Origin of the sequence: Janthinobacterium aestuarii (assembly GCF_046113285.1) — a bacterium.
Lineage (GTDB): Bacteria > Pseudomonadota > Gammaproteobacteria > Burkholderiales > Burkholderiaceae_D > Janthinobacterium.
In genome coordinates, this window is sequence record NZ_CP142524.1 from 3,835,970 (window position 1) to 3,892,363 (window position 56,394).

At 64.7% G+C, this 56,394-nt stretch carries 52 protein-coding genes (2 of these 52 only partly in view); 28 read left to right on the forward strand and 24 right to left on the reverse strand.

Going from position 1 to position 56,394, the window contains the following annotated elements; all coding sequences use genetic code 11:
* The 4 genes from carB to OX462_RS17120 all read right to left on the reverse strand — a co-directional run.
* Positions 1-847: the 5' portion of a carbamoyl-phosphate synthase large subunit gene (gene carB / locus OX462_RS17105; RefSeq protein WP_070219519.1), read on the reverse strand. The gene continues 2,384 nt to the left of window position 1, outside the view; only the first 847 of its 3,231 coding nucleotides appear in the window; its start codon is at positions 845-847; its stop codon lies off the left edge, out of view.
* Positions 840-2,018 carry a glutamine-hydrolyzing carbamoyl-phosphate synthase small subunit gene (gene carA / locus OX462_RS17110; RefSeq protein WP_409026624.1) on the reverse strand — a complete coding sequence of 393 codons (1,179 nt, stop codon included), beginning with the start codon at positions 2,016-2,018 and terminating at the stop codon, positions 840-842. Before carA ends, carB begins: the two co-directional genes overlap by 8 nt.
* 295 nt (positions 2,019-2,313) lie before the next feature.
* Complete coding sequence (locus OX462_RS17115) at positions 2,314-2,721, reverse strand: GlcG/HbpS family heme-binding protein (RefSeq protein ID WP_121669135.1); 408 nt, start codon at positions 2,719-2,721, stop codon at positions 2,314-2,316.
* Positions 2,722-2,780: 59 nt separating this feature from the next.
* The gene (locus tag OX462_RS17120; protein WP_409026625.1) at positions 2,781-3,689 is read right to left on the reverse strand and encodes a patatin-like phospholipase family protein; all 909 of its coding nucleotides are present in this window, start codon (positions 3,687-3,689) and stop codon (positions 2,781-2,783) included.
* A 178-nt stretch (positions 3,690-3,867) separates the two neighbouring features.
* Here OX462_RS17120 and OX462_RS17125 point away from each other — a divergent pair, with 178 nt between their 5' ends.
* The 5 genes from OX462_RS17125 to OX462_RS17145 all read left to right on the forward strand — a co-directional run bounded on the left by OX462_RS17125 (position 3,868) and on the right by OX462_RS17145 (position 9,360).
* Entirely contained in the window at positions 3,868-4,314 is a 447-nt protein-coding gene (locus OX462_RS17125) for a hypothetical protein (protein WP_409026626.1), read from the forward strand.
* Positions 4,315-4,412: 98 nt separating this feature from the next.
* Positions 4,413-5,075 (forward strand): hypothetical protein, encoded by a 663-nt coding sequence (locus OX462_RS17130; protein ID WP_409026627.1) that lies wholly within the window; start codon positions 4,413-4,415, stop codon positions 5,073-5,075.
* Positions 5,072-5,359, forward strand: coding sequence for a barstar family protein (locus tag OX462_RS17135; protein ID WP_409026628.1), 288 nt, complete (start codon positions 5,072-5,074; stop codon positions 5,357-5,359). The genes OX462_RS17130 and OX462_RS17135 overlap by 4 nt, the downstream gene beginning before the upstream one ends.
* Before the next feature lie 352 nt (positions 5,360-5,711).
* Positions 5,712-7,418 (forward strand): 2-isopropylmalate synthase, encoded by a 1,707-nt coding sequence (leuA, locus tag OX462_RS17140; RefSeq protein ID WP_409026629.1) that lies wholly within the window; start codon positions 5,712-5,714, stop codon positions 7,416-7,418.
* A gap of 337 nt (positions 7,419-7,755) precedes the next feature.
* Complete coding sequence (locus OX462_RS17145; RefSeq protein WP_409028755.1) at positions 7,756-9,360, forward strand: methyl-accepting chemotaxis protein; 1,605 nt, start codon at positions 7,756-7,758, stop codon at positions 9,358-9,360.
* A 20-nt stretch (positions 9,361-9,380) separates the two neighbouring features.
* Here the strand turns inward: OX462_RS17145 and egtB are convergent, their stop codons facing one another.
* Together egtB and egtD are read right to left on the reverse strand one after the other, a co-directional pair.
* The gene (gene egtB / locus OX462_RS17150) at positions 9,381-10,613 is read right to left on the reverse strand and encodes an ergothioneine biosynthesis protein EgtB (protein WP_409026630.1); all 1,233 of its coding nucleotides are present in this window, start codon (positions 10,611-10,613) and stop codon (positions 9,381-9,383) included.
* A gap of 7 nt (positions 10,614-10,620) precedes the next feature.
* Complete coding sequence (egtD, locus tag OX462_RS17155) at positions 10,621-11,613, reverse strand: L-histidine N(alpha)-methyltransferase (RefSeq protein WP_230505417.1); 993 nt, start codon at positions 11,611-11,613, stop codon at positions 10,621-10,623.
* 321 nt (positions 11,614-11,934) lie between these two features.
* Between egtD and OX462_RS17160 the strand changes: the two genes are divergently transcribed.
* From OX462_RS17160 to OX462_RS17170, 3 genes are all read left to right on the forward strand, one after another.
* Positions 11,935-12,627: an ABC transporter ATP-binding protein gene (locus OX462_RS17160; protein WP_070313594.1), complete on the forward strand. Its 693-nt coding sequence runs from the start codon at positions 11,935-11,937 to the stop codon at positions 12,625-12,627.
* Between the two features lie 181 nt (positions 12,628-12,808).
* On the forward strand, positions 12,809-13,096 hold the full coding sequence (locus tag OX462_RS17165) for a hypothetical protein (protein WP_034757399.1): 288 nt from the start codon (positions 12,809-12,811) through the stop codon (positions 13,094-13,096).
* A gap of 266 nt (positions 13,097-13,362) precedes the next feature.
* Complete coding sequence (locus tag OX462_RS17170) at positions 13,363-18,840, forward strand: CHAT domain-containing protein (RefSeq protein WP_409026631.1); 5,478 nt, start codon at positions 13,363-13,365, stop codon at positions 18,838-18,840.
* On the opposite strand, the gene OX462_RS17175 is transcribed toward OX462_RS17170, so the two are convergent.
* Positions 18,773-19,534: a GNAT family N-acetyltransferase gene (locus tag OX462_RS17175; protein WP_409026632.1), complete on the reverse strand. Its 762-nt coding sequence runs from the start codon at positions 19,532-19,534 to the stop codon at positions 18,773-18,775. The two genes, OX462_RS17170 and OX462_RS17175, sit on opposite strands and share 68 nt — an antisense overlap.
* 146 nt (positions 19,535-19,680) lie before the next feature.
* Between OX462_RS17175 and OX462_RS17180 the strand changes: the two genes are divergently transcribed.
* Positions 19,681-20,166, forward strand: coding sequence for a hypothetical protein (locus tag OX462_RS17180; protein ID WP_409026633.1), 486 nt, complete (start codon positions 19,681-19,683; stop codon positions 20,164-20,166).
* Here the strand turns inward: OX462_RS17180 and fdhD are convergent.
* The 4 genes from fdhD to OX462_RS17200 form a co-directional block, all read right to left on the reverse strand.
* A complete protein-coding gene (gene fdhD, locus OX462_RS17185; protein WP_070310456.1) occupies positions 20,163-20,981 on the reverse strand; it encodes a formate dehydrogenase accessory sulfurtransferase FdhD in 819 nt (272 codons plus the stop codon). The two genes, OX462_RS17180 and fdhD, sit on opposite strands and share 4 nt — an antisense overlap.
* A gap of 77 nt (positions 20,982-21,058) precedes the next feature.
* Positions 21,059-21,778 (reverse strand): hypothetical protein, encoded by a 720-nt coding sequence (locus tag OX462_RS17190; protein WP_409026634.1) that lies wholly within the window; start codon positions 21,776-21,778, stop codon positions 21,059-21,061.
* Between the two features lie 93 nt (positions 21,779-21,871).
* Positions 21,872-23,329: a Ppx/GppA phosphatase family protein gene (locus OX462_RS17195; RefSeq protein WP_099408655.1), complete on the reverse strand. Its 1,458-nt coding sequence runs from the start codon at positions 23,327-23,329 to the stop codon at positions 21,872-21,874.
* 163 nt (positions 23,330-23,492) lie between these two features.
* A complete protein-coding gene (locus tag OX462_RS17200; protein ID WP_099408656.1) occupies positions 23,493-24,575 on the reverse strand; it encodes a calcium:cation antiporter in 1,083 nt (360 codons plus the stop codon).
* Positions 24,576-24,869: 294 nt separating this feature from the next.
* Between OX462_RS17200 and OX462_RS17205 the strand changes: the two genes are divergently transcribed.
* A complete protein-coding gene (locus OX462_RS17205) occupies positions 24,870-25,208 on the forward strand; it encodes a hypothetical protein (RefSeq protein WP_409026635.1) in 339 nt (112 codons plus the stop codon).
* 16 nt (positions 25,209-25,224) lie between these two features.
* Here the strand turns inward: OX462_RS17205 and OX462_RS17210 are convergent, their stop codons facing one another.
* From OX462_RS17210 to OX462_RS17220, 3 genes are all read right to left on the reverse strand, one after another.
* Entirely contained in the window at positions 25,225-26,193 is a 969-nt protein-coding gene (locus OX462_RS17210) for an IS1595 family transposase (RefSeq protein WP_409026636.1), read from the reverse strand.
* Positions 26,194-26,282: 89 nt separating this feature from the next.
* Positions 26,283-27,434 (reverse strand): GGDEF domain-containing protein, encoded by a 1,152-nt coding sequence (locus OX462_RS17215; protein WP_070222978.1) that lies wholly within the window; start codon positions 27,432-27,434, stop codon positions 26,283-26,285.
* A 37-nt stretch (positions 27,435-27,471) separates the two neighbouring features.
* Positions 27,472-27,747, reverse strand: coding sequence for a hypothetical protein (locus OX462_RS17220; protein WP_070222980.1), 276 nt, complete (start codon positions 27,745-27,747; stop codon positions 27,472-27,474).
* A 163-nt stretch (positions 27,748-27,910) separates the two neighbouring features.
* On the opposite strand from OX462_RS17220, the gene OX462_RS17225 reads away from it, so the two are divergent.
* Both OX462_RS17225 and OX462_RS17230 read left to right on the forward strand, forming a co-directional pair.
* Positions 27,911-28,687, forward strand: coding sequence for a spermine/spermidine synthase domain-containing protein (locus tag OX462_RS17225; RefSeq protein ID WP_070222982.1), 777 nt, complete (start codon positions 27,911-27,913; stop codon positions 28,685-28,687).
* A gap of 153 nt (positions 28,688-28,840) precedes the next feature.
* On the forward strand, positions 28,841-31,726 hold the full coding sequence (locus tag OX462_RS17230) for a bifunctional diguanylate cyclase/phosphodiesterase (protein WP_409026637.1): 2,886 nt from the start codon (positions 28,841-28,843) through the stop codon (positions 31,724-31,726).
* A gap of 16 nt (positions 31,727-31,742) precedes the next feature.
* On the opposite strand, the gene OX462_RS17235 is transcribed toward OX462_RS17230, so the two are convergent.
* From OX462_RS17235 to OX462_RS17255, 5 genes are all read right to left on the reverse strand, one after another.
* Positions 31,743-31,967, reverse strand: coding sequence for a hypothetical protein (locus OX462_RS17235; RefSeq protein ID WP_409026638.1), 225 nt, complete (start codon positions 31,965-31,967; stop codon positions 31,743-31,745).
* 22 nt (positions 31,968-31,989) lie between these two features.
* Positions 31,990-32,871, reverse strand: coding sequence for a LysR family transcriptional regulator (locus tag OX462_RS17240; RefSeq protein ID WP_070222987.1), 882 nt, complete (start codon positions 32,869-32,871; stop codon positions 31,990-31,992).
* Positions 32,872-32,952: 81 nt separating this feature from the next.
* The gene (gene trhA, locus OX462_RS17245; RefSeq protein WP_230505407.1) at positions 32,953-33,570 is read right to left on the reverse strand and encodes a PAQR family membrane homeostasis protein TrhA; all 618 of its coding nucleotides are present in this window, start codon (positions 33,568-33,570) and stop codon (positions 32,953-32,955) included.
* 85 nt (positions 33,571-33,655) lie between these two features.
* Positions 33,656-35,149: an NYN domain-containing protein gene (locus tag OX462_RS17250; protein ID WP_409026639.1), complete on the reverse strand. Its 1,494-nt coding sequence runs from the start codon at positions 35,147-35,149 to the stop codon at positions 33,656-33,658.
* Between the two features lie 111 nt (positions 35,150-35,260).
* A complete protein-coding gene (locus tag OX462_RS17255) occupies positions 35,261-36,403 on the reverse strand; it encodes a dienelactone hydrolase family protein (RefSeq protein ID WP_070289849.1) in 1,143 nt (380 codons plus the stop codon).
* A 214-nt stretch (positions 36,404-36,617) separates the two neighbouring features.
* On the opposite strand from OX462_RS17255, the gene OX462_RS17260 reads away from it, so the two are divergent.
* Entirely contained in the window at positions 36,618-36,989 is a 372-nt protein-coding gene (locus tag OX462_RS17260; protein ID WP_409026640.1) for a flagellar basal body protein, read from the forward strand.
* A gap of 16 nt (positions 36,990-37,005) precedes the next feature.
* Here OX462_RS17260 and OX462_RS17265 read toward each other — a convergent pair whose 3' ends face one another.
* Positions 37,006-37,614, reverse strand: a complete 609-nt coding sequence (locus OX462_RS17265) for a TetR/AcrR family transcriptional regulator (protein ID WP_230505404.1) — start codon at positions 37,612-37,614, stop codon at positions 37,006-37,008.
* 140 nt (positions 37,615-37,754) lie between these two features.
* Between OX462_RS17265 and OX462_RS17270 the strand changes: the two genes are divergently transcribed.
* Genes OX462_RS17270 through OX462_RS17280 form a run of 3 tightly spaced genes read left to right on the forward strand, consistent with a single transcriptional unit; the run spans position 37,755 to position 40,618 of the window.
* Complete coding sequence (locus OX462_RS17270; protein ID WP_409026641.1) at positions 37,755-38,816, forward strand: sugar phosphate isomerase/epimerase family protein; 1,062 nt, start codon at positions 37,755-37,757, stop codon at positions 38,814-38,816.
* Between the two features lie 12 nt (positions 38,817-38,828).
* Positions 38,829-39,692 carry an alpha/beta fold hydrolase gene (locus OX462_RS17275; RefSeq protein WP_409026642.1) on the forward strand — a complete coding sequence of 288 codons (864 nt, stop codon included), beginning with the start codon at positions 38,829-38,831 and terminating at the stop codon, positions 39,690-39,692.
* A complete protein-coding gene (locus tag OX462_RS17280) occupies positions 39,689-40,618 on the forward strand; it encodes a LipP1 family hormone-sensitive lipase (RefSeq protein WP_070218211.1) in 930 nt (309 codons plus the stop codon). Before OX462_RS17275 ends, OX462_RS17280 begins: the two co-directional genes overlap by 4 nt.
* A 57-nt stretch (positions 40,619-40,675) precedes the next feature.
* Here the strand turns inward: OX462_RS17280 and OX462_RS17285 are convergent, their stop codons facing one another.
* Together OX462_RS17285 and OX462_RS17290 are read right to left on the reverse strand one after the other, a co-directional pair.
* Positions 40,676-41,212, reverse strand: coding sequence for a molybdopterin-dependent oxidoreductase (locus tag OX462_RS17285; protein WP_409026643.1), 537 nt, complete (start codon positions 41,210-41,212; stop codon positions 40,676-40,678).
* 27 nt (positions 41,213-41,239) lie between these two features.
* Positions 41,240-43,225: a TonB-dependent receptor plug domain-containing protein gene (locus OX462_RS17290; RefSeq protein WP_409026644.1), complete on the reverse strand. Its 1,986-nt coding sequence runs from the start codon at positions 43,223-43,225 to the stop codon at positions 41,240-41,242.
* A 269-nt stretch (positions 43,226-43,494) separates the two neighbouring features.
* On the opposite strand from OX462_RS17290, the gene OX462_RS17295 reads away from it, so the two are divergent.
* The 8 genes from OX462_RS17295 (at position 43,495) to OX462_RS17330 (ending at position 51,659) form a co-directional block, all read left to right on the forward strand.
* Positions 43,495-44,319, forward strand: a complete 825-nt coding sequence (locus OX462_RS17295) for an IclR family transcriptional regulator (protein ID WP_070218312.1) — start codon at positions 43,495-43,497, stop codon at positions 44,317-44,319.
* 51 nt (positions 44,320-44,370) lie between these two features.
* Positions 44,371-45,525: an acyl-CoA dehydrogenase family protein gene (locus tag OX462_RS17300; RefSeq protein WP_409026645.1), complete on the forward strand. Its 1,155-nt coding sequence runs from the start codon at positions 44,371-44,373 to the stop codon at positions 45,523-45,525.
* Between the two features lie 11 nt (positions 45,526-45,536).
* Positions 45,537-47,075, forward strand: coding sequence for a class I adenylate-forming enzyme family protein (locus tag OX462_RS17305; protein ID WP_409026646.1), 1,539 nt, complete (start codon positions 45,537-45,539; stop codon positions 47,073-47,075).
* Positions 47,076-47,135: 60 nt separating this feature from the next.
* Positions 47,136-48,302 (forward strand): ABC transporter substrate-binding protein, encoded by a 1,167-nt coding sequence (locus OX462_RS17310; protein ID WP_070218214.1) that lies wholly within the window; start codon positions 47,136-47,138, stop codon positions 48,300-48,302.
* Positions 48,303-48,406: 104 nt separating this feature from the next.
* Complete coding sequence (locus OX462_RS17315; RefSeq protein ID WP_035817692.1) at positions 48,407-49,279, forward strand: branched-chain amino acid ABC transporter permease; 873 nt, start codon at positions 48,407-48,409, stop codon at positions 49,277-49,279.
* Positions 49,276-50,235, forward strand: a complete 960-nt coding sequence (locus OX462_RS17320) for a branched-chain amino acid ABC transporter permease (RefSeq protein ID WP_326457549.1) — start codon at positions 49,276-49,278, stop codon at positions 50,233-50,235. Before OX462_RS17315 ends, OX462_RS17320 begins: the two co-directional genes overlap by 4 nt.
* Entirely contained in the window at positions 50,228-50,941 is a 714-nt protein-coding gene (locus OX462_RS17325) for an ABC transporter ATP-binding protein (protein ID WP_409026647.1), read from the forward strand. The genes OX462_RS17320 and OX462_RS17325 overlap by 8 nt, the downstream gene beginning before the upstream one ends.
* Positions 50,942-50,957: 16 nt before the next feature.
* Positions 50,958-51,659, forward strand: coding sequence for an ABC transporter ATP-binding protein (locus OX462_RS17330; protein ID WP_121669114.1), 702 nt, complete (start codon positions 50,958-50,960; stop codon positions 51,657-51,659).
* Between the two features lie 39 nt (positions 51,660-51,698).
* Here OX462_RS17330 and OX462_RS17335 read toward each other — a convergent pair whose 3' ends face one another.
* Positions 51,699-52,682 carry an HDOD domain-containing protein gene (locus OX462_RS17335; protein ID WP_409026648.1) on the reverse strand — a complete coding sequence of 328 codons (984 nt, stop codon included), beginning with the start codon at positions 52,680-52,682 and terminating at the stop codon, positions 51,699-51,701.
* Positions 52,683-52,845: 163 nt separating this feature from the next.
* Between OX462_RS17335 and OX462_RS17340 the strand changes: the two genes are divergently transcribed.
* A complete protein-coding gene (locus OX462_RS17340; protein ID WP_070218219.1) occupies positions 52,846-53,430 on the forward strand; it encodes a DinB family protein in 585 nt (194 codons plus the stop codon).
* A 1-nt stretch (position 53,431) separates the two neighbouring features.
* On the opposite strand, the gene OX462_RS17345 is transcribed toward OX462_RS17340, so the two are convergent.
* Complete coding sequence (locus tag OX462_RS17345) at positions 53,432-53,824, reverse strand: VOC family protein (RefSeq protein WP_070311463.1); 393 nt, start codon at positions 53,822-53,824, stop codon at positions 53,432-53,434.
* 83 nt (positions 53,825-53,907) lie between these two features.
* Here OX462_RS17345 and OX462_RS17350 point away from each other — a divergent pair, with 83 nt between their 5' ends.
* The 3 genes from OX462_RS17350 to OX462_RS17360 all read left to right on the forward strand — a co-directional run.
* Positions 53,908-54,450, forward strand: a complete 543-nt coding sequence (locus OX462_RS17350) for a GNAT family N-acetyltransferase (protein ID WP_121669113.1) — start codon at positions 53,908-53,910, stop codon at positions 54,448-54,450.
* 79 nt (positions 54,451-54,529) lie between these two features.
* A complete protein-coding gene (locus OX462_RS17355) occupies positions 54,530-56,104 on the forward strand; it encodes an oleate hydratase (RefSeq protein WP_070218222.1) in 1,575 nt (524 codons plus the stop codon).
* Between the two features lie 125 nt (positions 56,105-56,229).
* On the forward strand, positions 56,230-56,394 hold the 5' portion of the coding sequence (locus OX462_RS17360) for a hypothetical protein (RefSeq protein WP_070218223.1). It continues 87 nt past the right edge of the window; only the first 165 of its 252 coding nucleotides appear in the window; its start codon is at positions 56,230-56,232; its stop codon lies beyond the right edge, outside the window.

Here is a 56,394-nt window from a genome sequence, read left to right on the forward strand (position 1 = left end):
TCGAGCCACCCGTGTCGACGCCGATCTCGCGCAGCACTGCCAGACTGGCATTGCGCATGATCTGGTATTCCTTGTCCGTCAGGGTTTGCGCTGGCGCAACCGTGATGGAGTCGCCCGTGTGCACGCCCATCGGATCGAGGTTTTCGATCGAGCAGATGATGATGCAGTTGTCCGCCTTGTCGCGCACCACTTCCATCTCGTACTCTTTCCAGCCCAGCAACGATTCTTCGATCAGCAGCTCTTTCGTCGGCGATGCTTCCAGGCCGCGCTTGCAGATGGTTTCGAATTCTTCTTCGTTGTAGGCGATGCCGCCGCCGGAACCGCCCATGGTGAACGATGGACGGATGATGGTCGGGAAGCCCAGGGTGCGCTGCACGGCCCACGATTCTTCCATCGAGTGCGCCACGCCCGAGCGTGCCGAACCGAGGCCGATCTTGGTCATCGCGTCCTTGAACTTGGAACGGTCTTCGGCCTTGTCGATGGCTTCCGGCGATGCGCCGATCAGCTCGACGTTGTATTTCGCCAGCACGCCATTGTTGAACAGGTCCAGCGCGCAGTTCAGCGCCGTCTGGCCGCCCATCGTCGGCAGGATCGCGTCAGGACGCTCCTTGGCGATGATGCGCTCGACAACCGACCAGGTGATCGGTTCGATGTAGGTCACGTCGGCCATTTCCGGATCTGTCATGATGGTCGCAGGATTGCTGTTGACCAGGATGACTTTATAGCCCTCTTCGCGCAGGGCCTTGCACGCTTGCGCGCCGGAATAATCGAATTCGCAGGCCTGGCCGATCACGATCGGGCCAGCGCCAATAATCAGAATACTTTTGATATCTAAACGTTTAGGCATTTTTCTTTTTCTCCTCCGCAGCCATCAAGTTGATGAAGCGGTCAAACAGGTAAGCAACATCCATCGGGCCCGGCGACGCTTCAGGGTGGCCCTGGAAGCAGAAGGCCGGCTTGTCCGTGCGGGCAAAGCCCTGCAGGGAGCCGTCGAACAGCGATTCATGGGTCACGCGGCAATTCGCGGGCAAGGTTGCCGCGTCGACTGCGAAACCGTGGTTTTGCGAGGTAATCAACACCTGTTTCGTTTCCAGGTCTTGCACCGGGTGGTTGGCGCCGTGGTGGCCGAACTTCATCTTCAAGGTTTTCGCGCCGGAAGCGAGCGCCATGATCTGGTGGCCGAGGCAGATGCCGAAGGTCGGGATACCCTTCTCGATCAACTCGCGGGTCGCCGCGATGGCGTAGTCGCACGGTTCCGGGTCGCCGGGGCCGTTCGACAGGAAGATGCCGTCCGGATTCAGTGCCAGGGCGTCGGCCGCCGTCGCTTGCGCGGGCAGCACGGTGACTTTGCAGCCGCGCGCCGTCAGCATGCGCAGGATGTTGCGCTTGACGCCGTAGTCGAAGGCGACCACGTGGTATTTCGCGTCCGCGTCAGCCAGCTGGCCGTAGCCTTCGCCCAGGGTCCATTCCGTTTCGCGATACTCATAGGCAGCCGGGGCCGACACTACTTTGGCCAGGTCCATGCCGGCCAGGCCGGGGAAGGAGCGGGCCAGCTCCAGCGCTTGGGCGCTAGATGGCTCGTTGCCTTGCGTACCGACGAGGATGGCACCGCCCTGCGCACCTTTTTCACGCAGGATGCGCGTGAGCTTGCGTGTATCGATGCCGGCGATGGCGACGATATTTTCAGCTTTCAGGTAATCGGACAGGGAGAGCGTGGAACGGAAATTGGATGCCAGCAATGGCAGATCGCGGATGATGAGGCCAGCGGCGTGTACCTTGGAAGACTCGACGTCTTCGGGATTGACGCCCGTATTGCCGATATGCGGATAGGTCAGGGTGACCATCTGGCGGCAATAGCTTGGGTCGGTAAGGATTTCCTGATACCCGGTCATCGAGGTGTTGAAAACAACCTCGCCCGTGGTATGACCGGCGGCACCGATCGAAAAACCTTTAAAGATCGTTCCATCAGCAAGCGCTAATATGGCTGGAACGGCAGGGCCAGAAAAAAATGGCGGCAAGGGCAACTCCTGATAAAGTTACCGTAGCTGCGCCACGTCAGACCGACCGCCTAGATACCCGAGCCAGATGCACTCAGGGTGTTTCAACGGTCATTTTGAATGAGGGGATGGGTAGTCGCTACGGTATATGTGTGATTGGCTAAACCTTTGAATTATAACCAAAAGGAAGCTTTTCCACAAGGAAGAAAATTCAGAAAGCCCGGCATTTTTTTGCGCAGCAACATAAATCCTGCGCCCCATGAAAAAAGCCGCCCGGCTTGCGCGGAGCGGCTAGTTCTGCAACTACGGGTAGTACTTAGGCTGTCAGAGCTGCAATACCCGCTTTGGCGATTTGCGCATCCTCGGCTGATTTCACGCCCGAGACGCCGACGGCGCCCACGTAGTGGCCGTCGAACACGATGGGCACGCCGCCTTCGAGCAAGCCGTCGATTTCCGGGGCGCTCAGGAACGACACGCGGCCGCCGTTGATCATCTCTTCATAGATGCGCGATTCGCGGCGGCCCAGCGCGGCCGTCTTGGCTTTCGATGGGGCGATGTGCGACGAGATCGGCGCCACGCCATCCATGCGCTGCAGCCATACCAGATGGCCGCCGTCGTCGACGATGGCGATCGTGACCGCCCAGTTATTCTTGACCGCTTCCGCTTCGGCGGCGGCAGCGATTTTCTTTACGTCGTCCAGGGTCAAAATCGGTTTCGATTGCATGGTGCATCCTTGTTATGTTGAAACAAAATTGTATACGAAATGCGCAGCGGCGCCATCGCCTACTGCTCGCGTTTGGCTTTCAGCTTTTGCTTGAGTTGCGCCATGACGGCAAACGTCGCCTGCTCGCCCGCCAGGATGGCCTGGTTGCGGCTGTTGAAATCGTTCCCTTTCATGGTGCCCAGGCTGGGCTGGATCACCACGTCCGCATCTTTCAATTCGAACTGGTTGATGCGCTGCCCCATGATGGCGAAGGTCTGCATGATGACTTCCATCGAACTGATGGCCTTTTGCGTATCCGTTTGCGACGAAATATTCACGGCGATGATGAAGTCGGCACCCATGTCGCGCGCAAAGCGCACGGGCACGGGAGCGACGAGGCCGCCATCGACATAGGTATGGCCGGCGATCATCACGGGCTGGAACACGCCGGGCACGGCCGACGAGGCGCGCACGGCCATGCCGGTGTTACCGCGCTGGAACAGGATCGGCTGGCCATTTTTGAGGTCGGTCGCCACCACGCCAAACGGAATCTTCAGCTTTTCCAGCGGCACGCCGCCGACCGCCTTGTTGACATAGCTTTGCAGCGCTTCGCCTTTCAGCACGCCGGACGACTTGCCGAACAGGGGCAAGGCCCAGTCGGAAATGGCCGCCTCGTCCATGTCGAAGGCCATCTTTTGCAAGGTGAAGCCCGAGTTGCCTGCCGCATACAGGGCGCCCACCACGCTGCCGGCGCTGGTGCCGGTGACGATGTCGGCATGGATGCCCTGCGATTCGAGCGCCTTGATCACGCCGATGTGCGCAAAACCGCGCGCCGCGCCGCCGCCCAGCGCCAGGCCGATCTTGATCTTGCGGGGAGCGACGACGGGTTCGGGCGGCGTCAATACTTGTACGGGTTTCGGGGCGGTGGTATCGCAACCGGCCAGCACGAAGGCGGCCAGGGCAAGCAGGGTCAGGCGTTTAGGGAACATGGTGGCAGAAGAGAACCGCGCGCGGCAGTGGCAATAAAGGAGAGCCGATTGTAGCGCAAGCGGAGCCGCCCGCACTGAAGGCGGTCTTAAATGTTTATAGTGACAAGATTGCGAACCGTGCGCGCCACGCCGACTGCTAGACTGGCGCCTGGTTTCCCACCTCACCACCTCCTGGCTTATGAAAACAGACCTGTTCCGCTTCATCGCGCACCCATGCTTGCTCGTTGCCACCCTGCTCGGCGCAGCCTGCGCCAACGCCACCCCCGCCGCGGCGCAGCGCCCAGATAGCATCGCGGAAAGGATGGCGGGCTTTACCTGCACGGGTAACATACAGATTCCCAATGATCAGGGGGAGCACACGATTGAACTCAGCTTCGACGCCCCCGACCGGCACGGCGCGCAAGGCACCCACATCATTGACGGGCGCGGCAAAGCGAGTAATTTCTACGATTGCCGGCAAAGCGGCGACAGCATGTCTTGCACATATGACGCGGGGCCAAGCAGCGGCCCGCTGACCATGCGCTTTAGCGGCAACTTGACGCAAGTAAAGGGCGAGTTCAATTCCCCGTTTGAAAACAGCACCGCCTTGCCATTTTCCGCACGCTGCCAAAAATCGGAGCAATAGCAGCGTCCGGTCCATGGGCCAAGCGAAGAGCACCCGCTGGGTAGCTGGCTCGCATGCAGAATCGCCCCAACCGCCTCTCACTCGCCGAATCAGTCAACATGTCCAACGAATATCAATTTTCCGACAGCCGCGCCCTGAGCGCCCCATTTGCACAACAGTTATCGCAGCAGCCGCCCGACGGCGCCCTCGCCTGGCTGAGCGCCATCCTCGCCACGCAGGCTCCCGCGCTGCGCTCGTCGAACGCCATCCTGCTGGCCTACACGGGCAACCCGGCCGCAATCGCCTGGCTAGAGAACAATATCGGCTCGCCCGTGGCGGGGCAATGGGGCGTGGCGGCGGCCCTGCTGGGCACGCCGTGGCCGCAAATCGTTGACTGGCTGCAACGGGGCGGCGCGCACCGGCTGATGGCGCTCGATGCCTTGCTCGCGTACCGCAAGCCCGCCGTCAACATGTCGCCGCTGGAACAGATCGCCGCCCCCGTGCTGCCGCAAGCGCCAGCGCGCGCCGAACTCGACGCCGCGCTGGCCGCCTGCCTGGCGGCATCTTCCACGCCGCGCATCCAGGCTGCCATCCACGCGATCAACAAGCATGTGGACGAGATCCTGCGCGGCGGCCCGCGCGGCGTGGCCGTGGCCGACTTGCCGCGCCTGTACCTGGACCCGGCACCGTTCAAGGATGCGCCCGCCATCCTGGAGCAGCACGAGGCGGTGGTGGGCGGCATGCGGCAAAACCTGCAGAACTTGCTCAAGGGCATATTGTGAATCGACCGACGCTGGTGACAATCGACTTGAGCGAGATCAACACCGCGCGCCAGTTGCACGCGGCGCTGGCGGCCGCACTGGATTTCCCTTCCTTCTACGGCATGAACTGGGATGCGTTCTGGGATGCCATCACGGGCCTGGTGGACATGCCGCAACAGCTGGAGCTGCTGGGCTGGCAGGAGCTCGCGTCGCGGCTGCCCCGCGATGCGGCCCTGTTGCGGCGCTGCCTGGAACGCGCGCGGCAGGAAATGCCGAACGGGGCATCACACGTGCACTACATGTAAAACGGAAACGCTTGACAGCCCCGCCCGACTTCCCTTACATTGAGTGCATGTCCTCCTTCAAACATTCCTCCCCTTCCCTGCTGTCGCTATCGCGACTACTACTAGCACGCGCATAAGTTTGCCGCATTGCTTCGCCTGGCCACACGCCGGCGTGTTTCAAAAACCCTGGAAGGTTTGATGATGTTTGCACCATCCCCATACGTACACGTAATCCCCGCTGCGACCGCCCCTGCCGGCATCGCGGCCGCACTGCTACCGCTACCGATCGCTTGCCTGGCCTAGTGTTGCGTGGCCGCCCGGCAAGCTTGCGCCACAACCATTGATTTCCCCCTATCTTCAGGAGTACCCGATCATGATGTTGCAAAACCCAGCTTCCAAATACCGCGCCTTTCCTCCAGTTAAATTGACCGACCGTCAATGGCCGAACCAGATCATCAGCAAGCCGCCGATCTGGATGAGCACCGACTTGCGCGACGGCAACCAGTCCTTGATCGAGCCGATGAGCGCGGAAAAGAAGCTGCGGTTCTTCGAGATGCTGATCGCCATCGGCCTGAAGGAAATCGAAGTGGGTTTCCCATCGGCATCGCAGACGGATTTCGATTTCGTGCGCAAGCTTGTCGATGAAGGCCGCATTCCGGACGACGTCACCATCATCGTGCTGACCCAGTCGCGCGAAGAATTGATCCGCCGCACGGTGGAATCGGTCGTCGGCGCCAAGCGCGCCATCGTCCACCTGTACAACTCCGTGGCGCCCGTGTTCCGCAAGGTCGTGTTCGGCATGTCGCGCGAAGAAATCACGAATATCGCCACCACCGGCACCACTTTGGTAAAACAGCTGGTGGCCCAGCATCCGGAAACGGAATGGGGCTTCGAATACACGCCGGAATCGTTCTCCACCACGGAACTCGATTTCTCCAAGCACATCTGCGACGCCGTCAGCGCCATCTGGAAGCCGACGCCGGCCAACAAGATGATCATCAACCTGCCGTCGACCGTGGAATGCAGCACGCCCAACGTGTATGCGGACCAGATCGAATGGATGTCGCGCAAGCTGGCGCGCCGCGATTCCATCATCATCAGCGTGCACCCGCATAACGACCGCGGCACGGCCGTTGCGTCGGCCGAGCTGGCCGTGATGGCGGGCGCCGACCGCGTCGAAGGTTGCTTGTTCGGCAATGGCGAGCGCACGGGCAACGTCGACCTCGTCACTTTGGCGATGAACTTGTACACGCAGGGCGTGCACCCGGGCCTGGATTTCTCCGACATCGACACCGTGCGCAAGTGCGTGGAAGAGTGCAACCAGCTGCCCGTCCACCCGCGCCACCCGTATGCGGGCGACCTGGTGTTCACGGCATTCTCCGGCTCGCACCAAGATGCCATCAAGAAAGGTTTCGCCAAGCAACAACCGGACAGCATCTGGGAAGTGCCGTACCTGCCCATCGATCCGGCCGACCTGGGCCGCAGCTATGACGCCGTGATCCGCGTCAACAGCCAGTCCGGCAAGGGCGGCATGGCGTATTTGCTGGAACAGGAATACGGCCTGGTCTTGCCGCGCCGCCTGCAGATCGAATTCTCGCGCGCCGTGCAAGCCGTGGCCGACGCCACGGGCCGCGAAATCGCCGCGCAGGATATCCATGAAATCTTCCAGAAGGAATACCTGGAGCAAACGGCGCCGTACGCCTACGCTTCGCACCGCATGGTGGAAGACACCAGCAGCGACGAGTCCGTGCAAATCGACATCAGCCTGTCGCACCGCCAGACGCCATTGGCCCTGCAAGGCGGCGGCAACGGCCCCATCGACGCCTTCGTCAATGCGCTCGGTCTCGACATCAAGCTGATGGATTACCACGAACACTCGATCGGCTCCGGCGCCAACGCGCAAGCGGCGTGCTACGTGGAATTGCGCCTCGATAACGGCCCGACCCTGTTCGGCGCCGCCATCGACAGCAATATCGTCACCGCCTCGTTCAAGGCCGTGCTGTCGGCCGTGAACCGCCGCATCAAGCAGACGGACGCCGAAAAAACAACAGCGGCCGACGTGGCTGCCAGCGCCGCCTAAGTTCCTTTCGGCACGCTCCATAGGGAGAAAAAGCGGTATGGCTTGATCGCCGTGCCGCTTTTTCATTTCCGCAAGGCAATTGTTGCTGCAAAAGAAGTATCACGCGCCGTATAATCGACTCATAATAAGACCACCGGGGACAGATTTAAAAGTAACCCCCAATAAATTCTTGTCATTTCTAGCTTCCATAAACAGCGTGCTGCTTTGTTGCCCTCCGCTAGCAGTGCTTGCACTGCGTCGCAGAGCGCGCCTAGCATCACATCTGTTTCTGTTCGCTATAAATTGCCAATAATTTCTTGAGGATTACTTTCGCTACCGAGGGAATGAGTGAATGAGTATGAAATTGACGGATATGAAGATAGGCGCGCGCCTGGGTGCCGGCTTTGGCGTGGTGCTGCTGCTGATGGCAGTGCTGGTGGGAACGGGCCTGTTCCGGCTGGACAAGATCGGCGCGCTCAGCGAGTCCATCATCGAGAAAGACTGGGCCAAGGCGGACGCCATCGCCACCATCCGCAGCACGACGCGTTCGAACGCGGCATTGGTGCTGGAACTGTTCATCCATGAAGATCCAGCCCGCGCCAGCGCCATCCACGGCGAAATCGATGCCAACAAGGCCACCATCACCGATGCGCTGGCCATCCTCGACCGCCTGATCGTGCTGCCGGAAGGCAAGGAACTGCTGGCCACCCTGAAGCAGCAGCGCAAGGCCTATGTCGTCTCGTTCAGCCAGGCAGACAAGCTGCTGGTGGCGGGGCAGCGCGCGGAAGCGGCCAAGCACGTGCGCGACGATACCCTGCCCGCCCTGAACCAGCTGCAAAAGACGGTGAACCGCCTGAATGAAATCCAGCGCGGCGTGGTCGTGCATGGCGGCCAGCAAATCCAGCAGAATATTTCCGCGGCGAATGTGCTGATGGCCAGCCTGGGCACGGCCGCCCTGCTGCTGGGCGTGCTCTTTGCCTGGCGGGTCACGCGCTCGATCACCACGCCGATCGCGTATGCACTGCGCGTGGCGCAAGCCGTGGCTGGAGGCGACTTGAGCAGCAAGATCGTGGCCGACGGCAAGGATGAAGCGGCCCAGCTGCTGCAGGCCTTGCGCGACATGAACACCAACCTGGCCACCCTCGTGGGGCAAGTGCGCGGCGGCACGGGTACGATCGCCGTGGCGTCGAGCCAGATCGCCAGCGGCAATGCCGACCTGTCGGCCCGCACCGAGGCGCAGGCCAGCGCGCTGGAAGAGACCGCCTCGTCGATGATTGAACTGACGGGCACCGTGCGCAGCAACAGCGACAATGCGCGCCAGGCCGACAGCCTGGCCCGCTCGGCGTCGGCCATTGCGCAGCGCGGCGGCTCGGCCATGGCGGAAGTGATCGGCACCATGGACGCCATCAATGCTTCGTCGCGCAAGATCGTCGACATCATCGCCGTCATCGACGGCATCGCTTTCCAGACGAATATCCTGGCACTGAATGCGGCCGTGGAAGCGGCGCGTGCCGGCGAGCAAGGCCGCGGCTTTGCCGTCGTGGCATCCGAAGTGCGCAACCTGGCGCAGCGCTCGGCGGCGGCGGCTAAAGAGATCAAGGAACTCATTGCCGACTCCGTCACGCGGGTCGGCCAGGGCGCGCAGCTGGTCAGCCAGGCGGGCGCCACGATGGATGAAGTGGTGGCCAGCGTGGGCCGGGTCAGCGCCATCGTCGGTGAAATCAGCGTCGCCAACCACGAGCAGAGCGAAGGCATCGAGCAGATCAATGCGGCCATCATGCAGATGGACCAGACGACGCAACAGAACGCGGCCCTGGTCGAGGAAGCGGCCGCGGCGGCGGCGGCCATGCATGAACAGGCGGGCGACCTGGAAACCCTCGTCAGCCAGTTCAAGCTCGAGCAGAACGCCAGCGCCAAGGCACCGCCCCGCCCTGACGCGCCCGCCGTCCCGCGCCTGCACTAAGTTGCTTATTCCACCTTTGCTTATTCCACCTGGCGCGCCAGGCGGATGCCCGTAAATTGCCAGCGCGCGCCGGCCGGGAAGAAATTGCGGTAACTGGCGCGCGCATGGCCAGCCGGCGTGGCGCACGACGAGCCGCGCAGCACATACTGGTTCAGCATGAACTTGCCGTTGTATTCGCCCAGCGCCCCGGGCGCCGTGCGGTAGCCCGGGTACGGCGCATAGCTGCTGCTGGTCCATTGCCAGCAATGGCCGAACATCTGCCGCAGTCCCGTTCCCGGCGCGCCGGCCGCCGGATGCAGCTGGCCCACCTGCATGTCGACGCCCTGCGCCGCCACTTCCCACTCCGCTTCCGTCGGCAGGCGCGCACCGGCCCAGTGCGCATACGCATCGGCCTCGAACAGCGACAAGTGCGTGGCCGGCGCCTGCGGGTCCAGCGGGCGCAAGCCGGATAAAGTGAATTCCTGCCAGCGGCCCGCCTCGTCGCACTGCCAGTACAGCGGGCAGGGCAGCTGTTGCGTGCGGACCCAGTCCCAGCCTTCAGCCAGCCACCAATGCGCTGTGCGGTAGCCGCCCGCCTCGATAAAGGCGAGAAATTCCCCATTCGTCACCAGCGCGCTGGCCAGTTCGAACGGCGCCACGTATTGCGGGTGGCGCGGTAATTCATTGTCAAAACAAAAGCCGTCGCCCGCATGGCCGATCTGCGCCAGGCCGCCGTCGAAGGCGAGCCAGGCCGTGGGCTGCGCGTGCTCCTGCGCTGGCGCCACCGCGCCGTCTAGATAGGCGGGAAACAGGGCGCTCTGCGCCAGCAAGTGTTTGACGTCCGTCAACAGCAATTCCTGGTGCTGCTGCTCGTGTTCCAGGCCCAGCGCCAGCAGCATGGTCAGCCGTTCGCGTTCGTCGCGCGCCAGTTCGCCCGCCAGCAGGCGCGCGATGCGCGCATCGACGTCGGCCCGGTAAGCGCGCACCTGCGCCATGCCGGGGCGCGTCAGCAAGCCCCGCTGGGCGCGCGGGTGCTTCTCGCCCACGCCGTTGTAATACGAGTTGAACAGCACGCGGAAAGCCGGGTGGAATGGCGCGAACGCCGCTTCCATGCTTTCCAGGATAAACGTTTCGAAAAACCAGGTCGTATGCGCGAGGTGCCATTTGACGGGACTGGCGTCCGGCATCGACTGGGCGCCGCAATCCTCGTCGGACAGGGGTTCGGCCAGCCGCAGCGAGTGCTGGCGCACTGTATTGTAATGATCGATCAGCATCTTTTTCTTAGTCCCTGATGATGCGCGCATAAATGACGGCAAACCACTGCTGCGGGTCCGTCCAGACTTGCACGGTGGAAAACCCCGCCTGCTCCAGCAAGCCGACGAAGGCCGGGCGCGTATATTTATAGCTGTCCTCTGTATGGATGCGTTCACCTTTCGCGAAACGGCGCTGGCCACCTTTCCAATGGACAACTTGTTCGCTGCGTGCTTCCAGGTGCATCTCGACGCGGTGCTCGTCGGCGTTGAAAAAGCCGTGGTGCCGCCACGCGCGCACGTCGAAGTCGGCGCCGATCAGGCCGTTTACGTGGCGCAGCATGTTCAGATTAAAAGCGGCCGTGACGCCCAGCGCATCGTCATAGGCGGCGTCGAGGATGGCGTCTTCCTTGATCAGGTCGACACCGATCAGCAGGCCACCATCGCCGTCCGCATTCGCGCGCAGGCGGCGCAAAAAAGCGGTCGCTTGCTCAGGCGCAAAATTGCCGATCGACGAGCCGGGATAGAAGAACAATCGCCGCGCGTCGCGCACGCTGTCGGGCAAGTCCAGGCGGCTGGAGAAATCCAGGCCCAGACCGGTCATCTCGATATGCGGAAAGCGCTGCTGCAGCCGGCTCAGCGATTCACTGAGAAAATCGTAGGAAATATCCACGGCCACATATTGCGCCGGATGCAGCAGGGGAAACAGGCTGGCGGCCTTGGCGCAATTGCCCGCGCCCAGGTCGATCAGGGTGCTGCCCGGCCCCACGGCGTGCGCGATCTCGGCGCCGTGGCGCGCGAAGATGGCCGCCTCGGTACGCGTCGGATAGTACTCGGGCAAGGCGCAGATGGCTTCGAACAGTTTCGAGCCGAGCGCGTCGTACAGGTACTTGGGCGACGTCCACGCATCGCGCGCCAACAGGCCTGCGCTGATCTCGGCTATCGTGACAGGAGTGGCGCTGGCCGCGCTGGCGTTGCTGGCGGGATACAAATCGGACTGCTGTTGCGCGAGTGGCATGGTCATGGGCTGGCGTCGTCAATATGAGGTTCACGAAGGGCTTGCACGGTCAGCCACCGGGCGCGCCGCCCCTGCCGCAGCGGTGTGCGGGCGCCTTGCCGATGACTTTTTTCCATCATAGCGGAATCCGCGCAAGCCAGCCGTGCGGCAGGTAACTTAAGGTCGAACAGCCGGCATGCACATAAAATTGGTATTACCCAGCAAAAATGATAAGGCTGTCGTATACTACACATTGCCGGCCAAACAATCCGCGCCCCTTGCAGTTCCCAGGCCCCCCTCTCCCCCGCGTGCCTCCTTTTACGATAGCCGTTATTAATCAAGATCACCATGCTCGAATTGCGCCATCTGTCGAAGTCCTATGCCAATGCCCGTCCCGTGCTGGCCAACCTTTCCTGCCGCTTCAAGGCGGGGGAATTCATCGCCATCATGGGCGATTCGGGCGTGGGCAAGTCGACCTTGCTGAACCTGATCGCCGGCCTCGATACGCCCGATGCGGGTGCCGAAGCGCACCCTATCCTGGTGGACGGCATTGCCATGTCCAGCCTCGATGACGCCGCCGCCACCCGGCTGCGTCGCGCCCGCATGGGCTTTATTTTCCAGGCTTTCCACGTCTTGCCGCACCTGACCCTGCTGCAAAACGTGGCCCTGCCGCTGCTGCTCAACGGACTGCCCCAGGAGCGTGCCGCCAGCATGCTCGAGGCCGTCGGCCTGGGCGGACGCGGCGGCGACTTTCCGCAACAATTGTCGGGCGGCGAAATGCAGCGCGTGGCCATCGCCCGCGCACTCGTGCACAAGCCGGCGCTGGTGCTGGCCGATGAGCCCACCGGCAACCTCGACCCGGACACGGCGCACAGCATCCTGCAATTGCTGCGCGCCGAAATCAAGGCCAACGGCAGCTGCGCGATCATGGTCACGCATTCGCTGGCCGCCGCCGAAATGGCGGACCGGACCATGATTCTGACGAAAAGCGGCTTACAAAATACAACAACCGTCAACCAAATTGATCAAACAATCAGTTAATTTAACTGACCATCTGTCACAAGTTTTGTTATCGTAGTATTATTGAAAACACTTGCCTGGTTATCAATGTTGTAACGCGAATGTTGTCACGTCACCCAGACAGCCGTACTGCGATGACGAACTATAGCCGGGACCATATAAAAAGTGGTCTCGTCCCTTGCATAACCTGAAGGAGGAGTAAATGAACGTTCGACAAAAGAAGCTGGAAATGATTGAAGCGATGAACCGGGCGCGTGCGCTCGAACCATCGAGTTTTGTGCCCAACAAGCTGCTCGATACCCTGATCGAGAAGCTGAACTTGAAAAATGATGCGGAACTGTGCCGCGTCCTGGAAGTTCAGCCTCCCATCATCAGCAAGATTCGGCACGGCAAACTGTCGGTCGGTGCAACGATTTTATTGCGCATGCATGAAAAATCGGACATCACCATCCGCGAACTGAAGGAACTGTCCGCCACACCAGTCCATTGAACCACCCGCTGTTGTAATGCCATGCCAGGCACCCAGGTCCCCGGCGCCATGAACTTTTGCCATACAATTCGCGTAGTTCGCTCACCGCACAACATCCGAGCACGATAGCGAAGAGACCCAGCCCAAACCATGCTGACCGTTTCTCTGCCCTGCCGCGCCAGCCCTCCCAGCTTCTCCCCCTGCATTTCCACACATACTTGATCTGACACAACACGCATAGTCCGCGCAGGCATCAAGGTCAGCTTTTAACCAGTGATCTCAACCGCATGTCCAGCAATCCCCTTGCGCCGCCCGTGCTGCGCCTGACGCTCACGCGCGATCCCCTCGCCAGCGCCGGCGATTGCCCCGCCGCGCCCGGCTGGCACAGCGAAACCCACGTGCTGTCGAGCGCGCGCGGCATCGGCAGCTGCCGCATCGCCCTCGATATCGGCCCGGCCGACGTGGTGCAGCTGCTGCTGTGCGACGGCAGCTCGCTGCTGGCAGGCAGCCTGGACCTGCCACGCTACCTGGGGCCGGCCACGCTGGCGCGCGACGGCGCGCCCGCCAGCATCGAAGTGGGGCTGGCCCTGCGCCCGCAGGCGGTGCGCCCGCCGCCCGGCGCCAGCCGCGACGGCCTGGGCGCCTGGATGCTGCGGGCCGTGCGCGTGTACCGCTGCGGCGCCGCCGCCATGACGGCGCTGGCGGCGGCCGGTGCCTTCCAGGACCGCCAGCTGGAACAACGGCTGGGCCTGTACCGCTGCGGCATCGAGGCGGGCGGCATGACGGCCGTCGCCAGCCTGCCCGCCGGGCCGGAACCGGTGCTGCTGCTGCTGCACGGCACGGCCTCGTCGACCCAGCGCAGCTTTGCCGGCCTGTGGCGCAACGGCCTGGCGCCGCAACTGGCGGCGCAGTACGGCAACCGCATCTACGGCTATGAGCACCGCAGCCTCAGCGACAGCCCCATCGAGAACGCGCTGGCCCTCGTGCGCCAGTTGCCGCACGGCGCCGTGCTGCACCTGCTGACCCATTCGCGCGGCGGCCTGGTGGGTGAATTGCTGGCCCGGGCGCAGCGCATCGACAGCCGCGGCGCCGTCGACCTGGCCGGCGACGGCCTGGAGCGATTGAGCGAAAACACGGTGGGCGGCGAAGCGTTCAACAGCCACGATATCGAACACTTCACGGCACAGGCGCGGCTGGGCGGACGCGGCGGCTACGACGCGGATGCGGGGCGCCTGCGCGAATTGAGCGTGGAACTGAAAACACGCGCCATCCGCATCGCCCGTTTCGTGCGCGTGGCTTGCCCGTCGCGCGGCACCACCCTGATGTCGGGCCGCCTGGACCGCTGGGCCAGCGTGATGTTCAACCTGCTGCTGCACGGCGGCGTTCCCGACGGCGCCATGGCCTTCCTGCTGGCCGTGGTGCAGCAGCGCTGCGACGCGCGCATCCTGCCGGGACTGGAAGCGATGATGCCCGACTCGCCCCTGGTGGCGCTGCTCAACGCGCCCGACGTGCGCGTGGCCAGTCCGCTGCACGTGCTGGCCGGCGCGTGCAGCGGCGACGGCCTGCTGGGCTGGCTGGGCGACTGCCTCGACGACCAGCTGTACGGCGGGCAGAACGACCTGGTGGTCAATTGCGCCTCGATGGCCGGCGGCGCCACGCGCAGCACACCCGTGCGGCAACTGCTGCTGCGCGGGCCGCACACGCACCACCTGAACTACTTCGAGCGCGCGCCATCGAGCCAGGCCGCCGTGCAGGCGCTCGCCGGCGACGAGACCGCCTACCAGCCGCTGCCGGGCATCGAGCACGGCCCGCTGGCGCGCGGCGGCGAAGTGCCGAAAAGGCGCGCGCACGCGCCCATCGTGCTGCTGCTGCCCGACATCATGGGCAGCCACCTGCAAGTGGGCAGCAACCGCATCTGGTTCGACCCCGTCAACCTGGTCGAAGGGCGCATCGAACGCCTGGCCGTGGGCCAGCCGCACATCGTCAGCGCCGGCTGGCTCGAGTCCTGCTATGAACCGTTCGCCCGCTTTCTCGCGCAAAGCCAGGAAGTGCGGCCCTTTACCTATGACTGGCGCTTGTCGCTGCAGGAGTCGTGCCGCGCCTTCCTGCCCGTGCTCGACGACGCCATGCGCGACGCCGAGCAGCGCGGCCAACCGTTGCGCATCGTCGCCCATGGCATGGGTGGACTGGTGGCGCGTCTGGCCCTGAAGGACCGCTGGCAGCGCTTCGGCGCCCTGCCCGGCAGCCGATTGCTGCAGGTGGGCACGGCCAACCGTGGCACGCAGGCGATGGTGCAAGTGCTGCTGGGGCGCGACCGGCTGGTGCAGATGCTGGCCTGCTGGATCGGCTGGAAGCACACTCGGCGCCAGTTTCTCGGCTTCGTGCGCGCCTTTCCCGGCGTGCTCGACATGCTGCCGTGGCCACAGGCGGGCGGCATCGATTATTTCGACGCCGGCGCCTGGGCGCAGCTGGCCGCCGGCGACGCGCAAGCGGGCCTGCCCGGCGGCTGGCAGGCGCCCGAGGCGCCGGCGCTGGCCGCCGCGCGCGCCACCGTGACCCTGCTGGAAGCGGCCCCGCTCGACGCGCGCCATTGCAGCTACCTGGCCGGCTGCGCCGACACGCCGGTGGCGCTGCGCCTGCGCGACGGCGCCATCGAAACGGCCTGGTCGCCGGACGGCGATGGCCGCACGGCCTGGCAAGGCGCGGTGCCGGACGGCGTGGCGGCCTGCTACCTGCCGGTGGCGCATGGCGACCTGCTGCTGCAAAAAGAATATTACCCGGCCATCGCGCAGCTGCTCGACGGCGGCCAGGGCGCCGCCCTGCCCCGGCACCCGCCGCACGTGCCTGGCGGCGCCCCGCCCCGCTTCCATCCCTACGTGCCCGACGCCACGCCGCTGTACCCGCAGCCGCAGGAACTGCTCGATGCGGCCATCGGCGCCGCCGGCCCCGCCAGCGCGCCGGAAAGCAGCGCGCCGCAGCTGAGCCTATCCGTCATCCACGGCAGCATGGCCTCGGCCGATGCGCCCGTCATGAGCGGCTGCTACGCGTCCGAATCGCTGCGCGGCAGCATGAGCTTTCTCGACCGCCTGCTGGCCGGCAAGCTGCAGGAAATCCACGCGCTCGGGCGCTTCCCGCAGCGCCCCGACTCCGCCCTGGTGGTGCTGCAGCCCGATGCGGCGCGCCGGCCCGGCGGCGCCATCGTCATCGGCCTGGGCGCGCTGGGCGAGCTGACACCGGGCGAACTGGCGCGCGCCTTTGCCGGCGGCCTGCTCGAATACGCGTGCGTCTGCCTGCAGGTGCGCGCCGCCGGCCATGTGGCCGCGCCGCCGATGGGCGAGCACGGCTTGCGCGTGGCCAGCCTGTTGTCCGGTTCCGGCTACGGCGGCTTGAGCATCGCCCTGTGCGCGCGGGCCCTGATCGACGGCGCGCGCAGCGCCAACCGGCGCCTCGAAGACGCGGGCATGGCCTGCCGCATCGGCCATATCGCCATCTACGAACAGTCCGAGGCGCGCGCCATCGCCGCCGCCGTGGCCATCGAACAGATCATGGCCGAAGCGCGCTACCAGGGCAGCTTCACGTTCGAGCGGCGCATCCGCCACAGCCCGGGCGGCTACCGGCGCATCCTGCCCAGCCTGAGCGGCGACAACGGCTGGCGCCGCGTGCAGATCGTCGCCGCCGATCTGTCGGGCGCCCTGCGCTTCACCGTGCTGACGGACCGCGCCCACAACAGCGTCGACGAGGAGCCGAACCAGCGGCAAGCCGTCGATGGCCTGATCATGGATGCCACCGACAACACCACCGACCAGCCGGGCCTGTCGCGCGCGCTGTACGAACTGATGCTGCCCAATGGCCTGAAGGCAGCCATCCCCGAGATGCGCGGCCTGATCCTGGCCGTCGACCAGAGCGCCGCCATCTACCCGTGGGAACTCATGCGCGACGAGGCGGGCAGCGAGGAAAGCCCCCTGTCGACGCGCATCGGCATGGTGCGCCAGCTGGCCAGCCTGCGCGAGCAGCCGCCGGCCGTCAGCCCGCCCAGCAACAGCGTGCTGGTGATCGGCGACACCGATTCCGGCCTGCCCGAGCTGTCCGCCGCGCAGGCCGAGGCGCAGGACGTGGCGCGCATGTTCGGCGCGTACGGCTACCAGGTGCGCGAGCTGCTGCGCCCGCAGGCGCAGCGCGTGCTGGTGCACCTGTTCGACGAGCGCTATTTCGCCATCCACCTGGCCGGCCATGGCGAAGTGGCCGGCCCCGGCATCGCCCATACGGGCCTGGTGCTGGGACCGAAGACGCGGCTGACGGCGGCGCAGGTGGGGAAATTGAAGCGCGTGCCGCAATTCGTCTTCATCAATTGCTGCCACCTGGGCGACATGCGCCCGGACGCCATCGCGCCATGGTCGAAACTGGCCGCCAGCCTGGCCACGGCCTTCATTGAAATGGGTTCGCAGGCGGTGATCGCGGCCGGCTGGCGCATCGACGACCAGGCGGCCAGCATCTTCGCGCACAGCTTTTACCACGCCATGCTGAGCGGCGAATACTTCGGCGACGCCGTGCGCCTGGCGCGCGAGGCGGCGTATCTGCAATTCCCCGCCTCGAACACCTGGGGCGCCTACCAGGCGTACGGCGACGACCGCTACCGCTTTCCGAACACCCAGAGCCGGCCCTGGCAAGCGCCCGATTACCACTACCACGGCCATTTGCTGGCCGACCTGGAAACCCTGCACGCGCGCCTGGCGGGTGCCGATCCTGCGCGCCGCGCGGCCATCGAGGAAAAGCTGGGCAGCATCGAGGAAGCCGTGCGTGCCCGCTTCTTCGGCTGCGCCGACATCCGCGAAAACATGGCCGCCACGCGCGCCGGTCTCGGTGGACTGGAGAACACCCTGCGCGCCATCGAACATTACCGGGCGGCGCACAGCGCGGCCGACGGCAAGGTGGGCTTGCGCGCGCTCGCGCACTGGGCGGAACTGGAGATACGCCAGGGCGCGGCCCTGTGCGGCCTCGATGCGGGCGCCGGCATCGAGGTGCCCGCCGTGCCCGACCCGGCCCAGGGACGCCAGCTGCTGCAGGATGGAAAGCAGCATATCGACCTGCTGGTGGCGCTGGCGCCCACGGCGCAGCGCCTGGCCCTGCTGGGACGCTACTGGGCCTTGCAGGCGCGCCTGGCCTGCCGCGAAGGAAACTCCGGCGCATCGGCCCTGCGCGCCATGACGGACGCCTGCCTGGCCGCGCTGGAAGAAGCGCGGCGGCGCAGCGGCGCGGCCGACTGCGACCTGATTTTCCAGGTGCTGGCGGGCGCCCTGCTGCTGAAGGCCCATGGCGACGGCGGCGCCTGGCGCGCGCTCGATCCGCAGCTGGGCGACTTGCTCCACGACGCCATCGCCTATGCGCGCCAGCGCCACGCGGATGAACACCGCGCCATCGACGCCGGCGCCCCCGTGCGCGCCGCCCTGCTGGCGGCCCTGTGGCAGGCGCCGGACGGTCAGTCCTTCGACGCGCCCGCGCGCGCCGCCTTCCTGGCCCTGTACCACGACGCCGTGCGGCGCCACGGCAGCATCGGCGAACCCGAAACGATCACGGCGCCGCTGCGCTTCCTGCTCGAACTGCTGCCGCCCGACAGCCCGGAGACCGGCTTGCGCAGCACCGTGCAGGCGCTGGCCAGCCAGCTGCAGGCCTCACTGCCCGGCGTGAGCCCTGGCAGCCTTAGCCAGGCACCACCCCGTAATGACGCGCATAGCGCTCGTCCAGATTCGCCAGCGGCATCATCATGAACATATCGGCGCTTTCGAAATCAGGGTCCCACGCCGGTTCGCCGCAAATCCAGGCGCCCGAACGCAGATAGCCCTTGATCAGCGGCGGCACTTGCGGCTTGTGCGCCGCTTCCACCTGGTGGATGGGGAAAGGCAGGTGCGGCGTGACGCGGTACTCGCTTGGGGCCATGTGCTTTTCCGCCAGCGCCTGGTACACGGCGACGGCGTTATGGCCGCCATCGGCCAGGCTGATGCTGGCGCAGCCGACCAGGTAGTCGCAGCGCTCGCGGCGCATGTACTCGGCCAGGCCCGACCACAGCAGCATGATCACGCTGCCGCCCCGGTATTTCGGGTGGATGCAGGCGCGGCCCGCTTCGACCATGCGCCCGCGCAGGTTCTTCAGGCGGCTCAGGTCGAACTCGTTTTCCGAATACAGGCGGCCGATCTTGGCCGCCTTGGCCGCGCTCAGCACGCGGTAAGTGCCCACTACTTTCAGGGTGTCGGCGTCGCGCACGATCAGGTGATCGCAGTGCGCGTCGAATTCATCGCTGTCGAGGCCATCGGCGTTGGCAAGCGACGTCAATCCCATCGTCTCGATAAACACCTTGTAACGCAAACGCTGGACTTCGCGCAATTCCGCCGCCGTGGAGGCCTGGCTCAGCACCAGCTGGACCGGCCGGGCCTTGGCTTCGTTTGATGCGATTATGTTTTGCATGGTTTCATCCCCCTGTGATCAAGACGACTCCAGCGTACTTGCCTAATATGTCAGGAAAATGACAGCCGAATGTCATTTCCATGACGCAAGGCAATTCCATGTGGGGATCGTGCATAATTACCACACTCGCCCGGCCGAAAGAGCCCATGACAGACACCGACGCCGTCCACATCACGCCCTACACCAAGCCTGCCGCCGGCTGGGACGCCTTGAAACACGCGGCCATCAGCCTGCGCCAGGAGCGCGTCGCGCCCGGGAATCTGAAGGCGCTGCTGGCGCAAAACCAGCCGGACGGTTTCGATTGCCCCGGCTGCGCCTGGCCCGACCGCCACCACGCGTCCACGTTCGCCATTTGCGAAAACGGCGCCAAGGCCGTCGCCGCCAATGCAGCCGATATCGCCATGCTGGATTTTACGGATGGCGACATGGTCGATTTGATAGGCGGCTGGGACGATGGCGTGACGCGCCGGGCCGATGGTTTCCGGCTGGTCGCCTATGACATCCCGCGCGGCTGCCTGGGCGCCTACTACCCGGAGACGAATGCGCTGGTGCCGCCGGCCAGCACGGCCAACGGCGCCGGCACGCCGACGTCGAAGTCCGTGCCGGTGCTGCTGCAGCGTTCTGCTGCTTAGATGCTGATGCCTGGCGTGTAGTCCACGTACGCATCCTGGCGGCAGAAACCCACCAGCTTCATGCCGGCCTGCGTGGCGATGGAAATGGCCAGCGAACTGGGGGCGGAAATCGTCGCCAGCAAGGGTATCTGCATGCGCGCCGCCTTGCGCGCCAGCTCGTAGCTGCCACGGCTGGACAGGAAGACGAAGCCGCGCCGCATGTCGATATCGTGCAGCGCCAGGTAGCCAATCAGCTTGTCGAGACCATTGTGCCGGCCGACATCCTCGAACACATGCACGATGTCGCCGTCGGGCGTGCACCACGCGGCCGCGTGCACGCCGCCCGTTTCCCGCATCAGCGCCTGGTGTTCGCGCAAGCCGGCCGATGCGCGCGCCAGCGCGGCGGGCAAGTCGACGCGGATCAGGGACGGCGGCAGCGCCGCGGGCCGCAAATCGAGCATGTCGATGCTGTCGATGCCGCACACGCCGCAGCCCGTGCGGCCCGTCAGCTGGCGGCGCCGGTCCTTCAGGCGCACGAAATCCTCCTGCGCGATGCTCAAGGACACTTCGGCGGAATCGGGACGCAGCAACACTTCGCAATCGAAGATGGCGGCAGCCGATGCCACCACGCCTTCCGTCAGCGCGAAACCGTAGGCAAACGCTTCCAGGTCGCGCGGGGTGGCCATCATGACGACGTGGGAAATGCCATTGAAGACCAGCGCGACGGGGATTTCCTCGGCGACGTGGTCGATGGCGGCAGTGGATTCGCCGCCGCAGTGGCGGACAATGGCGCGCTCGACGAAGCCGGCGCGTTCGATCTCTGTTTCTTCTGACATGGCAACCATGGGGGAACTATCACAGGCCCCATGGTAAACCAGAACGGCCAGGCAGGGGGCGGCCCCTGCCCGCGCCATCAATCCTTCTTCGGACGGCCCGTTTTCAGCTGCGGCAAACCGGCCAGCACGTTTTGCAGCGTGGCCAGGTCGATCTGACTGATCAGCGCCACGCCGATGCGCAGCAATTCGCTTTTCTTGATCTCGAATCCGGCCTTCAGGCAGGCTTTCTTGACCTGGCCCAGGACTTCGTATTCCGCTTCCGGCATGGTAAAGCTGTCGCGCACCAGTTTCGGCTTGCGGGCTTTTTCCTTGACGGCGGCGACCTTGGCGACCGGCGTTTTTTTCGCTGGCGCAGGCTTGGCGGCGGCCTTGGCAGCCGGTTTGACGGCGGTTTTCGCTGCCGGCTTGGCGGCGGGCTTTGCAGCAACCTTGGCCACTGGCTTGGCAACGGTTTTTACTGCCGTCTTGGCGGCAGGCTTGACAGCGGCCTTGGCGACAGGTTTGGCAACGGGCTTGGCCACGACGGCCTTGGCCGCCGGCTTGGCGGCTGGCGCCTTGGCGGCGGCGGGCTTGGCGGCAGCCGGTTTCGCTGCCGCCGGCTTCGCAGCGGCCGGTTTGGCGGCCACTGGCTTGACGGCGGCCTTGGCCACCGGCTTGGCTGCCGGCTTCGCGGCGGGCTTCACTGCAGGCTTGGCGGCCGGTGCGGCCTTGGCCGCTGCCGCGTTGATCGATGCGCTGGTCGGGAACATCGATACGGGCGCGCTGTCGGCCTTTTTCGCTGGGGTGGTTTTGGTCATGGATTCTCCAATCTAGTAAATAATATAAACAATATATACTGTTTTTTGAAATCTTGCTTGCTGCACATCAAGTCATGCGCATGCCATGACCTTCTAGGCGCTGGCGCGGATGGTGAAATCGACCCCGACCTCATCCCAGAATTCCTGCTCCTTCTCGATCCAGAACGACACGGTGGGATGGTGCGCCACCCAGCCGCGCTTGATGTCGAGTTCGATGCGGCTCTTCATGCGCAGGCGCAGTTCGCTGAAATCGGCCTCGATGCGCGCATGCATGAGCAGAATCGACAGGCGCAGCGCCAGCACGGCCTTGGCGAAATCGGGGTCGGACAGCACCTCGCCGATCTTGCGCAAGTTGCCCTTCTGCGCCAGGATCAGCCGGCTCATGGTCTTCTGTTCGCGCGTGGTAAAACCGGGCAAGTCCGCATTTTCCACGATGTAGGATGCGTGCTTGTGATAGCCCGTCTGCGACACGGCCAGGCCCACCTCGTGCAGCAGGCTGCTCCAGCGCAGGCATTTCACGAGGGCGTCGGACGTGGGCTTGAGCTGCGCATACATGGCCAGCGCCTGCTCGGCCACCCGGCCGGCGCGCTGCTGGTCGATATGGAATTTCTCCATGCAGCCCTGCACCGACTGTTCGCGGCGGTCGCGCTTGGTCGAACGCAGGTACAGGTCCCACATCACACCCATGCGCAAACCCGCCTCGATCGGCGTCATGGCGGGAATGGCCAGTTCGCGGAACAGGCCGATCAGGATGGCCAGGCCGCCGACGATGGTGCTGGCGCGGTCGGGGCGCAAGCCCGGCATGTCGATGCGGCTGGTGTGACCGAGTTCGATGAAGCGGCGCGCCAGCGCATCGAGGCTGATGCTGGTGAGCAAGCCGTCACCAAGCTTGTTGCGGGCGATGATGTCGGCGATCGTGCGGATGGTGCCGGAAGAGCCGTAAGCCGTCTTCCAGTGCTGCGGATGGTACGGCGGCGCGGCATCCTCGAAATGGCTGCGCGCCGACAGGATGGCCGCCTCGAACGACGGCGCGTCGATGCGTCCGCCGATGAAGAACGACAGGCTTTGCTTGACCGTGCCCAGGCTGAAGGATTCGACGCGTTCGATATCATTGCCGCGCCCCAGTATCAGTTCGGTCGAACCGCCGCCGATATCCATCACCAGCCGGCGTTCGCCGGGAATGGCCAGCGCATTGGCCACGCCCATGTAGATCAGGCGGCCCTCTTCCTCGCCCGAGATGATCTCGATCGGGTAGCCGATGGCTTGCTCGGCCAGCGGCAGGAAGACGGCGCCGTTGCGCGCCACGCGCATGGCCGACGTGGCCACCACGCGCACGGCATCGAGTTCGAAGCCGGCGAGGATGGCACGAAAGCGCTGCAGGCAGGCCAGCGCGCCCTGCATGGCCGCTTCGGTCAGGTCGCCATTGGCGTCCAGGCCGGCGGCCAGGCGTATCGGATCGCGCACGCTCTTGACCACGCGAATGGTGTCGCCATCATGCTTGCCGACGTGTAAACGAAAACTGTTGGACCCCAGGTCCACCGCTGCATACATACTGGCCTCTTGTCTTGTCATGACTGTGCCAACTGAAAAAGTTGGCAAATTCAGTTGCTAAACTATATAAATCATTTAAACGATTTAAAAATCCTACCACACTACCCTCATCGTATGACAGCGGCGTGACAGGATTGTGACAAAACGGCAGCCGTGCGGCAGCTTATGGGACGACGGTGGTAAACAGGTACACGGCGAAAATCACCAGGTGCACCGTGCCCTGCATGACCGTGGTGCGGCCCGTGCCCAGCGACAGGGTAGCGACCATCAGCGACAGCAGCAACAGCACCGTCGACTTGATATCGAGTCCCAGCGTAATCGTCAGGCCCGTGGCCAGCGACACCACGACTACGGCGGGTATCGTCAGGCCGATGCTGGCCAGCGCGGAGCCGAGCGCCAGGTTCAAGCTCGTTTGCAGGCGGTTCGCGCGCGCGGCGCGCACGGCGGCCAGGCCTTCGGGCAGCAGCACGATGGCGGCGATGACGATGCCGACCAGGGTTTTCGGCGCGCCCATGGCGGCAATGGCCGTCTCCAGCGCGGGCGCCAGCGACTTGGCCAGCAGCACCACGGCGCCCAGGCACACCAGCAGCGCACCGGCGCTGACCCAGGCGACGGTGGGCGTGGGCGGCGCCGCATGCACCTCTTCATCGCCGACGGCTTCCTTGGGCAGGAAGTAATCGCGGTGGCGCACCGTCTGCACCAGCACGAAAGTGCCGTACAGGACCAGCGAGATGACGGCGATGAAAATGAGCTGGCTGGAATTGTAGTAAGGGCCGGCGGCGCTCGACGTGTAGTTCGGCAGCACCAGCGTCAAAATGGCGATGGCCGCCAGGGTGGCCAGCGACGCGCTCACGCCCAGCAGGCCGAAGGTCTGCTCGCGGTGGCGCCCGGCGCCCAGCAGCAGGCAGATGCCGACGATGCCGTTCAAAATGATCATGATGGCGGCAAACACGGTGTCGCGCGCCAGCCCCGTCGTTTCCGGTCCGCCGGCCAGCATCAGCGAGACGATCAGCGCCACCTCGATCAGCGTCACGGCCAGCGCCAGCACGAGGGTGCCATACGGTTCGCCGATGCGGTGCGCGACCACTTCCGCGTGGTACACGGCGGCCAGCACGCTGCCGATCAGGCCAGCCACCAGCAGGATCTGATAGGCGCCGCCGAGATTGAGGGTGGAACCGAACAGGAACAGCCAGCCGGCAAGCGGGGCGGCAAGCGGCCATACAGGCAGGGATTTGAGCATTTTCATTATGGGCCTGGCAAGAGTAAAAAAAGAGGGGCGCGGTGCGGACGGCAAAGGACAGCCTGGCGTGCATGCCACAGCATAACTTGCCTAGCTTAAATGCAAGTTAGGGAATACACATCTCGAGTGACGGCGACCCGCGCCTGACCCGCCTTTCAATCACCTTGCCACAGTGCACCTGCTTGCTACCAGTAACTATAGTCCCTTTGGTAACATGCCGTTGCAATTTTCTTGTCTTTTTGCTTGCTGCCGCCGTCATAATGCAGGGTCCGCCTTCCGGGCACCGACCAAGGACAAACCATGATTTCCATAAACAGCACAGCCATGCGCGCGTTCTTCTTCGCGGGCAGCCTGCTGTGCGCCGCCGCGCACGCGGGCACACCGCCGGCGCAGGCAGCGCAGGTTGACGCCAACTGGGCCACCGCGCCCGCGCCTGCCCCGGAGGCACGCTGGCAAGACAGCCTGCCGCCCGCGCCGCCCGTGGCGCCACGCGAAGAAAAGATACTGCCCAAGAGCGAATGGCTCAGCGTCGAGCCGATGAAGGCGCCTGACCGGCGCTGCGATCCGGGCCTCGATGCGCTGTTCTTGCCCAAAGAATGCGGCAAGGAACCCAGCTGGCTGGGCTCGCACAAGAAATAAGCCGGTTTAGATATGGCTATGTCACCGTCAAATGTGGGAACTCGCCCAGTGTTGCCTTCAATAATGTTTCTGGGGAGCGGATGCGCCCGGCGTCCAGTATCCAGCGCCACCCCAGGTAATTCGGCAGATAACGGCTGGCCACGCCATGGAAGATGCGCAGCCAGCCGCGCAAGCGGCTGTGATACGCGTTGACGTTCTGCACGTGGGCAGCGCCCTGCACGCGGATGCCGGCACGCACATTGACGGCCTGGTGACTGATGCCCGCTTCACGCGCGAAGGCGCGATAGGCAGCGTGGCCGTCGGTCATCAGCAAGATGTCCTTGTCGATCACGGGCGGCAGGCAGGCATGCAGCTGCGCCTTGGTCAGCGCCCCTTTTCCCGTGACGAAATCGCGGGTTTGTCCCGTGCGGTCGCGCGCCACCAGGATGCAGACTTGTTCACTAGAAATGCCGCGCTTGTGGGCATGGCCGCCACGGCGGCGCGCCGGACGCGTCAGATGCCGCGCGCCCTTTTCTGACTCCAGCACATACAGCTCGTCCGCTTCGGCGATGCCATGCAGGCAATGGGGCCGGTCCGTCTTGGCCAGGCTTAAAAACCGGTGGCGCCAGCGAAAGGCGGTGTTGCGGTGCACGCCCAGCTGGCTTGCTGCCTTGCGCACGGAAGCCGATGCGAGCAGGCAGTCGGCGTAGTCGAGCCACAAGGTCTTGTGGCGCAAGCGGGCCAGCGGCGTGCCGGTGAGCGCATTGAAGGTGCGTCCGCATGGCACGCAACGGTAGCGCTGCAGTCCATGCGCATGACCGTGCCGGTGCGCATGGCGGCTGTTGCAGGCGGGACAGTGCAACCGCTGCCCGGCTACGCTTTCGACCAGTGCCACGGCGGCGTTCTGCGATCCTGCCCCGCGCAGCAGAGCAGTGCTCGCCAAACGCTGGCGACGGCTCAGTGCGGCGAACTGGGCGATGAAGGTTTTCCATTCGGCTGGCTGCATGGATGGCTCCCGTTTGTCTGATATGTACAGTCAGACAGCCGGGGCTGGGAAAGATTCCTGAACTTCCCCTACTTAGCGGGAACAGAGCCTTAGATATCGAGGGTGCTGGCGCCCTGCGCCTCCACCACCCTGTTGCGGCCCGCCTGCTTGGCCGCCTGCAGCGCCTCATCGGCCCGCTTGAACAGGCTGACGGTGCTGTCTTCGGCGCGGATGGTGGTCACGCCCAGGCTGGCCGTCAGCTGCAGCACGGCACGCTCCGTCTTGACGGGCAGCGCTTCGACGGCGGCGCGGATGCGTTCGGCCACCATCAGCGCATCGGCCAGGGTCGTGCGCGGCAGCTGGATGGCGAATTCGGCGCCGCCCAGGCGGCCCATCAGGTCGCTGTCGCGCAGCTGCTGGCGGCAGGTGTCGACGATGGTTTTGAGCACCGCGTCGCCGACCGGATGGCCATAGCTGTCGTTGACTCTTTTAAAATGGTCGATATTGAGCACCACCAGCGCCGTCGGCAAGCCGGGCCGGCGCGCCAGCGCCATCCACGGCGCCAGCGCCTGGTAAAAGCCGCGCCGGTTCGGCACGCCCGTGGCCGCGTCGAGCACTTCCAGGCGCGCCAGCTCGCCGCCCAGTTTTTCACGCGACAGCAGCAGATAGCCGAAGGCGTTCGTCAGCATCATCAGGTACAGGGCGCCGAATCCGGCCAGCTGCATCAGCTCCGCATCGAAACCGGGAACGGTGGCGGCAAGCACGCCGCGCGCGGCGATCAGCAAGGACAGCACGCCCATGCTGACGACGAGGAAGCGGCGCAGCATGCTCGCCTCGCGCCATTTCAGGCACAGGGCGGCCACGCCGGCGAGGAAAAAGCCGGCCACGATGAGCGAGCCGCCGGCGCTGCGCAGCAGCGGCGCCACGTCGAACAGGTAGCAGGCGGCAAACAGGGCCACCGACAGGCCCAGCGCCGGCAAGACATAACGTCGCCAGCCGCCGCGCCCGGCCGCCTGCCACAGCGCGCCCGCATCGAGCGCCATGCCGGCAAACAGCAGGCTGTTGCCGAGCAGGATGGAGAGGAAATCGGGCAGCACGCCGCGGAAATACAGCAGGCACCAGGCGATGGCCTGGCATTGCTTGGCCACCGCCCAGGTGGACATGCTGAGCGACTTTTTGCGCTCGTATTCGAAGAAAAACAGGGCCGCGCACAGGCTCAGGTTGCCGAGCGCCAGGGCCAGTACCAGGGTCTTGATATCCATGGGCTACGCCATCGCCGCGCCGCCGCGGCACGCTGTGTCAGATTTCGTGTTCGACATTGGTGCTGCCGTCGCCGATCTTGCTGGCCCACGCCTGCACGAAATACTGCTTTTCCACGTCGCTGGGCGCTTCGTGCCAGAACACGATGAGGGTGCCCTTGTGGTCGTGGATCTGCGCCACTTTTTCAATGAAGCCGACATTGCCGGCCTGGTCCGCCAGCGCCGCCGCGTAGCCGTACACGCGCGTCAGCCGCTCGATGCGGTCAGGCTCCGTAAAACTGTTCGTCGCCGTAATGATGGGGTGATCCAAAAACATGCTTGTCTCCATGGTGCCCGACTGCGCGGCCGTGCCGCCGCGCGCCGTATATCTGCATATACGCATGCTCGGCGCGGATTAATCGGGTATGCTCACGGGAGCTTATCAGATTTCTCTGAATGCAACAAAGCATCTTCCCCAGTCCACTCAGCGAAGTCGTCCCATGCCGGAACACAGAAGCACCACCCCACTTGCCCCGCAGGTGCATACCTGTGGCGACCGGCGCCGCCTGGAATTCCAGCCCGGCATGATCCAGAGCGAAATGCTGCTGTCGCGCCCCGACCATCTGCTGCTGCGCTATGCGCGCGCCATGATGTGCTTTACCCTGTTCGTGCCGCGCCCGCGGCACATCCTGATGGTGGGCCTGGGCGGCGGTTCGCTGCTGAAATTCTGCCACCGCCACCTGCCTGACACGCGCATCACCGTGCTGGAATTGCGCGCCGACGTGATCGCCCTGCGCGAGCAATTCATGCTGCCGCCCGACGACGCGCGCCTGCGCATCATCGAGACGGATGCCGTCAGCTATATCCGCCAGCATCCGGGCTGCGCCGACGTGCTGCTGCTCGACGGCTACGACGAAACGGGCTTGCCGCCCGCCCTCGGCAGCGCGCGCTTCTATGCGGACTGCCTGCGCGCCCTGCTGCCCGGCGGCGTGCTGGCGGCCAACCTGTTCAGTTATGACGAGCACTATCCCGCCATGCTGGCGCGCCTGATGCTCACCTTCCGCGGCGCCGTCTGTCACTTCGACGGCATCGCCGGCAACAACCGCATCATCTTCGCCGCCAAGCCTGAGCAAGGCCAAGGCGCCGACGGCCGCGCCGTGCGCGTCGTGCGCCTGGTGCGCTGGCGCCGGGTATGCGGCCTGGCGTTCCTGAACCGGCTGCTGCCGGCATGGCAACTGTGGCGTTTGCGCCGGCAATCAGGCGCACGCGACAACTGATAGTCGTCCGCCATGGCCATCTATATTGTTGCTTATTAGCAGCGATCTGGTACAAAATTCGCATGATGGATGTGGTTTATGACAAACTACGGCCTGCGCGGGCCGGCAGGTGCTGCCGAGCAATTGTGTCCATGAAGTGAGATAGGAAAAACCATGCTGCGTGGCCGCCTGCCATTGTCGATTTCCGCCGCGGCCGCGCTGACCTTCGCCTGCGGCGTCAGCGTGACGGCCGTGCTGTTCGCCGCCATCAGCCAGCTCGAATACGACAAGATGAGCCTGAGCCTGCAGCAACGCGCCGGCGCCAGGGTGGCCGCCATCGAGCAGGGACTCGACGACGCGGTCGAGGTGCTGACCACGACGAACCAGCTGTTTGCCGCCGTCGTGCCCGTCACGCGCGAACAGTTCCACGACTTCACCACGCCGCTGCTGCAGCGCCACCCGTTCATCCAGGCCTTCAATTTCCACCGCATCGTGCCGCATGCGCAGCGCGCGGCATTCGAAGCCGAGCTGCGGCGCATCGTGCCCGACTACGCCATGATGGAAATGCGCGACGGCGTCATCGTGCCCGCGACGACGCGGGCCAGCTACATGGTGGTCGACTATCTCGAACCCTTGCAGGGCAACCGCCCCGCCTTCGGCCTGAACGTCAGCCCGAGCGGCATGCTGGCGCGCGCGCTGGAACAATCGATCATCAGCGGCCAGACCACCGCCACAGGCCTGCTGACCCTGGCGCAGGGACCGCAGCAGGGCTTCGTCATCGTACGGCCCGTGTACCGCCACGGCGTGCCCCTGCAAACGGTGCAGCAGCGGCGCGCGGCGCTGATCGGCGATACGGCGGCCATCGTGCGCGCCGGAGAACTGGTGCAGAAAATCCTCGCCGGTGCCGACCTGCTGGGCGACCCGCAGCTTGAACTGAGCGTCTATGCCGACGCCGGCGCCGACCCGCGCCAGTTGATCTTCCGGCACGGCCAGGCGCCCGCCGACGAAGCGGGCGTCACCTGGGAGGTGCTGCCGCGCTGGCTGCACTTTGCTTACCACAGCCATTATGACCGTGCCTTTTTTTCCGCCGGCCGGCCCTGGCACGTGCGCGTGGTGGCCCATCCGCGGCCCTTCCTGGCCGACCACCTGGGCTCGCTGTTCACCGTGATCATGGGCTTGCTGTTCAGCTTGCTGACGGCCGCCTTCGTGCAATCGCTGACGCAGCGCTCGCGCCGCGTGCAGCTGCTGGTGGAGCAGCGCACTGCCGACCTCAAGCGCAGCAACGAGCTGCTCAGCGCCGACGTGCGCGCGCGCCAGCGCACGGAGCGCGCCCTGCAGGAAAGCGAAAAGCGCTTCCGCCGCCTGCTGGCCTTGTCCTCGGACTGGTACTGGGAGCAGGACGCCAACTTCTGCTTCACCCACATCACCAGCGGCTTCACGGACAAGTCGAACATGCCGCTGGAACGCTTCATCGGCATGACGCGCTGGGACAACAACCCGGAGATGCGCAATTCGCGCTGGGGCAAGCAGCATATCGCCAATCTGGAAGCCCACCTGCCCTTTTCCAACCTCGAATATGCGATGCACGACCGCAATGGCCAGCTGCGCTGGTTCAGCGTCAATGGCGAACCGCTGTTCAACGAGTTCGGCGAATTTCGCGGCTACCGGGGCACGGGTTCCGAAATCACGGAACGCAAGCTGGCCGAGCAGCAAATCCAGCACATCGCCCACCACGACGTGCTGACGGGCTTGCCCAACCGCGCCCTGCTGCGCGACCGCCTGGCGCAAGCGATGGCCCTGTCGCGCCGCAAGAACCGCGCGCTGTGGGTGCTGTTGATCGACCTCGACCGCTTCAAGTTCGTCAACGACAGCCTCGGTCACAAGGCCGGCGACCTGCTGCTGAAAACCATCGCCACGCGCCTGCAGGCCAGCCTGCGGGAAACCGATACGGTGGCGCGCCTGTCGGGCGATGAATTCGTCGCCATCCTGTGCGAACAGGCCGACGAAGCGCTCAGCGCCGCCATCGTGCAGCGCGTGATGGATGCCGTGGCCCAGCCGGTATTGCTGGATGGCAAGGAATTCTTCGTCACCTGCAGCATCGGCGTAGCCGTCTACGACATGTCGCGCTACGACGCTCCCGGCGACGTGACCCTGAATGGCGAGACGCAGAACCTGATCGAGCAGGCCGACATCGCCATGTACTGCGCCAAGAAACAGGGCCGCAACAACATCAAGTTCTACACGACGGCCATGAACCAGGCCACCCTGGAGCGCCTGCGCATCGAGACGGCGCTGCGCAACGCCCTGGAGCGCGAGCAATTCGTGCTGCATTACCAGCCGCAGCTGGACCTGGCCAGCGGGCGCATCGTCGGCGTGGAAGCGCTGCTGCGCTGGCAGCATCCGGACCTGGGCATGGTGGCGCCGCAGCGCTTCATCGCGCTGGCGGAAGATACGGGCCTGATCGTGCCGATCGGCGCCTGGGTCATGCGCGAGGCGTGCGCGCAGGTGAAACGCTGGCATGCGGCGGGGCTGGACCCGCTGCGCCTGGCCGTAAACCTGTCGGCGCGCCAGTTCAACGAGCCGAACCTGGTCGCCTCGATCGCCGCAGTGCTGCTGGAAACGGGCCTGCCGCCCGCCTGCCTGGAACTGGAACTGACGGAAAGCCTGTTCATGCACGATGTGGCGCTGGCCGTCAGCCAGCTGCACGACATGAAGGCACTGGGAGTGCAGCTGTCGATCGACGACTTCGGCACCGGCTATTCCAGCTTCGCCTACCTGCGCACCTTCCCCATCGACGTGCTGAAGATCGACCGCAGTTTCGTCGGCGACGTGGCGCGCGACGCCGACGACGCAGCCATCGTCGTCTCCATCATCGCCCTGGCGCACAATCTGAAACTGCGCGTGGTGGCCGAAGGCGTGGAAACGGCCGAGCAGCTCGATTACCTGCGCCGCCATGGCTGCGATGAGGCGCAAGGCTATTACTTCAGTCACCCGCTGCCTGCGCACGAGGTGGAACTGCTGCTGCGGGCCGAAACGAAGGAAGCGAACGCTGCGGCCTGACGCGCGTGCGCGCAGGCTAGCCGGCCGGCAGCCTGGCGAGCAGCGCCAGTTCCTCCCGGTCGTCAGCGAGACCGGCTGCCGCCAGAAACTCCGCCACGCCCTCGCTGGCGTCGATGTCGGGCGCGCTGCCCGGCTCGGCCCACAGGTTGTCGCATTCGGTGCAAGCGACCACCTCCTGCCCCGTCTTTCTGACTTTCGCAAGGATCAGGTCGCCGTATTCGCCGCAGGTGGGACACTGCATGCCCTTCTCCTTCATGCCCGGCCTACAGCTTGTGCTGCAGGAATTCGAGAAAGCAGCTGATGCGCTGCGCCAGCTGCGTGTTGCGGTAGTAGACGGCATGGATCTGCTGGCGGTAGCCCGTGTAGAACGGCTGCAGCACTTTCACCAGGCGGCCGGCGGCGATATCGTCCTTCGTCATGAAGTCGGACAGGCAGACGATGCCCTGGTCGTGCAGGGCCAGCTGGCGCAGGGTTTCGCCGCTGGAGGCGGCCAGCGCGGGCACGATCTGCAGGCTGTTGCCCGCTGCGTGGCGCAGCGGCCAGTTGTTGCCCAGGTCGTACTGGGCAAAGCCCAGCAGCGCATGGCCGGCCAGCGCTTCCGGCGTGGCCGGTTCGCCGTGGCGCGCCAGATAGGCGGGCGTGGCCAGCACGTGCAGCGGGCTGGCAGTCAGGGCGCGCGCATGCAGGGTCGAGTCGACCAGGGCGCCGATGCGGATGGCGATATCGGTGCGGTGCTCGAGCAGGTCGGCGATCTGGTCGTTGCTGGTCAGCTCCAGGCGGATCTCCGGATACATGGCGCGAAATTCGGCCACGTGGGGCACCACGCAGTGGAGCATGAAGGGCGAAGCGGCATCGACGGACAGCCGCCCGGCCGGCTTCTGGCGGCGGATGCGGATCGACTCTTCCACGTCTTCCATCGAAGCGAGGATGGCGCGCGCCTTGTCGAGGAACAGCTGCCCTTCTTCCGTCAGCTCCATGCGCCGCGTGGTGCGCGTCAGCAGCGAGGTGGCCAGCTTGTCTTCCAGGCGCGACAGCGCCCGGCTGACGCCGGAGGTGGTTTGTCCCAGGTGCACGGCGGCCGCGCTCAGGGTGCCGCTGTCGATGACGGTGACGAAGATTTTCAGGTCGTCCGAGTTGATGTCCATTCTTGCCCTTGTTTCACAGATCAGGGCATTATAATGGATTACAGGCAATAGTCAGCGAGGGTGGCCCGGCTGCGCGCTACGTCAGGCAACGTAGAACAAAATGGCGATAAAGTGGCAACTGCTGCCGGCCAGCACGAACAGATGCCAGATGCCGTGGCCATGGCGCAGCTTGTGATCGGTGGCATAGAAGACGATACCGCCCGTGTAGCACAGCCCGCCCGCCACCAGCCACAGGAAACCGTTCCACTCGAGCGCCGCCAGCAGCGGCTTGATGCCGATGACGATCAGCCAGCCCATGGCCACGTAAATCACCAGCGACAGGATGCGCGCGCCTTTCGCGTACACATATTCCTGCACGATGCCAAACAGCGCCAGGCCCCAGACGACGCCGAACAGCGACCAGCCCCAGGGACCGCGCAGGGTCACCAGCATGAAGGGCGTGTAGGTGCCCGCGATGAGCAGGTAGATGGCGCAATGGTCGAGCCGCTGCAGCACGGCCTTGGCCTTGCCGCGCACGCTGTGATACAGGGTGGAAGTGAGGTACAGGGTAAGCAGCATGGCCGCATACACGCTGCAGCTGACGATTTTCCAGGGGTCGCCCGTGCGGGCCGCCGCGACGATCAGGATGACGCCGCCGATGGCCGCCAGCGCGGCGCCCACCGTATGGGAAATGCTGTTGAACCGTTCACCGTGGTACATGCTTAACACCGCTTTGCTAAGACGCAACAGACACCCGGGGTCAGACCCGTCGGGTCTGACCCCAGCCTTACGTTGCGGGTGTCAATCAAGCAACTTCCGCCTTCTTGCGCGCGGGACGGCGCGCCGGCGTCTTGCGCGGCGCCTTGGCCGGCTTGTCTTCGGCCACGACGGCCGCTTCCACCGGCGCCGCCGCAATCACCGGCGCCGCTTCCGCCACGGCTTCAGCCGCCTTTTTGGCCGGCTTCTTCGCCCCTGCCGTCTTGCGTGCCGGCGTGCGCGGCTTGGCCTTCGGCTTCGCTTCGGCGGCCGCTTCCACGATCGCTTCGGCTACAGGTTCAGGCACGGGCGCAGGCATGGCTTCCGCCACCGCCACCTCGACGGCCTCGACGCGCGCTTCACGACCGCCATCGCCGTTCTTGCGGCCGCCACGGCCATTGCGGCGCGAACCGCGCTTGGCGTTGCCCTCTTCCGCTACGACCTCGACGGTGGCTTCGGCCACTTCATGCACGATCTCCGGCTGCGGCGCCGGCGCATACTGCTCGACGGCCGTTTCCACGTCGGCCACCGGCACAAAAGCCTGTGGCGCGGACTCGCCGCGGCGCTGCTCGTTCTGCTTGCGGCCGCCACGGCCATTGCGGCGCGAATCGCGGCGGCTGCCGCCATCGCGGTGATTGCCCTCTTCCGCCGTCGCGCCGGCTTCGCCGCTGGCGATGACGTCACTGGCGACTTCCCCGTTCACGGGCGCAGCGACAGGCACCAGGCCGCTGCTGCGGTAGACATAGGCGCCCGATTTCTCGTCGCGGCCGAACTCCAGCAAGCCGCGCGTCTGCGCTTCTTCCAGCAGGTTGCCGAAGGTGCGGAAACCGTAATACGATTCGCTGAAGTCCGGCTTGCGGCGCTTGATCGCTTCCTTCAGCATCGAGGCCCAGATCTTGCCGCTGTCGCCGCGCTCCGAGACCAGCGCGTCGAAGGTGGCGACGGCCATTTCGATCGCTTCCGTCTTGCGCGACTCGTATTTTTCCTTGCGGCGCACTTCCTCGTCGGGCGAGCGCTTGGCCGCCGGAGTTTCGCGCGCGTCGCGCTTGGCGGCCGTGCGGCGGCTCTCGCGCACCAGGTCATCGTAGAAAATGAATTCGTCGCAGTTGGCCACCAGCAGGTCGGAGGTCGACTGCTTGACGCCCACGCCGATCACCTGCTTGGCGTTTTCGCGCAGTTTCGACACCAGCGGCGAAAAGTCGGAATCGCCGCTGATGATGACGAAGGTGTTCACGTGGGCCTTGGTGTAGCACAGGTCCAGCGCATCGACGACGAGGCGGATGTCGGCCGAATTCTTGCCGGACTGGCGCACGTGGGGAATTTCGATCAGTTCGAAGTTCGCCTCATGCATGGTTCCCTTGAAACTTTTATAACGGTCCCAGTCGCAATATGCCTTCTTGACAACAATACTGCCCTTGAGCAGCAAGCGTTCGAGGATGGGCTTGATATCGAATTTTTCGTAATTTGCATCTCGCACGCCGAGCGCGACGTTCTCGAAGTCGCAAAACACGGCCATGCTGAGGTTTTCTGGGGATGACGCCATAAGGGTGAATTCTCGCTGATGATAAGGGCGGACGGGAAGCGCAACGCCTCCCTTTTCCCCTAGTATATTCGCCCATCCCCCGTTTCGGCGACAACTATCGTGCGCGGCAGCCTATTGCGCGCCGCCGGCGGCGCTCGCGCTGGCGCCGGCGACGGGCCAAACAACGCTTTCATCGACCGAATACAGCTGGCATGGCAGGCTGCTGCGGCGCTGGCACGAAGCGAGCGCGCGCACATCGGGGCTTTCGCCCTCCTCGGCCCAGCCCCAGGCGCCGCTGGCCGACAAGGCAAAGGCGCGTGGCGCGGTTTTTTCCAGGAAGACGCGGTACGCGGCGCGGCCCTGCTCTTCCAGGTAGGGCACGGCGGCGATATCGTCCTGCGGCGCGAAATGCGTGGCGGGCGGCGACGGCGCATCGGCCACGCGGTAGACCTGGCGCACCGGCATGCCGATCTTCTGCAAGAAGCGCTCGGTGGCGGGCAGCCACACGGCCACCCCATCGCGGCTGCCCAGGGTCAGGTGGGCGTCGCGCTTGAACGGGCCATAGGCCAGCAGCTGCGCCCGGCCGCCTGAACCGGTAAAGGAATTGAACAGCCGCCGCGCCAGCGCCGGCGAAAAGTACGCGTCATTCGCGCCATACAGCCACAGGCTGGGAATGTGGTTGTAGGCGCCCAGGGTGGCGAAGGTCTTGGTCAGCGCCCCTTGCCAGTCGCAGCCGGGCATGTCGACGCGCAAGCCGCCCGCAAAATTGAGCACGCCGCGCACGCCGGGCACCATCCGGGTGGCCAGCGCCAGCGCCGCCATGCCGCCGTACGACTGCCCCGCGACGACGATGCGCTGCGGGTCGACCCAGCTCTGGCGGCGCGCATACGCGAGTGCGGCGAGCATGTCGCGCGCCTGGCCCTGGGCGTTGCCCAGCATGTCGCAGCCGAAATCGCGGTAGGCGCCCGTGGAGCGCGCAAAGCCGGCGCGCATCGGCAGCATCACGGCATAGCCGCGGCGCACGAACTCGGTCGCCATATAGATGAAGCGCTCGCGCTGCTGCAGCCGGGCCGGGCCGGCCTGCTTGCCGTGGTTCATCAGCAGCAAGGGAAACGGGCCGGAGCCGGGGGGACGGAACACCGTCGTCTCCAGCGTCTCGCGCAAGCCGTCGCCGGCCGGCACCATGATGACTTGCTCGTTCAGGCGCGCATCGAGCGGTAGCTGGGAGGGAACAAGCTGGGCTTTCAGGGGCAGGCAAGGCAGGCTGAGCAGCAAACCCAGAAAAATGGGGCGTAACAGGTGGAAAATGACGGACTCCGTGGATGACTTCCCTGCCAGTCTAGGCAGTGAAATGCCACAGAACAATATAAAAAAATTACGTGACGCACATATTTTTTGCGGCAAGCACCTGCGGGAAAAATTGTTGCCTTGCGCCACCACACTTTTTCCGCTGACGGGAGTAAACTGGGCGTATTCTGAAGGAGTCGCCATGTCCATATCCGCCCTCACCACCGGTACCTCGGGGCTGACCGCCAACCAGCGCGCGCTGGATGTGGCCGCCAACAATATCGCCAATGCGAATACGCCGGGCTTCCAGCCGCAGCAAGCCGAATTCCAGGAAGCCAGCCCGGCCGGCACGGGCGTCACCCTCTCCGTCGAGGGGCGCAAGCTGGCCGCCAGCGAAAGCGTCAGCGGCGCCAATACCAATGCGGCCAAGGCGTCCGAAAGCCGGCCGAACGGCGTGGGCCTCGCTTCCGAACTGACCGATAACCTCGTCTACAAGGCCGGTTTCAACCTGTCGGCGAACGTCGTCAAGGCGGCCGACCAGGCACTGGGCAGCCTGATCGACGTCAAGACTTAAGCACAGTCACTAGCGCTTAGATAGCCTGCTTTTGCATTTCCAGCGCCAATGGCGCCATCGCCGGCGTGATCAGCGCCAGCAGCCGTTCGGCCGGAATGCCGTCGCGCGCCTGCACCGACAAGCCATGCAGCAAGGCCGCATAGTAGTCGCCCAGCGCCTGCACGTCCGCCTCCGCTTTTAATTCCCCTGCCAGTTGCGCCGCGCGCAGGCGCTCGATGACGGCTTGCGTGCGCGCGCGGCGGTGCTGCGCCAGCCAGTCGGCGATGCCCGCGTTTTCCGCGCTCGTGTTCGTGGCGGCCGTGACCACCATGCAGCCTTGCGGCTGGCCGCTGCGCGTATACAGCAGCACGGCTTCTTCCAGCATGCGCGCCACCGCATCGCGCACGTTCAGGCTGGCCGCCAGCGCGTGCACCGCAAACGCGCCCTCTCCCGTTTCATACAGCTCCACGGCTTCGCGGAACAGCTGCTCCTTCGAGCCGAACGCCGCGTAGATGCGCGCCGAAGCGATGCCCAGCGCCGCCACCAGGTCGGCCATCGACACCCCCTCGTAGCCGCGCGTCCAGAACGCGTCGCGCGCTTTTGCCAGCGCCAGCGCGCGGTCGAATTCCCTCGGTCTTCCTGCCATCTTGATCCTCTGCTTGCGAAGTGGCGGCCAGTATAACGCCTGGCGCCCGCGCCGCGTTCGCCATTTATTTTGCATCACGGGCTTGACCGCGCCAACAATTTCGCCTATTCTTTGTCGATCGACAAACAATAGGAGCCGATATGAAAACCATCCAAGGACCAAGCCTGCACCTGGCACAATTCGCCGCCGACACGGCGCCCTTCAACACCCTGCCTGCCATCGCCGAGTGGGCGGCCGGCATGGGCTTCAAGGCCCTGCAGATTCCCGCCTGGGATGCGCGCCTGTTCGACGTGGCGCAAGCGGCGCACAGCCAGCAATACTGCGACGACCTCGTTGCCATGCTGGCCGGCCATGGCCTCGTCATCAGCGAACTGACGACGCACATCCTCGGCCAGCTGGTGGCCGTGCACCCGGCCTATGACGCGCTGTGCGACAGCTTCGCCCCGGCACACCTGCACGGCCAGCCGGCGGCGCGCACCGAGTGGGCCATCGAGCAAGTGAAACTGGCGGCCATGGCGTCGAAACGCCTGGGCCTGACCGACATGGGCACGTTTTCCGGCTCGTTCGCCTGGCCCTACCTGTTCCCTTTCCCGCAGCGCCCGCCCGGCCTGATCGAGGCGGCCTTCGACGAACTGGCACGCCGCTGGCTGCCCATCCTCGACGTGTGCGAGGAACAGGGCGTCAACCTGTGCTACGAAATCCACCCGAGCGAAGACCTGCATGACGGCATCAGCTTCGAGATGTTTTACGAGCGCGTAGGCCGCCACCCGCGCTGCAAGATGCTGTTCGACCCCAGCCACTTCGTGCTGCAGCAGTTGAACTACCTGGAATTCATCGATATCTACAAGGACCATATCCGCATGTTCCATGTGAAGGATGCGGAATTCAATCCGACGGGGCGGCAAGGCATTTACGGCGGCTACCAGTCGTGGGAAAACCGCGCCGGGCGCTTCCGCTCGCTGGGCGACGGCCAGGTCGATTTCAAGGCCATCTTCTCGAAGATGGCGCAAAACGATTACGCGGGCTGGGCCACGCTGGAATGGGAATGCTGCCTGAAGGACCAGGAGGTGGGCGCGCGCGAAGGCGTGGCCTTCATCAATGCCCACATCATTCCCGTCACAGACAAGATCTTCGACGACTTCGCCGGCGCACCCGTCAGCGCACAACAGATCAATACCCTGCTCGGCATCGAGCATCACTAATCAAGGAAACATATGAACGACTTCATTCACGACTACGTCCGCATCGACGGCCAGCGCCTGCATTGCGTCATCGCCGGTCCCGGCACCGGCAAACCCGTGCTGCTGATCCCCGGCTGGCCGCAAACCTGGTATGCGTGGCGCCACGTGATGGCGGCGCTGGCCGCCAGCGGCTACCAGGCCATCGCCATCGATCCACCGGGCAGCGGCCACTCGGACCGCCCGGCCGGCGGCTATGACACGGGCGCCGTGGCGACCACCCTGCACCGCGCAATGCTGGCCCTGGGCCACGCGCAATACGACGTGGTCGGTCACGACATCGGCATGTGGGTCGGCTATGCGCTAGCCAGCGATTTCCCGCAGGCCGTGACGAAACTGGCGCTGACGGAAGCCGTGATTCCCGGTCTGGCGCCCGCGCCGCCGATTTTCGTCGCGCCGTCCGACAACATCTTCCTGTGGCATTTCATGTTCAACCAGGTGCTCGATTTGCCGGAGATGCTCACGGCGGGCAAGGAACGCGAATACATCCGCTTCATCCTGGACCGCTGGTCCTACCGCCGCGACAAGGTCGCCGTCGACGTGTATGCGGACGCGTATGCCACGCCGGGCGCCTTGCGCGCCGGCTTCGCCTACTACCGCGCCATACCCGAAACCATCCGTCAAAATCTGGAACGGGCAAAACGCAGCCTGACCATGCCGGTACTGGCCATCGGCGCCGACCATGCGACCAACGACGCGCCGCTGCTGACCATGCAGGGCAAGGCGGACAATTTGAAAGGCGCCATCGTTGCCGAATGCGGCCACTTCATCATGGAAGAACAGCCGGAAGCGTTCATCGCCCACCTGCTGCCCTTCCTGGCCGGAGAAAAATCAGCATGAGCCTCGATCCGCTGATTGCCGCCTGGCTGGAAGAGATAAAAGATGCGCCGCCGCCCGCCTCGCTGGCGGACCTGCGCGCGGCCACGGAAACGGGGTTGCGCCAGCTGCATGGCCCCCTGGAAGACGTCGCATCCATCACGGATTACGTGCTGCCGGGCGAGCATGCGCTGACCGTGCGCGCCTACGTGCCCGCCGGCGCGGACACAAGCCAGCCCCTGCCGGCCATCGTCTTTGCGCATGGCGGAGGATGGTGTCTGTGCTCGCTGGACCTGTACGACAATCCCTGCCGTGCGCTGGCCAACGCCACCGGCTGCGTGATCGTTTCCGTCGACTACCGGCTGGCGCCCGAGCACAAGTTCCCCGTGCCGTTGAACGACTTTTACCGCGCGTTGTGCTGGGTCGCCGAACATGCGGCGGCGCTGGGCATCGATGCGAAACGGCTGGCCGTGGGCGGCGACAGCGCGGGCGGCAACCTGGCGGCCGCCGCCGCCCTGATGGCGCGCGACCAGGCCGGTCCCGCGCTGGCGCATCAGCTGCTGCTGTACCCGGCGCTCGATTTTGCCTTCGACACGCCGTCCTACCAGCGCTATGCGGAGGGCCACTCGCTGACGCGGGAAGCCATGCGCTTTTGCTGGTCGGCCTACCTGAACGAGCCGGCCGACGGCGCGAACGCCTACGCGGCGCCCCTGCGGGCAACGTCGCTCAAGGACTTGCCGCCGGCGACGGTGCTGGTATGCGAGTACGACCCGCTGCATGACGAGGGCGAAGCCTATGCGCGGTATTTGCGCGACGACGGCGTGGCGGCGCAATGCGTGCAGCTCGACGGCATGATCCATGCGTCGATACACATGCAGGGCTTGGCACCAAAGGCGCGGGGATTGTTCGACGTGGCGGGCCAAGCAATGAAAAGTGCCATGTTTGCGTAAATAGTCCACTAGAAAAATTCTGGGGTCTGACCCGGCGGGTCAGACCCCAGCATGCCTCTATTCCACCAATTTGCGCACCTCGACGCCGTTCAGCCACTTCACATGGCGCGGACCCGTGCGGATATCCTTCGCCGAGATGAGGGCGATCTCGCCATCGCTGTCGTCGAGCGCCTTGCCGTTCTTTTCGTAGTAGACGATCACGCCCTCGCCGGCCGGCGCGTTATACAGCTCACCCCAGGAAAACACCACCGCATAGCCATCGGTGGCCGTGGCGATGATGGCGAGCTTCTTGACGTCGTTGTGGCCGGGCGCATCGAGCGCCGCCTTGTCGAGGATGTCGCGCAGGCGCACGCCCTTGTAACTGGTGATGGTTTCGGCCTTGTCGCCGTTGTGGCGCGTGACGGCGATGTCTCCGCCATTGGCTTGCGGCAGCCGGCGCAGGTCGGCTACCGTCAGGGTCAACGGCGTTGCCACCTTGCCCGTGACGGCGAGCGCGCGGCTCATGTTCTCGCGCGCCGGCGCCGGGTCGGCCCATGCGGGGGCCGCCGCCAGCAGTGCGGCCGAAGCCAAACCAAGGAATATTTTCTTCAACATGCTGTGTCCTTTCATGACAGTAAAAACTCAGAACTGGTATTGCGCATTGGCCAGCCAGGTGCGGCCCGCGCCGGGAAAACCGTCGGCCAGCGCATAGTTGCGGTCAGCCAGGTTGTTCACGCCCGCTTCCAGGGTCAAGGCCGGCAAGGGCCGGTACACGGCTTTCAGGTTCACGCTGGCAAAGCCGCCCAGTGCCAAAGTGTTCGAAACCCAGCGCCCGCTATTCGCTTCCGCGATGGCCACCACGTCGACCTGGCGCGCCGCGTGCAGCACGGCGTGCGCCGTCAGCTTGTGGCGCGGCACGTCCGTCAGGCGGATGGCGCGGTCGCTGACATTTTTCATGTCCGTGTACGTGTAGTTGCCGCCAAAATCGAGCCAGGCGCCGGCGCGGCCGCGCACGCCCAGTTCCACGCCGCTGATATGCGCCCTGCCCGCGTTGCGCATCTGCGCACGCACGCCCGCCACATTCGCCACGCTCTGGATCTTGTCCTTCACGTCGCTGTAGAACAGGGCGGCATCGAGCGCCATCCCGCGCACGGTTGCCTGGTAGCCCAGCTCATAATTCATTGCCTGTTCCGCGCGCAAGGCCGGGTTTTCAATATACGTGCCCAGGCGCTGCGAGTAGCGGTCCTTCAGGGTCGGCAGGCGCGACTTGCGCGCCACGGTGGCGTACACGCGCGATGCAAGACCGGTCTTGTGGAACAGGCCCGCCTGCAGGTCGGTGGCCGATTGATTCTCGGGCAAGGTATACGCATTGCCGGCGCTGTAGACGGTGTCCGGGCGCAGTGCATTGCGCGACACGCCCAGCGACAGTTCCGTCGCCGCATTGAGGGCGATGCTATCTTCCGCGCCCAGAGTCCACAGGGCATCCTTGTACCAGGTGGTGCGCACGCCCCTGGCGTCGAGTTCCTGGTGCTCGTCGGCCTTGTAGCTGGCCACAAAACGCAGGCTGTGCGCGGCCAGGCGGAACGATTCGAGTTCCACCGCGCCGCCGTTCGTGCGGTCGTTATAGATGCTGCGCCCGCCGCTGACGCTGCCCTGGCCGCTGGTCTTCAGGGTCGCGTAGCTGCCGTTTGTATAGGAGGTGATTTCATTGTCGTAGCTGTCGTGGTACAGGCGCAGTTTCAGGCGTTCCTGCTGGCCCAGACGCGTCTGCGAGACGAGATACACGCTTTCCTTGCTCCAGTACGGCCACTGCCAGTAGCGCGCGCCGACGGGGTTCGTCGATGGCGGCTGGCCCTTTTCGCCATGCTGCTTGTAGTAGCTGAGCGCATATTCATCGCCCGCGTGCGCGCCGCCCGGCGTGTAGCCCACCTTGAACGACAGTTTATGATCCTTGCGATAGGCGTTGTTGCGCATGCCGCCATCTTCCGTGGCCGTGGGGCGGAAGTCGGACGACAGGGGAAAACCGTCGCTGTCGATGTAGGACATGCCCGCCTGCAGATACCACAGGCCCTGATTCGTGCCCACGTTGGCCGACACCTGGCGCTCGCTGCCCGAACCGAATCCCACTGAAGCATCGCCTTCCATCAAAGCCGTCGGTTTGCGCGACACCAGGTTGATGGCGCCGCCCAGGGTATTGGCGCCGTAGGCCACGGAACTGAAGCCCTTGGCCACCTGGATCGCGGCCAGGTCGCTGGTCGTGAAGCGGTTGAAATCGACATAGCCGTCATACGGCACGTAGACGGGAATGCCGTCGATGTACAGCGGCACCTGGCGCGCATCGAAGCCGCGGATGGCGACGGTTTTCTCATTGCGCGCATTGGTCGACAGCGACACGCCGGACAGCAAATTGAGGGCGTCGCCCACGTTGTCGCGGTTAAAGCGGCGCATCTCAACGCGGCTCACCTGCGCACCCACCGGCTGTTCCACCTGGCCCTGCTCGCGCTGGCCGATCACCGTCACCGTGCCCAGCACGAACGGCGCCGCCGCATCCACGTCTTCCTTGCCAGCCACCTGCTGCGCCAGCGCCAGCATCACGGCGCCTGCCACTACCTGTTTCACCATCGTCATCTTGTTCTCTTCCGTTATATATCGCCTTATATAGCGATATGCAAAAAAGCGGCCACTCGTGCGGCGGCCGTCATCCAACAGCGCAATATACAGATGTATATAACGATGCTCAAGCGGGGAGAGGCAAAACGGGCGCGCAAGTCAATTTTCCGGCGATTTTTCATGCACCGCACCATTTCGCTGTGCGAACGAATGTTTCACAAAACGGTTGACATGCGCGAGTCGGCTAGGCAAACTGATTTCCAGGGAGCCAGCAAATGAATGCAAATATGACAAATATTCAGGCCGCAGCCGATCCGGAAATCATCGTCTTCAGCGATGACGAAGAAGGCAAGGACCGCCAGTTCGTCAACGCGCTGGCGCGCGGCCTCGAAGTGCTGCGGTGCTTTCGTCCCGGCGAAGTCTTCCTGTCGAATGCGGACATGGCCAAGCGCACGGGCATCCCCAAGCCCACCATTTCGCGCCTCACCTACACCCTCACCAAACTCGGCTACCTCAATTACTCGGACAGCCTGGGCAAGTACCAGCTGGGCGCCGGCGTGCTGGCCCTCGGCTACCGCATGCTGTCGAACCTGGACGTGCGCAAGATGGCGCGCCCGCTGATGGAAGAACTGGCCGAACATGCGCAGGCGTCCGTGTCGCTGGGCACGCGCGACCGCCTCAGCATGGTGTACGTGGAAACGTGCCGCAGCAGCGCCAACGTCACGCTGCGCCTCGACGTCGGCTCGCGCATTCCCCTGATGACGACGGCCATGGGCAAGGCCCTGCTGTGCATCCTGCCGCAGGCCGAGCGCGACTACCTGATGGACCATGCGCGCGTGCACGAGACGGAGCGCTGGCCGCGCATCAAGGCCGGCATCGAGCAAGGCTTCAAGGATTACCAGGACCGGGGCTTTTGCATCTCGGCCGGCGAATGGCAGAACGACGTGCATGCCGTGGGCGTGCCCATGCTGGGCGCCGACGGCGAACAGGTGATGGCCTTCAATTGCGGCGGCCCCGCCTTTTTGCTGTCGCGCGAAAAACTCGAATCGGACCTGGGACCGCGCCTGGTCGCCCTGGTCAAGACAGTGGAAAAAAACCTGGGCCGCGGTTAGACTGCGCGCCCCCTCTCAACAACAGATCAAATCAAAGCGCCGAGGAACCCGATGATACGCGACGAAGAAACCCTGAACATCCTGCTCGACAGCATCGCCCGTTTCGTGCGCGAAGTGCTGGTGCCGAACGAGGCGCTGGTGGCTGAAACGGACACGATCCCGCCCACCATCGTGGCGCAAATGCGCGAACTGGGTCTGTTCGGCCTGTCCATTCCGGAAGCCTACGGCGGCCTGGAACTGAGCATGGAAGAGGAAGTGCGGGTCGCGTTTGAAATCGCCCGCACCTCGCCCGCCTTCCGCTCGCTGATCGGCACGAACAACGGCATCGGTTCGCAAGGCATCGTGATCGACGGCACGGAAGCGCAAAAACAATACTATCTGCCCAAGCTGGCGGCCGGCGAGATCATCGGCTCCTTCGCGCTGACGGAAGCGGGATCGGGCTCCGATGCCGCCTCGCTGCGCACCTCGGCCGTGCGCGATGGCGACTTCTATATCCTCAACGGCAGCAAGCGCTACATCACCAACGCGCCCGAAGCGAGCATCTTTACGGTCATGGCCCGCACGGACCCCGTCAAGCGCGGCGCCTCGGCCATCTCCGCCTTCATCGTGGAAAAGGATACGCCGGGCCTTTCTTTAGGCAAGATCGATAAGAAGATGGGCCAGCAAGGCGCGCATACCTGCGACGTCATCTTTGAAAATTGCCGCGTGCCGGCCGCGAACGTCATCGGCGGCAAGGAAGGCGTGGGTTTCAAGACAGCCATGAAGGTGCTCGACAAGGGCCGGCTGCACATCGCCGCCGTCTGCGTGGGCGCGGCCGAACGCATGCTGGCCGACGCCCTCGCCTACGCGATGGAACGCCAGCAGTTCGGCCAGCCCATCGCCGAGTTCCAGCTGATCCAGGCCATGCTGGCCGACAGCAAGGCCGAGATTTACGCGGCGCGCAGCATGGTGCTGGACGCCGCGCGGCGGCGCGACAACAAGGAAGACATTTCGACGGAAGCGTCGTGCTGCAAGCTGTTCGCCTCCGAAATGTGCGGCAGAGTCGCTGACCGCTCCGTGCAGATCCACGGCGGCGCCGGCTACATCAGCGAATACGCGGCCGAGCGCTTCTACCGCGACGTGCGCCTGTTCCGCATCTACGAAGGCACGACGCAGATCCAGCAGATCGTCATCGCCCGCAACATGATCAAGGCAGCACAAAAGTGAAGGAGGCCGCGATGGACATTCCCGCCCTGCTGGCCCACTTGCCGGCGCGCCTGTCGGCCATCTCCATCTATTGGGCGACGCGCGCGCCCGACGCGCCCGCGCTGCATGAAGGTGGGCGCAGCTGGACCTACGCCCAGCTGCAGCACGGTGTGGACAGCGCCGCGCAGCTGCTGCGCCAGCTGGACGTGCGCGCCGGCGACCGCCTGATGGTGGTGGGCGAGAACTGCGCGCTGCAGGTGGCGCTGATCTTTGCGGCGGCCAGCATCGACGCGTGGATCGTCAACGTCAATGCGCGCCTGTCGGCGCGCGAGATCGACACCATCGCCGCGCACAGTTCGGCGCGGAGGATGCTGTTCCTGGCCGGCGCCTCGCCGGAAGCGGCCGCGCATGCGGCACGTCTGGGCGCGGCCAGCGCCACGGTCGACGGCATGGGCGAGCTGCTGGCGGGCGACTTGAACGAGGCGGCCATCGCGGAAGACACGGTGCCCGGCAACGAACAGGTTGCCGCGCTGATCTACACGACGGGCACCACCGGGCAGTCGAAGGGCGTGATGCTCACGCACCGCAACCTGCTGTTCATCGCCGCCGTCTCCAGCACCCTGCGCGGCCTGACCAGCACCGACCGCGCCTATGGCGTGCTGCCGATTTCGCACGTGTACGGCCTGGCCTCGGTGGCCCTGGGCACCCTGTATGCGGGCGCCGCACTGTACCTGGTGCCGCGCTTTTCCGTCGACGGCCTGCTCTCGGCACTGAAGGACGACGGTCTGACCATCGTGCAGGGCGTGCCCGCCATGTACGCCAAGCTGCTGCAAACCCTGGGCGGCGCCGATACGCCGCTGCCCACGCGGCTGCGCTTTGCGTATGCGGGCGGCTCGCCGCTGGCGCCGTCGCTCAAGCACGAGGTGGAAAAGCTGCTCGGCACCGCGCTGCACAATGGCTACGGCATGACGGAAAGCTCCCCCACCATCAGCCAGACGCGCCTGGAAACGCCGCGCCGCGACGATTCCGTGGGCATGCCGATCCCCGGCGTGGAAGTGCGCGTGGTCGACGTGGCCGGCCGTGACGTGACGCCGGGCCAGCCGGGGGAATTATGGATACGCGGGCCGAACATCATGGCCGGCTATTACCGCGAACCGGCCATGACGGCGGCCACCATGCGCGACGGCGGCTGGCTCAATACGGGCGACATGGCGCGCCAGGACCCGGACGGGGCCCTGTTCATCGTGGGCCGCACCAAGGAACTGATCATCCGCTCCGGCTTCAATGTGTATCCGCTGGAAGTGGAAACGGCCCTGAACGCCCACGCTTCCGTGGTGCAGTCGGCCGTGGTCGGGCGCACCCTGGCCGATGGCAACGAGGACGTCATCGCCTACGTGGAGCTGGACCCGCGCCAGCCCGCGAGCGTGGCAGAATTGCAGGCCTGGCTGGCGCAGACCCTGTCGCCGTACAAGTGCCCGTCCGCCATCATCGTCATGGAAGCGCTGCCGGCAGCGGCCACGGGCAAGATTTTAAAGGGGCAGCTGCGGCAAATGGCGCAGAATGCACGATAAGTTGACCATGTAGTAGCAGACCCGACAATAAAACCAAGCCACATCACCGGAGGAGACACGATGAAACGCACCTACACACGCATCGCCATGGCAGCGCTGGTTGCCAGCGCCTGGATGGCACAGGCCAGCGCCGACGAATTCCTGGTCGGCGCGGAAATCCCGCTGACGGGCAACCTGGCGCGGGTCGGCGCCGGCATGCAGGAAGGGATCATGGTCGCGGCCGAGGTATTCAACAAGACCAACGGCAAGCACACCATCAAGATCATCACCGTCGACGACGAATCGGCGCCCGCCAAGGCCATCGCCGCCGTGGAAAAGCTGGCCAGCCAGGGCGTGGTGGCCATCACGGGCGGCTACGGCTCGAACAATATCTCGCCCGCCTCGGACACGGCCAATAAACTGGGTCTGGTCTACATCACCTCGGGCGGCGTGGACGACAGCCTGGTGGCCAGCGGACGCAAGAATTTTTTCCGCATCAATAACACGGCCGGCTACGAAAAAGCCATGCTGGGACTGCTGCAGGATGTGGGCGCCAAGTCCGTCTCCATCGTGTATTCGACCAAGGATGCCACCACGGGCCTGGCCAAGGACGTGGAAAAGGCCCTGGCGGCCAAGGGCGTGAAGGTGACGACGCACTCGTTCGACCCGGCCATTACCGACTTCAAGCCCATCATCAACAAGATCAAGCTGCAGGACAAATCGGAAGTGGTGGCCATGGTCGGCTACGAAAACGACTACGTGGGCATCATCCGCGCCGCCCGCGTGCTGAAACCGAAGATCAAGGCCATGGTGGGCGTGTGGTCGCTGGCCACGCCGAAGATGGCGGCCGACTTCCCCGACCTGATGCCGAACGTCTTCGGCACGGCCCTTCTGCCCTTCCCGACGGAATTCAAGACGGCCGACGGCAAGGCTTTCAGCGACGCCTACAAGCAGCTGTACAAGAAGGAGCCGGACTACCTGGGCCAGTTCGGCTATGTGCAGTCGATGCTGCTGTTCGAAGCGATCGCGCGCGCAGCCGACAAGGGCACGCTCAAGAAAGGCGGCGTGGCCGACGAGATGCGCAAGACGGACCGCGAAACCCTGATCGGCCGCGTGCAGTTCGCCGCCAACGGCGACAACCAGAACTTCGTGCACCGCATGGCGCAGCACCAGGACAAGAAAGTGGTGATCGTCTGGCCGAAGGAACACGCGACGGGCAAGCTGAACTATCCTGCCCTGCCCTGGTAAGCAGCCTCCCGCTGCACACGCGCGCGCCCGCCGGGCGTGCACCGATGAACGGCGGTCCTGGTGCCTCTTCGCGATGCGCCTGGGCCGCCTGACGGGATGACGATATGACAGAATTAATCTTGCAAGCCCTGTATTCGGGCTTGCTGCAGGGCGGCTCCTACGCCCTGATCGCACTGGGACTGGCGCTGGTCTTCGGCACCATGAAAGTGATCAACCTGGCGCACGGCGAACTGGTGCTGCTGGCCGCCTACATCGCCTACAGCGTCGAATCGGGCCTGGGCCTGGGGCCGATGTTCGCCATTCCCATCGCGCTGGTGATCGTCAGTCTGACGTCCGTGGGCGTCTACCTGATCGTCAGCCGCATCAAGAAAGACCGCGAAATCAATTCGCTGATCCTCACCTACGGCATCGGCGTGATCCTCACCAATTTCATTTTGCTGGTCTGGAAGGCCGACATCCGCTCGACCTCGTCGAGCTGGCTGCAGGAAGGCTTCGAGATCGGCCCGTTTTTCAGCATGCGCAGTGAAGTGATTTTCTTCGGCGTCAGCCTGGTGCTGATGGCGGCCCTGTGGCGCTGGCTGTCGACCAGCTGGTATGGCCGCGCCGTGCGCGCCGTGTCCAGCAACCGCGACGCGGCCAAGCTGATGGGCATCGATCCGGGCCGCACGGAACTGGTCTCGTTCCTGGTCGCCGGCATCCTGGCCGCCTTTGCCGGCGTCGCCTTGTTCAGCTATGGCGTGATCCAGCCTGCCTACGGCGGCGCGCTGACGGTGAAAGCCTTCATCATCACGGTACTGGCCGGCATCGGCTCGATTCCCGGCGTGCTGCTGGCCGCCGTGCTGCTGGGCGTGGCAGAAGCCTTGACCGTCACCCTGGCCAGCTCCGCGCTGCAGGAATTGTCGGGCATGGTGCTGTTCCTGCTGGTGCTGTTCATCATGCCCAACGGCCTGTTCGGCGCACAACGGAGGCGCGGATGAAGCGCTCGACTTTGATTTCCACGGCAATCCTGCTGCTGGCCGCGTATGTCGCCGTGCCGCTGGCCCTGGGCGCCAACCAGTATGTGATGAGCATGGTGGTGGCGGCCCTGATCATCGGCGGCGTGGCCATGTCCTGGGCCCTGCTGGGCAACCTGGGCGGCATGGTCAGCTTCGGCCATGCGGCCTTCTTCGGCGTGGGCGCGTATGTCTCCGCGCTGGCCACCGTGAAACTGGGCTTGCCCGTGTTTGCCGCCATGCTGCTGGGCGGCGCGGGCGCGGCCATCGCCGCCGTCATCATGCTGCCCGTGCTGCGGCTGCGCGGGCCGTATTTTGCGCTGGCCATCCTCGCCTACGCCCACATCTTCCGCATCCTGGCCACGGAATGGAGTGCCGTGACGGGCGGTGCCGGCGGCATCAACAATATCCCGGCTTTACCCACCGTCTTCGGTTTTGATCTGGCCAGCAAGACGGGCGCCTACCTGGTCGTGCTGACCCTGGTGGTGGCATGCGCCTTTGCCTACAGCCGCATCCGCGCCAGCCACTACGGCATCGCCCTGCGCGCCATGCACGACAGCGAAGACGCGACGCGCGTCGTCGGCGTCAACAGCACCTTGCTGAAAGGCGCGATGCTGCTCGTGTCGGCCTTCATGGCCGGCCTGTTCGGCGCCTTCAACGCCCATTACATCAACTTCCTCGAGCCCGACTACGCCTTCAACAGCCTGTGGGTGACTTTGCCGATCGTGGCGGCCATCTTCGGCGGCTACCGCACGATACTCGGCCCCGTGCTGGGCGCCGTCGTGGTCTACCTGGTCGACCAGTTGATCTTCAAGTCGCTGATCCCCACCGGTCACCAGCTGGTGCTGGGCGTGCTGCTGGTGGCGATGATCGTCTTCAGTCCGAACGGCTTGCTGCCGCTGCTGAAAAAAGCGCTGGGTAAGGAGAAAGCACATGCTTGAACTCGATAATGTGTCCGTGCGCTTCGGCGGCCTGACGGCCGTCGATTCCGTCACGTTAAAAGTGGGCAGCCACGACGTGATCGGCCTCGTGGGCGCGAACGGCGCCGGCAAGACCACCCTGTTCAACGCCATTTCCGGTCTGATGCGCCCCACCGGCGGCAGCATCCGCTTCGAGGGACGCGACATCATGGCCACGCCCATGTACCAGCGCGCGCGCCTGGGGCTGGGCCGCACCTTCCAGATCCCGCAACCGATGCATGAATTGACGGTGCGCGAAAACCTCGTCGTGGCGCAGCGCTTCGGCACGGGCAAGGTAGACCAGCGCAAGATCGATGAAATCCTCGATTTCACGAGCCTGGCGGACAAGGCCGGGCGCGACGCGGCCAGCGAACTGGCGCTGACGGAACTGAAAGCGCTGGAAGTGGCCAAGGCGCTGGCCACCAATCCGAAATTGCTGCTGTTGGATGAAGTGCTGGCCGGCCTGGAAACGAACGGCAAGCGCCGCTTCATGGGCATGCTCAAGGACTTGCACGCCGCCTTTGGCGTGGGCATCGTCATGATCGAACACGATATCGAAACCATCAGCAATCTGTGCCAGCGCGTGGCCGTGCTCAATTTTGGCCAGCTGATCGCCGACGGCACGCCCGATGCCGTCTTCCGCGATCCGGCCGTCATCGAAAGCTATACGGGAGCAGCGCATGCCTGAAACGATGCCTGAAACGATGCTTGAAATTAGTAATCTGCGCGCCGGCTATGGCGCCATCAATGTGCTGTGGGATGTGTCGCTCTCGATCCAGAAGGGCAAGCTGACCACCATCATCGGCCCGAACGGGGCCGGCAAGACGACCCTGCTGCGCGCCATCATGGGTTTGCTGCCCGTGGGCGCGGGCAGCATCGCGCTCGACGGCACACCCATCAACGGCACGCCCACCTGGAAGATGAGCGACGCACGCGTGACGATGATCCCCGAGGGGCGCATGACGTTTCGCGACATGAGCGTGGAAGAAAACCTGATCATGGGCGCGTTTCCCAAGGAGCACCGCAGCCACATGCCGGCGCGCCTGGCCGAAGCCTACGCCATGTTCCCGCGCCTGCACGAGAGGCGCCGCCAGCTGGCCGGCTCGCTCTCCGGCGGCGAGGCGCAGATGCTGGCGATGGCGCGGGGATTGATGTCGGATCCGTCGTTATTGATCATCGACGAGCCGTCGCTGGGCCTGGCGCCGCTGGTGGTCAACGAGCTGTTCGAGATCCTCGCGCGCCTGAACGACGGCAAGCGCACCATCATTTTAGTGGAGCAGAACACGGCGCGCGCCGTCGGCGTGGCCGATCACGTCTACCTGATGCAAAGCGGTAAGGTGGCGCTGTCGCAGGCGGCGGTTGATGTCGACCTCGAGCATCTGCATGCGCTGTATTTTGCGCGCTGAGCGGCATGGCCGCCGCCGAGGTTGAGCGGCCTGCGGCCATCACTCCTCGTCGTCGTCCTCGTCGTCGGCCAGCTTGTCAAACACCTGCAGCTCGGCCTTGCTCAGTCCCGTCATCACGAAGGGATCATCGGCAGGAAAGCGGCCGGTATCGACCAGCATGCGCAGCTTGCTCAAGCGCTCGCCCAGCGCCAGCGCCAGCGCCTGCGGATCGGCATCGGCTTGCCCCACCTGAGCGATCGCGCGGGTGACGGACACGGGAAACTCCCATAATTCCGCGATCCGTACCGACAAGATGCGCGCTTGCGCAAACACCTGGGCAATGAAGGCGTCCGATTGCGGAAAGGCATCGGGCGCATGCATCTGGTCGATCAGCCGGAAGGCCACCACCAGGCCGACATTGGCCATCAGTCCCGCCAGATACGCGTCGAAGGCGTTGGCCTGCATGGCCGGCGCGACCAGGTTGGCCGCCAGTGCACATTTCTCGGACTGGCGCCAGATCAGCGGCGCCGTGCGTATGGTCAGGCCGCCGCTTTGCATGCTGACGATGGGACGGAAGGCGACGCGGGCGAGCAGCATGCGCATGCCGTTTTGCCCGAGCAGCATGATGGCGCCTTCCATGTTGTTGATCGACGGGCTGGCGTTGTAGCGCGAATGGTAGCGGGGCCGGTTCGCTTCGCGGTAGACCTCGGCGACCAGCAGTACGTCCTGGGCCAGCTGGGCCGACAGCTTGGCCGCGCTCATGTTTTCATCTTGCAAGGTACGCATCAACTGGGGAATGATGGCCGGAATGCGCGGTATCAGCGCAGCGCCAGCGACCGGTTCACGGACCAGGCGCGCCAATTCGTCCAGAATCTGCTGTTCCGCCGGCGCCTGCGCCGAACCGGCGGCCGCCAGCCAGCGGTAGTAAATGGCATCGATTTCGGTGATGGTGGCCGGCTGCCGTGCCGCCTCGGGCGCCGCCGCTGCCGTGAGGTGCGCAGCCTTGTCGCCGCCGCCGCTCAGTAATTTTCCTATCCAACCCATTTTATTCTTCCAGCCCTATGTGCATCACTATCGCGAAATCCGCCCCGCGATTTTACTTGATGACAGCGGCGCCGGTGCGGCGGGCGTGAGCGCTTTGTCCACCTGCCGCAACATGCTAAAGTAGCATGACATGCCCCCTGTCCTGCCTAACAAGCGATCCATCATGAACAATCCACTTGCGCACTACATCACCAGCCAGGCGTACAACAACGCCTGGGCCAACCACCGCCTGCTGAAAGCTTGCGGGCAGCTGACCCGGGCCGAGTTCCAGGCCACGCGCGTCAGTTTTTTTCCCACCATCCAGTTCACCTTGAACCACATCCTCACATGCGACTGGTTTTATCTCGACGCGCTCGAGCGCGAGCTGCGCGGCGAAGCGCCCCATGCCGACTGCTACGTCTTTTTTGCACAGGATGAACCGTTCACCGATTGCGCGGCCCTGCACGCGGCGCAGCGCGCATCGGACCTGCGCCTGATCGCCCATTGCCGCAGTCTGTGCGACCTTGACCTGGCGCGGCCCGTGACGATCTTGCGCGACACGCCGCAAGTCGACACGCGCCAACGCCTGCTGGCGCATGTGTTCCAGCACCAGATCCACCACCGGGGGCAAGTGCACGCCATGCTGGCCGGCACGCGCATCGCGCCGCCGCAGCTCGACGAATTCTATTGCGCCGGCGAAGCGGACGAGCGGGCGCAGGATTTCCTGGAACTGGGCTGGACGGAAGACGAGGTGTGGGCAGAACGCTGAGTTACTCCTCGCCGTGACAGCAGACGCACAGCTTGTTGCCGTCGAGGTCGCGGAAGTAGGCGCCATAGTAATTATCGTGGTAATGGGGGCGCAAGCCAGGCGGCCCCTCGCACACGGCCCCCAGCGCCAGCACGGCCTGGTGGCAGCGGTCCACCTGCGCGCGGCTGGACGCCAGCAAGGCCGTCATCTGGCCGTTGCCGGACGTAGCCGGCAAGCCGTCGTGCGGCGCCGTCAGCACGAACAGGGGACGCGGCGCCTGCCGCGCCATCCAGCCCGCCCAGGGCTTGGCCGGATCATGAAATTTTTCGATCAGGTCGAGTTCTCCCAGCAAGGCCGTATAGAAGGCGTAGGCGCGGGGAAAGTCGTTGGTGCCGAGGCAGAGATGGGACAGCATGCTGCTCCTTCATGGTTAGAAACGGGTGTGCGGCGGAATGCGCCAGCTGATTATAATGGCGCATCTCTTTCGGACCAGATCCCATGCCAGACATCGACCGCCTCCAATTGTCCCCTCCGACCAGCGCCGACCTCTCCGCCTTGCTCGCCTTCGAACTGGAAAACCGCGCCTATTTTGAATCCTGGGTCACGGCCCGGGCGCCGTCCTACTATAGCCAGGAAGCCATCGCCGCCGCCATCGAGCAGGCGCAGCGCGAGCGCGAGCAGGACCGCGCCTACCAGTATCTGGCCAGGCTGGACGGACAAATCATCGGCAGGGTCAACCTGACGGCCGTCACGCGCCCGTATTTCAACAAGGCAGCGCTCGGTTACCGCATCGGCGAACGATTCGGCGGACGCGGCTACGCCACGCGCGTCGTGGCCCTGCTGCTGGAAGAAGCGTTCGGTCCACTGGAACTGTGGCGCCTGGAAGCGACGGCGCGGCCGCAAAACCTGGGCTCGGTCGCGGTCATGCAGCGCAACGGCTTTCACCAGTATGGGCGCTCGGAAAAAGCCATGCATTTCCAGGGCGCCTGGTCGGACTTGCTGTATTTTGAACGGCGCAACGAGCACGCCGGCATGGAATAAAACCGAGCAGTTGCTCTATTGTGAGGCCGCTTCTGCCCTGATGTTATAAAATAGGCAAATATCACATTCAGGGAACAATATGCACAATACAGATAAAAAAGCCTACCTCGTCGGCGGCGGCATCGGCTCGCTGGCCGCGGCCGCCTTCATGATACGCGACGGCGGCATGCAAGGCAGCAACATCACCATCTTCGAAGCGGCGCCCGTGACGGGCGGCAGCCTCGATGGCGGCGGCAATGCCGAGGATGGCTACACCTTGCGCGGCGGGCGCATGCTGACCACCGACAATTACGAATGCACGTGGGACTTGTTCAAGAGCATCCCCTCGCTCGAGCATGCGGGCCAGAGCGTCTACGACGAAACCATCGCCTTCAACGAACGGCATATTCCCCACTCGCGCGCGCGCCTCGTCGACCGCAACCGTTTCAAGGTCGACGTCAGCAGCATGGGCTTTTCCATGCAGGACAGGCTGGAACTGCTGAAGCTGACGGAAGCCGATGAAGACGTTCTGGGCAGCAGCGCCATCACGGACTGGCTCTCGCCCGCATTTTTCGACACCAAGTTCTGGACCATGTGGGCCACCACGTTCGCCTTCCAGCCCTGGCACAGCGCCGTCGAGTTCAAGCGCTATCTGCACCGTTTCATGATGGAATTTTCGCGCATCGAGACGCTGGCCGGCGTCAAGCGCACCGTCTACAACCAGTACGATTCGCTGGTGCGCCCGCTGGTCGCGTGGCTGCAGGAGCAAGGCGTGAACGTCATCATGGATTGCGCGGTAACCGATATCGAAGTGCAGGAATCCGAAGGCCGCCTGAGCGCCACCGCCATTGCCTGCCAGCGCCGCGGCATGGCCGACGTGATTCCTGTCGCTGCCGGCGACCTGGTCTTTTTTCAGAATGCCTCGATGACGGATGCATCGAGCTATGGCAGCATGCACAGCGCGCCGGCCAAGCGCACGAAGAACGACAGCCACGGCTGGCGCCTGTGGGAAAAGCTGGCCGAGGGCCGCCCGCAACTGGGTCGCCCCGCCGCCTTCAACAGCAGCATTCCCGAATCGTACTGGGCCTCGTACACGGTCACCCTGAAAGACAGCGCCTTCTTCGACAGGATGGAACAATTCACGGGCAACAGCGCGGGCACGGGCGGCCTCGTCACCTTCAAGGACAGCAACTGGTTCATGTCCATCGTGCTGGCGCACCAGCCGCATTTCGCGGGCCAGCCCGAGGGCGTGCAAGTGTTCTGGGGCTATGCGCTGCACCCCGACCGCATCGGCAACTTCGTCGCCAAGCCCATGTCCGACTGCAGCGGCGAGGAAATCCTGCGCGAGCTGTGCGGCCATCTGAATTTCGACCTCGACATGATGGCCACGGCCAACTGCATTCCCTGCCGCATGCCCTACATCACCAGCATGTTCATGCCCCGCGCAAAAAGCGACCGCCCGCTGCCCGTGCCGGCCGGCTCCGTCAACCTGGCCTTCGTGAGCCAGTTCGTGGAAATCGCCGACGATGTCGTGTTTACCGTGGAATACTCGGTGCGCGCGGCGCAGACGGCCGTCTACCAGCTGCTCGGCGTGCAGCGCGACGTGCCGGCCATCCACGCGCACGACAAGTCGCTGAAGGTCAAGCTCGATGCCGTCATCAAGGCCTTCACATAAGCCATTTTCCCGCGCCAACGTCGTTTTCATCCTATCGGGCGCGCCTTTGTGACAGCGCAAAGCACGGCGATATCGGACTGATAACGTCAAGGTCCGGGAATCTTCCCTACCTTGCCAAGTCCAACATGAAACTGCGGCTACGCCTGTTCGAACATGTGCTGCTGGTGCTGGCCTTGGCCCTCGTCATCTTTGCCGCCGCCATCGTGCTGGCACGCATGACGCAATGGGCGGAAGCGCAGGAATTGCCCGCCTACCTGATACAGGGCATGCACCTGGTGGGCAAGGTGCTG

Excerpts from the sequence above, each read along its gene's own strand:
- OX462_RS17115 (WP_121669135.1), bottom strand. The coding sequence starts at position 2,721 with ATGCAATCGAAACCGATTTTGACCCTGGACGACGTAAAGAAAATCGCT.
- OX462_RS17120 (WP_409026625.1), bottom strand. The coding sequence starts at position 3,689 with ATGTTCCCTAAACGCCTGACCCTGCTTGCCCTGGCCGCCTTCGTGCTG.
- OX462_RS17125 (WP_409026626.1), top strand. The coding sequence starts at position 3,868 with ATGAAAACAGACCTGTTCCGCTTCATCGCGCACCCATGCTTGCTCGTT.
- OX462_RS17130 (WP_409026627.1), top strand. The coding sequence starts at position 4,413 with ATGTCCAACGAATATCAATTTTCCGACAGCCGCGCCCTGAGCGCCCCA.
- leuA (WP_409026629.1), top strand. The coding sequence starts at position 5,712 with ATGATGTTGCAAAACCCAGCTTCCAAATACCGCGCCTTTCCTCCAGTT.
- OX462_RS17145 (WP_409028755.1), top strand. The coding sequence starts at position 7,756 with ATGAAATTGACGGATATGAAGATAGGCGCGCGCCTGGGTGCCGGCTTT.
- egtB (WP_409026630.1), bottom strand. The coding sequence starts at position 10,613 with ATGCTGATCGATCATTACAATACAGTGCGCCAGCACTCGCTGCGGCTG.
- egtD (WP_230505417.1), bottom strand. The coding sequence starts at position 11,613 with ATGACCATGCCACTCGCGCAACAGCAGTCCGATTTGTATCCCGCCAGC.
- OX462_RS17160 (WP_070313594.1), top strand. The coding sequence starts at position 11,935 with ATGCTCGAATTGCGCCATCTGTCGAAGTCCTATGCCAATGCCCGTCCC.
- OX462_RS17165 (WP_034757399.1), top strand. The coding sequence starts at position 12,809 with ATGAACGTTCGACAAAAGAAGCTGGAAATGATTGAAGCGATGAACCGG.
- OX462_RS17170 (WP_409026631.1), top strand. The coding sequence starts at position 13,363 with ATGTCCAGCAATCCCCTTGCGCCGCCCGTGCTGCGCCTGACGCTCACG.
- OX462_RS17175 (WP_409026632.1), bottom strand. The coding sequence starts at position 19,534 with ATGCAAAACATAATCGCATCAAACGAAGCCAAGGCCCGGCCGGTCCAG.
- OX462_RS17180 (WP_409026633.1), top strand. The coding sequence starts at position 19,681 with ATGACAGACACCGACGCCGTCCACATCACGCCCTACACCAAGCCTGCC.
- fdhD (WP_070310456.1), bottom strand. The coding sequence starts at position 20,981 with ATGTCAGAAGAAACAGAGATCGAACGCGCCGGCTTCGTCGAGCGCGCC.
- OX462_RS17190 (WP_409026634.1), bottom strand. The coding sequence starts at position 21,778 with ATGACCAAAACCACCCCAGCGAAAAAGGCCGACAGCGCGCCCGTATCG.
- OX462_RS17195 (WP_099408655.1), bottom strand. The coding sequence starts at position 23,329 with ATGTATGCAGCGGTGGACCTGGGGTCCAACAGTTTTCGTTTACACGTC.
- OX462_RS17200 (WP_099408656.1), bottom strand. The coding sequence starts at position 24,575 with ATGAAAATGCTCAAATCCCTGCCTGTATGGCCGCTTGCCGCCCCGCTT.
- OX462_RS17205 (WP_409026635.1), top strand. The coding sequence starts at position 24,870 with ATGATTTCCATAAACAGCACAGCCATGCGCGCGTTCTTCTTCGCGGGC.
- OX462_RS17210 (WP_409026636.1), bottom strand. The coding sequence starts at position 26,193 with ATGCAGCCAGCCGAATGGAAAACCTTCATCGCCCAGTTCGCCGCACTG.
- OX462_RS17215 (WP_070222978.1), bottom strand. The coding sequence starts at position 27,434 with ATGGATATCAAGACCCTGGTACTGGCCCTGGCGCTCGGCAACCTGAGC.
- OX462_RS17220 (WP_070222980.1), bottom strand. The coding sequence starts at position 27,747 with ATGTTTTTGGATCACCCCATCATTACGGCGACGAACAGTTTTACGGAG.
- OX462_RS17225 (WP_070222982.1), top strand. The coding sequence starts at position 27,911 with ATGCCGGAACACAGAAGCACCACCCCACTTGCCCCGCAGGTGCATACC.
- OX462_RS17230 (WP_409026637.1), top strand. The coding sequence starts at position 28,841 with ATGCTGCGTGGCCGCCTGCCATTGTCGATTTCCGCCGCGGCCGCGCTG.
- OX462_RS17235 (WP_409026638.1), bottom strand. The coding sequence starts at position 31,967 with ATGCAGTGTCCCACCTGCGGCGAATACGGCGACCTGATCCTTGCGAAA.
- OX462_RS17240 (WP_070222987.1), bottom strand. The coding sequence starts at position 32,871 with ATGGACATCAACTCGGACGACCTGAAAATCTTCGTCACCGTCATCGAC.
- trhA (WP_230505407.1), bottom strand. The coding sequence starts at position 33,570 with ATGTACCACGGTGAACGGTTCAACAGCATTTCCCATACGGTGGGCGCC.
- OX462_RS17250 (WP_409026639.1), bottom strand. The coding sequence starts at position 35,149 with ATGGCGTCATCCCCAGAAAACCTCAGCATGGCCGTGTTTTGCGACTTC.
- OX462_RS17260 (WP_409026640.1), top strand. The coding sequence starts at position 36,618 with ATGTCCATATCCGCCCTCACCACCGGTACCTCGGGGCTGACCGCCAAC.
- OX462_RS17265 (WP_230505404.1), bottom strand. The coding sequence starts at position 37,614 with ATGGCAGGAAGACCGAGGGAATTCGACCGCGCGCTGGCGCTGGCAAAA.
- OX462_RS17270 (WP_409026641.1), top strand. The coding sequence starts at position 37,755 with ATGAAAACCATCCAAGGACCAAGCCTGCACCTGGCACAATTCGCCGCC.
- OX462_RS17275 (WP_409026642.1), top strand. The coding sequence starts at position 38,829 with ATGAACGACTTCATTCACGACTACGTCCGCATCGACGGCCAGCGCCTG.
- OX462_RS17280 (WP_070218211.1), top strand. The coding sequence starts at position 39,689 with ATGAGCCTCGATCCGCTGATTGCCGCCTGGCTGGAAGAGATAAAAGAT.
- OX462_RS17285 (WP_409026643.1), bottom strand. The coding sequence starts at position 41,212 with ATGTTGAAGAAAATATTCCTTGGTTTGGCTTCGGCCGCACTGCTGGCG.
- OX462_RS17290 (WP_409026644.1), bottom strand. The coding sequence starts at position 43,225 with ATGACGATGGTGAAACAGGTAGTGGCAGGCGCCGTGATGCTGGCGCTG.
- OX462_RS17295 (WP_070218312.1), top strand. The coding sequence starts at position 43,495 with ATGACAAATATTCAGGCCGCAGCCGATCCGGAAATCATCGTCTTCAGC.
- OX462_RS17300 (WP_409026645.1), top strand. The coding sequence starts at position 44,371 with ATGATACGCGACGAAGAAACCCTGAACATCCTGCTCGACAGCATCGCC.
- OX462_RS17305 (WP_409026646.1), top strand. The coding sequence starts at position 45,537 with ATGGACATTCCCGCCCTGCTGGCCCACTTGCCGGCGCGCCTGTCGGCC.
- OX462_RS17310 (WP_070218214.1), top strand. The coding sequence starts at position 47,136 with ATGAAACGCACCTACACACGCATCGCCATGGCAGCGCTGGTTGCCAGC.
- OX462_RS17315 (WP_035817692.1), top strand. The coding sequence starts at position 48,407 with ATGACAGAATTAATCTTGCAAGCCCTGTATTCGGGCTTGCTGCAGGGC.
- OX462_RS17320 (WP_326457549.1), top strand. The coding sequence starts at position 49,276 with ATGAAGCGCTCGACTTTGATTTCCACGGCAATCCTGCTGCTGGCCGCG.
- OX462_RS17325 (WP_409026647.1), top strand. The coding sequence starts at position 50,228 with ATGCTTGAACTCGATAATGTGTCCGTGCGCTTCGGCGGCCTGACGGCC.
- OX462_RS17330 (WP_121669114.1), top strand. The coding sequence starts at position 50,958 with ATGCTTGAAATTAGTAATCTGCGCGCCGGCTATGGCGCCATCAATGTG.
- OX462_RS17335 (WP_409026648.1), bottom strand. The coding sequence starts at position 52,682 with ATGGGTTGGATAGGAAAATTACTGAGCGGCGGCGGCGACAAGGCTGCG.
- OX462_RS17340 (WP_070218219.1), top strand. The coding sequence starts at position 52,846 with ATGAACAATCCACTTGCGCACTACATCACCAGCCAGGCGTACAACAAC.
- OX462_RS17345 (WP_070311463.1), bottom strand. The coding sequence starts at position 53,824 with ATGCTGTCCCATCTCTGCCTCGGCACCAACGACTTTCCCCGCGCCTAC.
- OX462_RS17350 (WP_121669113.1), top strand. The coding sequence starts at position 53,908 with ATGCCAGACATCGACCGCCTCCAATTGTCCCCTCCGACCAGCGCCGAC.
- OX462_RS17355 (WP_070218222.1), top strand. The coding sequence starts at position 54,530 with ATGCACAATACAGATAAAAAAGCCTACCTCGTCGGCGGCGGCATCGGC.